The organism is Pseudomonas sp. DSP3-2-3 (assembly GCF_049898225.1).
GTDB lineage: Bacteria > Pseudomonadota > Gammaproteobacteria > Pseudomonadales > Pseudomonadaceae > Aquipseudomonas.
In genome coordinates this window covers 1-57,328 of sequence record NZ_JAFCXH010000027.1, presented here as the reverse complement: position 1 = coordinate 57,328, position 57,328 = coordinate 1, and the positions used below count along the sequence as shown (strand labels likewise).

Sequence of the window (57,328 nt, the reverse complement as noted above, 5' to 3'; positions counted from 1 at the left end):
GCGTGAATTGGGCGACCTCAAGGAAAACGCCGAATACCATGCCGCTCGCGAACAGCAGGGCATGGTCGAGGCGCGTATCCGCGATATCGAAGGCCGCATGCAGAATGCCGTGGTCATTGACGTCACGACCATCGAGCGCACCGGCAAGGTGATTTTCGGCACGACTGTGGAAATCGCCAACGTCGAAACTGACGATCGTGTGACCTATCAGATCGTTGGCGAAGATGAGGCCGATATCAAAAAGGGCAAGATTTCAGTGGGCTCGCCTATTGCTCGTGCCCTGATCGCCAAGGAAGAGGGTGACGTCGTCGCCGTCAAAACGCCTGGCGGCGTTATCGAGTACGAGATTGTTGAAGTCAGGCACATTTGACCTGGGGCGCCCATTCGCAATGGGCGCGATCATCTGGCAGCTCGCCCAGACATTGTGGGTGGGCGGCCTGGTGTTGTTGCACCTGGCTCTATTGACGGTGCTGGACCAGACCGGTCTGGCGCCGTTATTGATTCATGAGTTCGCCAATTTTTCCGGAGCAGTGCTGGTGGGTTTCGCGGCAGTGTGCGCGATGCTTCAGGTGGCGGTTCTGATTAGTGCGGAAGGTGTTTCGAGTGGGTGGCTTGACCTGCGTGGCCAGCTTTTGCTGATCGCGTTGTTGGCCTCAACCAGTTATTTCGGATTGCGTAACTGGCTGCCCGATGCGTTGCATCTGCAGTTGGTGAGTTATCTGGTGTTGGGCTTGTCTGGCTTGCTGCTGGTCTTGCAACCAGTGCCGGGAAGAAGCAGCAGGGCGCGCTAGCGCGGCCCTGGCTTTGTTACATCAAACGGCGCGGTGGACGTTCGACAGCAGCTTGTTTACCTTTGGATTCTTGCGATAAATCAGTGCCATCTTGCCGATGACCTGTACGAGATCCGCTTTACCAGCCTTGCACAGTTCTGCAATGACCTGAAGACGGCTTTCGCGTTCGAGGATGTTGAGTTTGATTTTAATCAGCTCGTGATCGCCCAATGCGCGTTCAAGCTCTGCTAACACACCTTCAGTCAAACCATTGTCGGCCACAGTCAATACCGGTTTCAGATGGTGGCCAATGGATTTGTACTGTTTCTTCTGCTCCTGAGTGAGCGGCATAATCTGACCCCTGCGTCTGATCTTGTAAAAAGCGGCGGCCAGTTTACCCGAGCGAGTCCGGGACCGCCCAGTTAATCACGACTCGTTTATTTTTGAGGTGCCCCGTGGCCCGTTCCAAGACAAGCCATAACTGGCTCAAAGAACACTTCGACGACAAATACGTCAAAATGGCGCAGAAGGACGGCTATCGTTCTCGCGCCAGCTACAAGCTTCTGGAGATCCAGGAAAAGGACAAGATCATCCGGCCTGGGATGACCGTGATCGACCTCGGCGCCGCGCCGGGCGGGTGGTCGCAAGTGACCAGTCGTCTGATTGGCGGTCAAGGTCGCCTGATTGCTTCCGACATTCTGGAGATGGACAGCATCCCCGATGTGACCTTTATTCAGGGCGACTTCACCGAGGACGCCGTGCTCGCCCAGATCCTGGAGGCTGTCGGTAAAACGCAGGTAGACCTTGTGATTTCCGATATGGCCCCCAATATGAGTGGATTGAGTGCTGTCGACATGCCTCGCGCCATGTTCCTTTGCGAGTTGGCACTGGATCTCGCAGGGCGGGTTTTGCGGCCGGGTGGTGATTTTTTGATCAAGGTCTTCCAGGGTGAAGGCTTCGACAAGTACCACAAGGACATCCGCAAGCTGTTCGACAAAGTCCAGATGCGCAAGCCGGAGTCATCTCGTGACCGCTCTCGCGAGCAGTACTTGTTGGGTCGGGGCTTTCGCGGCATTGAAGGCTCGGAAAGCATTGAGCGCAATTGAGACAGGCCGATAGTTTTTTTCAAATGGCCCTGCGGTTGAAGCATAAACGAACATGCTGTAGTCAAAGTTTCACAAAGGGTTACAGACGGCGCCTGCCACATCTGTAGGTTCTGTAGTAAGTTAGGCCGGTGAATATCATGCGAGGCACGCTCCTGCGTGGAGCTTGCTTCAGAGGGTAGCTAATTGAACGATATGGCAAAGAATTTGATCCTGTGGTTGATCATCGCGGCTGTCCTTGTGACGGTGATGAACAACTTCTCCAGCCCGAACGAGCCGCAGACCCTCAACTATTCCGAGTTCATCCAGCAGGTCAAGGATGGCAAGGTTGAGAAGGTTGCCGTTGATGGTTACGTCATCACAGGCAAGCGCAGCGACGGCGACACCTTCAAGACCATTCGTCCGGCCATTCAGGACAACGGTCTGATCGGTGATCTGGTCGATAACAACGTGGTTATCGAAGGCAAGCAGCCTGAGCAGCAGAGCATCTGGACTCAGCTCCTGGTTGCCAGCTTCCCGATCCTCGTGATCATCGCCGTGTTCATGTTCTTCATGCGCCAGATGCAAGGTGGTGCGGGAGGCAAGGGCGGGCCGATGAGTTTCGGCAAGAGCAAGGCGCGTCTGTTGTCTGAAGATCAGGTCAAGACGACGCTGGCTGATGTCGCAGGTTGCGACGAAGCCAAGGAAGAAGTCGGCGAACTGGTCGAGTTCCTCCGTGATCCGGGCAAATTCCAGCGTCTTGGCGGCCGCATTCCACGCGGCGTGCTGATGGTGGGCCCACCAGGTACCGGTAAAACCCTGCTTGCCAAGGCGATTGCCGGCGAAGCGAAAGTGCCGTTCTTTACTATTTCCGGTTCTGACTTTGTCGAGATGTTCGTGGGTGTTGGTGCAAGCCGCGTCCGCGACATGTTTGAACAGGCCAAGAAGCACGCGCCTTGCATCATCTTCATCGACGAAATCGATGCCGTGGGTCGCCATCGTGGCGCTGGCATGGGTGGCGGTCACGACGAGCGCGAACAGACTCTCAACCAGTTGCTGGTAGAGATGGACGGCTTTGAAATGAACGATGGCATCATCGTCATTGCTGCTACCAACCGTCCTGACGTACTCGATCCAGCCTTGCTGCGTCCGGGTCGCTTCGACCGTCAGGTCGTGGTCGGTCTGCCGGATATCCGTGGTCGCGAACAGATTCTTAAGGTCCACATGCGCAAAGTGCCGATGGGCGAAGACGTTAACCCGGGCGTAATCGCTCGTGGTACGCCTGGCTTCTCCGGTGCCGACCTTGCCAACCTGGTCAACGAGGCTTCGTTGTTCGCTGCCCGTACCGGTAAACGCATCGTTGAAATGAAAGAGTTCGAGCTGGCCAAGGACAAGATCATGATGGGCGCCGAGCGCAAATCCATGGTCATGTCCGAGAAAGAGAAGCAGAACACCGCTTATCACGAAGCCGGTCACGCTATTGTTGGTCGAGTGGTGCCTGAGCACGATCCGGTCTACAAAGTTTCGATCATTCCTCGTGGTCGCGCTCTGGGTGTAACCATGTTCCTCCCCGAGGAAGATCGTTACAGCCTGTCCAAGCGCGCCTTGATCAGCCAGATCTGTTCGCTGTATGGCGGTCGTATCGCTGAAGAGATGACGCTGGGTTTTGACGGTGTGACCACCGGTGCGTCCAACGACATCATGCGTGCCAGCCAGATTGCCCGGAACATGGTGACCAAATGGGGTCTGTCGGAAAAACTCGGTCCGCTGCTGTATGGCGAAGACGAGAACGAAGGCTATCTGGGTCGCGGTGGTGGTGGTCCAAGCAGCGGTTTGTCGGCTGAAACGGCTCGTTTGATCGACTCCGAAGTGCGTAGCATCATCGACCAGTGCTATGGCACGGCCAAACAGATCCTTACGGATAATCGCGACAAGCTGGATGCGATGGCTGATGCGCTGATGAAGTACGAAACGATTGATGCCGAGCAAATCGACGACATCATGGCTGGCCGCGCTCCACGCGAGCCGCGCGATTGGGAAGGTGGTGGTTCGGGTACTCCAGGTACGCCAATCACGCCTCCGGACCCACGTCCAGAGACTCCGATCGGCGGTCCAGCAGCTGAACACTAAGGTCTGACATGACTTCTGTGCTGTACCCGACCCGGTTGCCTTGTGGCAACCGGGTTCTTGATTTAGCCCATACGCACGTGATGGGAATCCTGAACGCTACTCCGGATTCGTTTTCGGACGGCGGTCGCTACAACCGTCTGGACGCTGCATTGCGCCATGCCGAGGCGATGGTTTCTGCAGGCGCGACGCTTATCGATGTCGGTGGCGAGTCCACGCGGCCCGGCGCACGCTCCGTATCTCCCCTTGAAGAGCTTGAGCGGGTCGCTCCGGTCGTCGAGGCTTTGCATCGCGAGCTGGATGTCATTATTTCCGTAGACACGTCCACGCCTGCGGTAATCCGCGAGACGGCGCGTCTCGGTGCCGGACTTATCAATGATGTGCGTTCGTTGCGTCGCGAGGGAGCACTTGATGCTGCCGCTGCGACCGGCCTTCCGGTATGCCTGATGCATATGCGCGGTGAGCCTGGCGACATGCAAGACAATCCGCACTATGAAGATCTGCTGGGTGAAGTCAGCGCGTTCTTGCTGGAGCGTATGGCGCAGTGCGCTTCCGTAGGCATACCCAACGAGCGCATCATTCTTGATCCGGGCTTCGGCTTCGCGAAAAGCCTCGACCACAACCTGAGTCTGTTTAAACACATGCAAGAGCTGCATGCGTTGGGACGTCCGCTGTTGGTTGGTGTCTCACGCAAGAGCATGATAGGCGGTGCGTTGGCTCGGCCTGTGGGCGAACGTCTTTTCGGAGGCCTGGCGCTGGCAGCGCTGGCTATGACCAAGGGCGCAAGAATTTTACGTGTGCATGATGTCGCCGAGACGGTTGATGTGGTGCGCATGATCGCCGCTGTAGAAGCGGCCGAATAAGAATGATGGAGCAGCGATGACTACCAAGAAATACTTTGGAACAGACGGCATTCGTGGCCGCGTAGGGCAGTTTCCAATTACTCCGGATTTTATGCTGCGACTGGGTTGGGCTGCGGGTATGGCGTTTCGCCGCCTTGGCGCCTGTCGAATCCTGGTTGGTAAAGACACAAGAATTTCCGGCTACATGTTTGAGTCGGCTCTGGAAGCAGGTCTTTCGGCTGCGGGCGCAGACGTCATGCTGCTCGGGCCAATGCCTACGCCAGCGATCGCCTATCTGACGCGCACCTTTCACGCCGAAGCGGGTATCGTGATCAGCGCCTCGCACAATCCGCATTACGACAACGGCATCAAGTTCTTCTCCGGGCAAGGCACCAAGCTGCCTGACGAGATCGAGATGATGATCGAAGAATTGCTGGATACGCCCATGACCGTTGTCGAGTCGGAAAAGCTCGGCAAGGTGTCGCGTATCAATGATGCTGCGGGTCGCTACATTGAATTTTGCAAAAGCAGCGTACCTTCGAGTACAGATTTTGCCGGGCTCAAGCTGGTCATCGATTGTGCCCACGGCGCGACCTACAAGGTTGCGCCCAACGTGTTTCGCGAGCTGGGCGCTCAGGTAACCGTTCTGTCGGCACAGCCTGATGGACTGAATATCAACAAGGATTGCGGTTCTACCCATATGGGCGCGCTTCAGGCTGCGGTCCTCGCTGAGCATGCTGACCTGGGCATCGGTTTTGACGGCGACGGCGACCGTGTCCTGATGGTCGATCACACGGGTGCCATCGTCGATGGTGATGATCTGCTGTTCATCATTGCCCGTGATCTTCACGAGCGCGGTCGCCTTCAGGGCGGCGTGGTCGGCACCCTGATGAGTAATCTGGGGCTTGAGTTGGCCCTGGGCGAGCTGAACATTCCGTTCGTGCGGGCGAACGTTGGCGATCGTTATGTGATTGCTGAGCTGCAAGAGCGTAACTGGCAAGTGGGTGGTGAAAACTCCGGCCATATCGTCTGCTTCCAGCACACGACTACCGGCGATGCGATTATCGCTGCTTTGCAAGTGCTTCTGGCGCTGCGTCGCAGCAACCAGAGTCTGGCAGAGGCTCGTCAGGCATTGCGCAAATGCCCGCAAGTGCTGGTCAACGTTCGCTTTGCAGGCGGCGTGGATCCGGTCGAGCATCCGGCGGTCAAGCAGGCTTGCCAGCGCGTAACTGACGCAATGGCTGGTCGCGGTCGCGTGCTGCTGCGCAAGTCTGGCACTGAGCCACTGGTTCGCGTGATGGTGGAAGGTGAGGATGAAGCTCAGGTTCGTGCCTATGCCGACGAGCTTGCAAAGCTGGTTGCAGAAGTTTGCGCCTGATTTCGGCTTGCCAGTGTTGAAACTGTTGGGTAACATCTGCGCCCACTTTGACCGACGAGGTACAGCATGCGTCGCCCTATGGTAGCTGGTAACTGGAAGATGCACGGTACCCGCGCCAGCGTCGCTGAGCTGATCGAGGGCCTTGCTGCACAGGCTCTCCCTGGCGGTGTTGATGTCGCGGTATTTCCGTCGAGTCTGCACATCAATCTGGTGATTGATGGTTTGCAAGGCAAGTCGATTCCTGTTGGTGCGCAAAACTGCGCCCATGAAGCAGGGCAGGGTGCGTTGACCGGTGAAGTATCGCCGAGTCAGCTGGCTGATGCAGGTTGCAGTCTGGTCCTTGTAGGGCATTCGGAGCGTCGCCAGATTATGGGCGAAAGCAATGAGGTTCTGATTCGCAAGTTCGCTGCGGCTCAGGCAAGTGGCCTTACGCCCGTGCTGTGTATTGGCGAAACCCGCGAAGAGCGCGAAGCTGGCGAAACGCTTGCCGTTGTCGGGCAGCAACTCGGCAGTATCATCGAAGCGCTGGGTATTGAAGCTCTGGTCAATGCGGTAATTGCTTACGAGCCGGTCTGGGCCATTGGCACCGGGCTGACTGCTTCGCCTCAACAGGCGCAGGATGTGCACGCCGCTATTCGTGCGCAACTGGCGAAAGAGAATGCTGAGGTCGCACAAGGCGTGCGACTTCTTTATGGCGGCAGCGTGAAGGCGGCCAATGCGGTCGAACTGTTCAGCATGCCGGATATCGATGGGGGGCTCATTGGTGGAGCGTCCCTGAATGCAGATGAGTTCGGTGCGATCTGTCGCGCCGCGGGAAACTGAAAAAATGCTGGAAACAGTCGTAGTCGTTTTTCATCTGTTGGGCGCTCTGGGCGTTGTCGCCCTGGTATTGCTGCAGCAGGGTAAAGGTGCGGACGCAGGCGCGTCATTCGGAGCAGGTGCATCAAATACTGTATTCGGAAGCCAAGGTTCCTCTACCTTTCTTAGTAAGTTTACTGCTATACTCGCCGCAGCTTTTTTCATAACCAGCTTGGGGTTAGGTTACTTTGCTAAAGAGAAAGCTCAACAGCTGACTCAAGTAGGTTTGCCAGATCCAGCGGTAATGGAAGTGAAGCAAAAACCGGCAGCAGATGATGTTCCGGTTCTCGAAGGGCAAAAGCCAGCAGTTGTTCCGGCTGACATACCTCAAGCCCCAGAGAAGAAGTAAGGTTTCAACAGGCAGTGATTTTTGAGGCTGTCAAAGATGTATTGCCGAGGTGGTGGAATTGGTAGACACGCAACCTTGAGGTGGTTGTGCCCAATGGGTGTAGGGGTTCGAGTCCCCTTCTCGGTACCAATTATCAGGGCAGCCCGCATTAGCGGGCTTTCTTGTAGGTGGATGTTCGATTGACCCTGTAAGGGATCAGCCGTATACTTCCGCCCCAGCTTTGTCGCGGGGTGGAGCAGTCTGGTAGCTCGTCGGGCTCATAACCCGAAGGTCGTTGGTTCAAATCCAGCCCCCGCAACCAGTTTTAGCGGAGCCCCTTTTTAGGGGCTTTTTGTTAGCTGGACAGTTTATGACGCCGCTTTCGACGGCGTTTTCATGGATGGGCTTTTCGCCCATTTTTTTATTTTTAAAGCATGCACGAGGGGGTTCAGGTGTCGAGCAAGCTAGAACAGTTGCAGGCCTTGTTGGTCCCGGTGGTCGAGGCTCTTGGCTATCAATGCTGGGGAATAGAATACGTCTCCCAGGGCCGACATTCACTGCTGCGCATTTATATTGATAAAGAAGACGGTGTGCTGGTGGAAGACTGCGCAATAGTCAGTCGCCAACTCAGCGGTGTTCTGGATGTCGAAGATCCGATCAGTGCTGAATACACGCTTGAGGTGTCTTCTCCTGGCATGGATCGCCCGCTGTTCACGCTTGAACAGTTTGCTTTGCACGCCGGACAACAAGTGAAGATAAAGCTGCGTTCACCCTTCGATGGTCGACGCAACTTTCAGGGCCTTCTCCGCGGGGTGGAGGAACAGGATGTCGTGGTGCATGTAGAAGACCATGAGTATCTGTTGCCGATCGATCTGATCGACAAGGCCAACATTATTCCCACGTTTGACTGAGACGTGCCAGATACTGCGGATCCCGCGGATCCAATGGCTTGCGAAAGGCGAGGCGTACGATGAGCAAAGAAGTACTGCTGGTTGTTGAGTCGGTGTCCAATGAAAAGGGCGTTCCGGCAGGAGTGATTTTCGAAGCACTGGAGCTGGCTCTTGCCACTGCTACCAAGAAGCGCTTTGAAGATGAAGTTGAACTGCGTGTAGAGATCAATCGTCAGACGGGTGGCTACGAGACTTTTCGTCGCTGGACAGTGGTCGAAGACGAAGATCTTGACGACCCGGCATACGAATTGGCTGTCGACCAGGCGCAAGCCAAAAAGCCTGGTGCCGTCGCGGGCGATCTGATTGAAGAGAAGATCGATTCCATCGAATTCGGTCGCATCGCAGCTCAGACCGCGAAGCAAGTCATTGTGCAGAAGGTCCGTGAGGCTGAGCGTGCTCAGGTCGTCGACGCTTATCGTGAGCGTTTGGGCGAAATCATTTCCGGTACTGTTAAAAAAGTGACGCGTGACAATGTCATCGTTGATCTTGGCAACAATGCTGAAGCCTTGCTGGCACGTGAAGACATCATTTCGCGGGAGACTTTCCGCGTAGGTGTTCGCGTTCGGGCATTGCTCAAAGAAATACGCACTGAAAACCGTGGCCCTCAGCTGATCCTGTCGCGTACTGCGCCAGAGATGCTGATCGAGCTTTTCCGGATTGAAGTTCCGGAAATCGCCGAAGGTCTCATCGAGGTGATGGCTGCCTCTCGTGACCCGGGTTCGCGTGCAAAAATCGCTGTTCGCTCCAAGGACAAACGAATCGATCCGCAAGGCGCCTGCATCGGCATGCGTGGTTCGCGCGTTCAGGCTGTTTCTGGCGAATTGGGCGGCGAGCGAGTGGATATTGTCCTTTGGGACGATAACCCGGCGCAGTTCGTCATCAACGCGATGTCCCCGGCTGAAGTCGCGGCAATCATCGTTGATGAAGATGCCCATGCAATGGACATCGCCGTTGGCGCGGACAACCTGGCGCAGGCCATTGGTCGCGGTGGTCAAAACGTTCGTCTGGCAAGTCAGTTGACTGGCTGGACCCTGAACGTGATGACCGAATCGGACATCCAGGCTAAGCAGCAAGCAGAGACCGGCGACATTCTGCGCAACTTCATCGAAGAGCTGGAAGTCGACGAAGATCTCGCGCAGGTACTGGTTGATGAAGGCTTCACCAGCCTGGAAGAGATTGCCTATGTACCGGTGGAGGAGATGCTCAACATCGACGGCTTTGACGAAGATACCGTCAACGAGCTTCGCGCTCGGGCCAAGGATCGTTTGTTGACCAAAGCCATCGCTACTGAGGAAAAGCTGGCAGACGCCCATCCGGCCGAAGACCTGCTCTCGCTTGAGGGTATGGACAAGGATTTGGCGATGGAACTGGCGGTGCGCGGCGTTGTTACCCGCGAAGACCTGGCCGAGCAGTCTATTGACGACCTGCTCGACATCGACGGCATTGACGATATTCGTGCCGGCAAGTTGATCATGGCCGCCCGAGCCCATTGGTTCGAGTAAGTAGGCGCGGCCTGAGGAGAGAAGTGCATGACGCAAGTCACGGTGAAAGAACTGGCCAAAGTGGTCGACACACCGGTAGAGCGCCTGTTACAGCAGATGCGTGAGGCAGGTCTGCCGCACACCGCCGCCGAGCAAGTTGTGACCGATAACGAGAAGCAAGCCCTGTTGACGCATTTGAAAAGCGGTCACAAGGCTAAAGTGGAAGAGCCGCGCAAGATCACTTTGCAGCGCAAAACCACGAGCACCCTGCGCGTTGCTGGCAGCAAGAGCATCAGCGTTGAGGTTCGCAAGAAGAAAGTATTCGTTCAGCGCAGCCCGGAAGAAATCGAAGCCGAGCGCAAACGCGAAATGGACGAACGCCGCGCAGTAGAAAATGCTGCTCGTCAAAAAGCTGAAGAAGAATCCAGGCGCCGCGTCGAAGAAGACGCACGCAACCAGCCTGCCGGGGCTGCTACAGCCAACGATGCTGTTGCAGCGCCGACGGCTCCAGCTCCGGTTGCCGAGCCTGCGCCACAAGCGCCGGTTGTTTCTGCCGCGCCTGCTCCGGCACCTGCTGCCGATGCGCGCAAGCGTGACGAACAGCGTCGTCCGGACAAACCACGCAGCGACGACAGAAATGCTCGTGGCGGCGACGGCGATCGCAAGAACGCTCCGCATCGCGCCTCTGTTAAAGAGAAAGCGCCAACGCCACGTGTTGCGCCACGTACTACCGACGAAGAAAGCGACAGCTTCCGTCGCGGTGGTCGCGGCAAGGCCAAGCTGAAAAAACGCAACGCCCACGGTTTCCAGAGCCCAACCGGCCCTGTCGTGCGTGAAGTGAAGATCGGCGAGACCATCACTGTTGGCGATCTCGCCCAGCAGATGTCGGTCAAGGCTGCTGAAATCATCAAGTTCATGTTCAAGCTGGGCACTCCAGCCACCATCAACCAGGTACTGGATCAGGAAACTGCCCAACTGGTTGCTGAAGAACTGGGCCACAAAGTGACCCTGGTCAGCGACAACGCCCTGGAAGATTCCCTGGCCGAGTCCCTGAAGTTCGAAGGCGAGTCGTTCTCCCGTGCGCCGGTTGTGACCGTAATGGGCCACGTCGACCATGGTAAGACTTCCCTGCTCGACTATATCCGTCGTGCCAAGGTAGCTGCAGGCGAAGCCGGCGGCATCACCCAGCACATTGGTGCCTACCACGTTGAAACCGAACGCGGCATGGTCACCTTCCTCGACACCCCGGGTCACGCTGCGTTTACCGCAATGCGTGCTCGTGGTGCCAAGGCAACGGATATCGTGATCCTGGTCGTTGCAGCGGACGACGGCGTGATGCCGCAGACCATTGAAGCTGTTCAGCATGCCAAGGCAGCTGGCGTTCCACTGGTTGTTGCAGTGAACAAGATTGACAAGCCGGGCGCTGATCTCGATCGCATCCGTAGCGAGTTGTCGGTTCACGGCGTTACTTCTGAAGAGTGGGGCGGTGATACGCCGTTCGTTTCGGTTTCCGCGAAAGTGGGTACTGGTGTAGACGACCTGCTGGAAGCTGTTCTGCTGCAAGCTGAAGTCCTGGAACTCAAGGCAACGCCTTCGGCTCCTGGCCGTGGTGTTGTAGTCGAGTCCCGTCTGGACAAGGGCCGTGGTCCTGTTGCGACTGTTCTGGTTCAGGACGGTACGTTGCGTCAGGGCGACATGGTTCTGGTTGGTTCGAACTTCGGTCGTATCCGTGCGATGCTCGACGAGAACGGCAAGTCAATCAAGGAAGCAGGTCCATCGATTCCGGTCGAAATCCTGGGTCTTGATGGCACGCCGGACGCTGGCGACGAGATGAGCGTAATGACTGACGAGAAGAAAGCGCGAGAAGTCGCGATGTTCCGTCAGGGCAAGTTCCGCGAAGTCAAACTGGCCCGTGCTCACGCCGGCAAGCTTGAAAATATCTTCGAGAACATGGGTCAGGAAGAGAAGAAGACGCTTAACATCGTCCTCAAATCCGATGTCCGTGGCTCGCTGGAAGCATTGCAGGGCGCCTTGGGCGGCCTGGGTAACGATGAAGTGCAAGTGCGCGTAGTCGGTGGCGGTGTCGGTGGTATCACCGAGAGCGACGCCAACCTGGCACTGGCCTCCAACGCTGTTCTGTTCGGCTTCAACGTGCGTGCCGATGCTGGTGCGCGCAAGATCGTCGAGCAGGAAGGTCTGGATATGCGTTACTACAACGTGATCTACGACATCATCGAAGACGTCAAGAAAGCCCTCACCGGTATGCTTGGCAGCGACGTTCGGGAAAATATCCTGGGTATCGCCGAAGTGCGTGACGTGTTCCGTTCTCCGAAATTCGGCGCAATCGCCGGTTGTATGGTTCTTGAAGGTGTTGTTCACCGTAACCGTCCAATCCGTGTTCTGCGTGAAGACATCGTTATCTTTGAAGGCGAGCTGGAATCCCTGCGCCGCTTCAAAGACGACGCTGCCGAAGTTCGTGCCGGCATGGAATGCGGTATTGGCGTCAAGAGCTACAACGACGTCAAGGTCGGTGACAAGATCGAAGTCTTCGAGAAGGTCCAAGTGGCTCGCAGCCTCTAAGTCGCGAGCTATCGGAGCCATGACAGGTCGCCGCATGCAAATGCCCCGCGTCCTGTCATGGGCTCTAAACGCAACGCCCGGTCCGACATCCGTCAGGCCGGGCGTTTGCCGCTTTCAGACCGCAAGGGTTTAGTCCCCGGTCAGTATCAGGTAGCAAAACATGGCAAAAGAATATAGCCGTACCCAACGCATTGGCGATCAGATGCAGCGCGAGCTGGCCCAGCTGATCCGCCGCGAAGTCAAAGACCCGCGCGTAGGTCTGGTCACCATTACTGCTGTTGATGTCAGCCGTGATGTGGGTCACGCGAAGATTTTCATGACCGTGATGGGTCAGGACAGTGCTGAAGAAATTGCCCAGACCATCAAGGTGCTCAATTCCGCCGCAGGTTTCCTGCGCATGCAATTGGCCCGCGAAATGAAGCTGCGCAGCGTTCCTCAGTTGCACTTCCACTACGACGAAAGCGTCGTGCGTGGCGCGCACCTCTCGGCGTTGATCGAGCGCGCAGTGGCTGAAGACGGTCAGCATCCGGAAAGCGCGGCGCAGAACGCGAAGCCAGAAAGCACCGAGGAATAAAGAGTGGCTCAGGTCAAGCGTATACGCCGGAACGTCAGCGGGATCATCCTGCTCGACAAACCACTGGGCTTCACTTCCAACGCGGCCTTGCAGAAAGTGCGCTGGTTGCTCAATGCCGAAAAGGCCGGGCACACCGGCAGTCTCGATCCCTTGGCCACGGGTGTACTGCCTTTGTGCTTTGGCGAGGCTACCAAGTTCTCGCAATACCTGCTCGATTCGGACAAGTCCTACGAGACGGTGATGCAACTGGGCAAGACAACGACGACGGCTGACGCCGAAGGCGAAGTTTTGCAGACGCGTCCGGTGACCGTTGGTCGTGCAGATATCGAAGCCGTTTTACCTGCTTTTCGTGGGCAAATCAGTCAGATACCGCCGATGTACTCAGCGCTCAAGCGTGATGGCCAGCCCCTTTACAAACTGGCCCGGGCGGGGGAAGTAGTGGAGCGCGAGGCGCGTTCTGTTACTATTGCGCGCCTGGAATTGCTGGAAAGCGAAGGCGAGACTGCACGCTTGTCGGTGGACTGCACCAAGGGCACCTATATCCGCACACTGGTTGAAGATATTGGTGAAAAACTCGGGTGTGGCGCCTACGTCGCGCAGCTGCGTCGTACACAAGCCGGACCTTTCAGCCTGGCCCAGACGGTCACCCTGGAAGAGTTGGAGCAAGTGCACGCCGACGGCGGCAATGAAGCGGTTGATCGCTTCCTGATGCCATCGGACAGCGGTCTGCAACACTGGCCGCTGCTGCAATTCTCGGAGCACAGTTCGTTTTACTGGTTGCATGGTCAACCAGTAAGAGCACCGGACGCGCCGCAGTTCGGCATGGTTCGGGTACAAGATCACGAAGGTCGCTTCATCGGCATCGGTGAAGTGAGCGAAGACGGGCGGATCGCGCCACGTCGATTGATTCGGTCAGAATGACCGAACCCGGTGAAGCGGGGTTTCCTGCTTCAACGGTATGAGGATGGCTGTTAACAGGCATGGTCAGTCCTCACTTTTTAATACGAGAGTTTGCTCTCGGCCTGTTGAAACCGCATCTCTGGTACGGTTTCCTGATAAAAGGATTGCCCACATGGCACTCAGCGTTGAAGAAAAAGCTCAGATCGTAACCGACTACCAGCAAGCTGTTGGTGATACTGGTTCGCCAGAAGTGCAAGTTGCACTGCTGACCGCCAACATCAACAAACTGCAAGGCCACTTCAAGGCCAACGGTAAGGACCACCACTCGCGTCGTGGTCTGATCCGTATGGTAAACCAGCGTCGCAAGCTGCTGGATTACCTGAAAGGTAAGGACGTTAGCCGTTACAGCGCCCTGATCGGTCGTCTGGGTCTGCGTCGCTAATAACGACTCGGATAGAGGTTGGTTGTCTGTCGTGGGCTCGCCGGTTGTTTCGGTGAGTCGGGCAGGCTCCCAGCCTCTAGTTGCATCTGGACTGTCGTGGGGCCGATTCCCCGCACTGCCCAAGAATTCGCAAGAAACCAGTTCCCCAAGAGCCACAGATAAGGTAGGAAACCGTGAACCCGGTAATCAAGACATTTCAATTCGGTCAATCGACCGTAACCCTCGAGACAGGCCGTATCGCCCGTCAAGCTTCCGGCGCAGTATTGGTCACCGTTGACGACGACGTCAGCGTATTAGTGACTGTGGTCGGCGCCAAGACAGCTGACCCAAGCAAAGGCTTCTTCCCACTTTCCGTGCACTATCAGGAAAAAACCTACGCTGCCGGCAAGATTCCTGGTGGTTTCTTCAAGCGTGAAGGCCGTCCTTCCGAGAAAGAAACCCTCACTTCGCGTTTGATCGACCGTCCGATCCGCCCGTTGTTTCCAGAAGGCTTCATGAACGAAGTGCAGGTTGTCTGCACCGTTCTGTCCACCAGCAAAAAGACTGATCCAGACGTCGCTGCCATGATCGGCACCTCGGCGGCACTGGCTATTTCCGGTATCCCGTTCGACGGCCCTATCGGCGCGGCGCGCGTTGCTTTTCACGAAAGCACCGGCTACCTGCTGAACCCGACTTACGAGCAACTCAAGGCTTCGAGCCTGGACATGGTCGTTGCCGGTACTTCCGAAGCCGTGCTGATGGTTGAGTCCGAAGCCAAAGAGCTGACCGAAGACCAGATGCTGGGCGCCGTACTGTTTGCTCACGACGAGTTCCAGGTCGTGATCAACGCTGTCAAAGAGCTCGCCGCTGAAGCCGCCAAGCCAACGTGGGACTGGCAGCCGAAGCCTGAAGCCACCGCTCTGCTGGGCGCTATCCGTAGCGAGTTCGGCGAAGCGATTTCCCAGGCTTACACCATCACCATCAAGCACGAGCGTTATGCCCGTCTGGGTGAGCTGAAAGACCAGATCGTTGCCAAACTGTCCGGTGAAGAAGGCCAGCCGACTTCCAGCGAAGTCAAAGCTGCCTTCGGCGAAATCGAATACCGCACCGTGCGCGAGAACATCGTTAACGGTAAGCCACGTATCGACGGTCGCGACACGCGCACTGTACGTCCGCTGAACATCGAAGTCGGCGTTCTGCCAAAGACCCACGGTTCGGCCTTGTTCACCCGTGGCGAAACCCAGGCGCTGGTTGTTGCAACACTGGGTACTGCCCGTGATGCACAACTGCTCGACACCCTGGAAGGCGAGAAAAAAGACCCGTTCATGCTGCACTACAACTTCCCTCCGTTCTCGGTAGGTGAGTGTGGTCGCATGGGCGGCGCTGGTCGTCGTGAAATCGGTCACGGCCGTCTGGCTCGTCGTTCGGTTCAAGCGATGCTGCCTGCCGCTGACGTGTTCCCGTACACCATCCGTGTTGTATCGGAAATCACCGAGTCCAACGGTTCCAGCTCCATGGCTTCGGTCTGCGGTGCTTCCCTGGCACTGATGGACGCTGGTGTGCCGATGAAGGCGCCGGTTGCCGGTATCGCCATGGGTCTGGTTAAAGAAGGCGAGAAGTTCGCCATCCTGACCGACATCCTCGGTGACGAAGATCACCTGGGCGACATGGACTTCAAGGTAGCCGGTACCGCCAAAGGTGTTACCGCGCTGCAGATGGACATCAAGATCAAAGGCATCACCGAAGAAATCATGGAAATCGCTCTGGGCCAAGCCCTGGAAGCGCGCCTGAATATCCTCGGCCAGATGAACCAGATCATTGGTCAGTCGCGTACCGAGCTGTCGGAAAATGCTCCGACCATGATCGCGATGAAAATCGACACCGACAAAATCCGTGACGTTATCGGTAAAGGCGGCGCGACCATCCGTGCGATCTGTGAAGAGACCAAGGCTTCGATCGACATCGAAGACGACGGCTCGATCAAGATCTTTGGCGAAACCAAGGAAGCCGCTGAGGCAGCACGTCAGCGCGTTCTGGGTATCACCGCAGAAGCGGAAATCGGCAAGATCTACGTCGGCAAGGTTGAGCGCATCGTCGATTTCGGCGCATTCGTCAACATCCTGCCTGGCAAAGACGGCCTGGTGCACATCTCCATGCTGAGCGACGCTCGCGTAGAGAAAGTGACCGACGTGTTGCAGGAAGGTCAGGAAGTCGAAGTGTTGGTACTGGACGTGGACAACCGCGGCCGTATCAAGCTGTCGATCAAAGACGTTGCAGCAGCAAAAGTATCGGGCGTCTAATCTGCGGATTAGCTGAACGATGAGAAAAGGACCCTTCGGGGTCCTTTTTTTATGAGCGCAATTAAAGACTTAGATGATTCGTGTCGGCGAACGTCGGAAACATGCAACTTGCACGTGCCCAGAATGACGAACGGGCAATCTGCACGATTCGACGAAATCATGAATTTTATAACTGACTGATTTATATAGGTTTTATTGTTGATTGAGGGTTGGCACAGCGATTGCGATATATACCGTAACCCTGCTGCCACTTGCTGGCGCAGATTTAGAGAAAAACAGGAGTTACTCGTATGAAGAAGTTTGCTATCGCTGCTGCTACCGCCACTGCCCTGACTCTGACCATGGCAAACGCTGCTTTCGCACAGACCTCGACTCAAGCTCCGATGGTCCTGGCAGCCAACACCACGACTCAAGAAGTCAAAGAAGACACTTCTGATACCTGGATCACCACCAAAGTCAAAGCAGACCTGCTGACTGAAAAAGGCATCCCGGGTTCGGACATCAAGGTTGAAACCAACAAAGGCGTGGTTTCCCTGTCCTCCATGGTTAAAGTGACCGAAGCCCAGAAAGCTACCGCTGTCGCGATCACCAAGAAAATCAAAGGCGTCAAAGACGTCTCCGCTGCCGGCCTGAAAGCTGAGTAAGTGGAAGAATATGCGCTGAACATTTATACAAGCAGCCTTCGCCCGCAAGGGCGAATGACTGACTGATTGAAGGTTCATGCGAAGACCACAAGGATGTGGTCATTAAAGGCCCCGGCGTTTACGTCGGGGCTTTTTCTATTGTGGGCGGCGAAAGCTTGTGGGAGCAAGCTTGCTTGCGAAGGCGGTGTGATAGCCGAAAAGGGTGGTGCAGTTATTATTCGCGAGTAAGCTCGCTCCCACCAAATCGCTTTTCACCGCTGCCGCTGACTCTCAATTCGCACCAGCCGGCCACCTTCAAAGCGCAAATACTGATACATGCCGTTGTCGGGGCCGTAGATCCATTCTTCGACCCGCACCTCTTCAGATTTGCGGTACGTGCTGTTGAAGGTTTCCTTGCTGCCGATGACATCCTGGCTCACCGGTATTCCGCACTTCTGCTGGACGTCGAATGCCCGGTCGCCGACGCTGATCAGCTGGCTACCGCAACGCAGCGTCGAAGCCTGCGCAGCACAGGTCAGCGACAGCAGGCCCGCGCTGAGTAACAGGCGTACTGTGAAAGAAGTCTTCAAGAGTTACTCACTATCCAGATGCAGTGGGCTGATTACGGTGCCATTCTTCTGCGCTTCGCCCAAGGAAGCATCGACGAAATACACGCGCTCGTCCGCCAGCTTGCCTTTGTCGACCAGATAATCCTTGATGCTGCTCGCCCTCTCCTGGCCCAGTTCGCGCAGCAGGGTTTCACTGCCGCTCCAGAACTTGAGAATCTCGTCGCGCATGACCTTGGAGCGCTCTTCCTTACCCAGGTCTACCCACTGCGCCAATGGCTGTTTCTTCAGGCGCGCGCGGTAGATGCCCTCAAGCATCGGCGCTTTTTCACTGTCCGGTACTTCGACCAGCGATGCCTGAGCGGGAACTTTATCGCCCCGGCGCTGGAGGATCTTGTAATAGGTGTATTGATATTCGCGTTCCAGTCGCGCCTGGGCAATCAACGGACCGTCGGCGGTTGCCGCAGCGGTGCCTTCGATCTCAAGGCGCAAGGCCGGACGCTCCTTGAGTGCGGCTGAGAGCTTGTCCAGGGCCTTTTGCGCATCGCCGCTCAACTCACTGCCGCCCGGCGCGAACGACACGCTGCCGAGGTCCTCGGCGCCTCCGCCGCTGACCAGCCCGCCAATGAACTTGAACGGCGCGGTTGCGGCGCGCACCACCAGATTGCGCAAGGTCTGCCAGACAATTGGCATGACGCTGAATTGCGGGTTGTTCAAGTCACCGGAAACCGGCAGCTCGATGGATATCTTGCCGTCGGTATCCTTGAGCAGCGCGATCGCCAGACGAATCGGCAAATCCATCGCGTCCGGGCTGTCGACCTTTTCCCCCAGCTGCAATTGCTCGACCACCACCTTGTTCTCCGCCTGCAGCTGGCCTTTGGTGATTTTGTAATGCAGGTCAAGATTGAGTCGACCCTTGCGAATGCGATAGCCGGCAAATTTCCCGGAGTAGGGCGTAAGTGTGGTCAGTTCCACGCGCTTGAAACTTGTCGCGATATCCAGCGCAGCCATTGGGTCGAAAGGATTGAGGCTGCCCTTGATCGTCACCGGCGCGTAGCGATCCACTTTGCCGTTGATGTTGACCGTGGCCGGTTTCGATTGGCGATTGTCCAGCGTGCCGATCTGGCCATTGAGTTGCTGGATGGCGGTGGCGAAGTTGGGGGTCAGGCTGAAGTCGGCAAAGTTGGCCGAGCCGTCATTGATGTTGACTTCGCCGACACGAATGCCCAGTGGTTTTTCTTTGCTCGCGCTCGCGCTGGTCTTGGCTGTCGGGGTTTTATCGGCCGGTTGCGGGATCAGCAAATCATCGACGTTGGTGGTCCGGTCATCGTTGATCATGAACCGCGCATAGGGTTGCGCCAGGTTCACTTTGGCAATGTTGAGGCTGTCGCCGTGTTCATAATTCAGTCCTTCAAGCGTCAGCTGTTGCCACTTGAGGAAGTCCCGCTGTTTCAGCGTATCGAGCGTATGCAGCTGATCTACCTGAGCCTTGCCATTAATGCTGAACGCCAGCGGCTCGGTGTTTTTCAGGTTGACCGCCAGATCGCTGCCGAGCATGCCGCTGCGCAATTCAAGGCGGATGAACGGGCTGATGTAAGCCTGGGCGACGCGCAGGTCGATGTCCTTGGTGGTCACTTGCAGCCTGGCGCTGACCGGATTCAGGTTCACGTCGCCGGCGGCAGTGAGATTGCCTTGTTTGCCAATGCCGGTGTCCAGCTTGAGGGTGAAAGGCGATTTATTCAGGCTGTCGAAGTTCTGCACGTCCAGATTCAGCGGGCCGACATCAATTGCCACGGGCTCTTTGGGTACGCGGTCGGCGAGGTGGATTTGATAATCGCGCAGCTGCACGTCCTTGAGCAGCACCTGCCAGGGTTTGGACGCCGTTGCCGGTTTGGCAGCGGCTTGCGCTTGCGCGTCGCTTGCCGCGCCCGATTGCGGAGCCTTTTCGTCCACGGCCGGGGCCTTGGCGGCTGGCGGGGCGGTTTTGCCCGGCTGGCTGGCGAAGAGCTTTTGCCAATCCAGTTGCCCGTCGGCTTCGCGCGCGGCCCAGGTTTCGAGTTTGTTGCTGCGGATCCTGCCGACGCTGACCAATTGTCTGGCCAGATCCACCGATGTCTCGCTGACATCCAGACGCTGCAGGCGCACCAGCGGGCGGCCGTCAGGCGTATTGATCGCAAAAGGCGCGACGCTCAGGGCCAGGTTCGTCAGCTTGAGTTCGGTGTCCTTCGACAGGTTCAAGGTGTAGGCGGTACTGAAATTCAGCACGCCATCCTGCAACGCCAGCGGCAAGGCGTCGCGCACATAAGGCCACCAGACTTTCATCTTGCCGTCGGTGATTTTCAGCGTGCCTTCGGAGGTGATCGGCACCAGGCTGATGCGTCCGACCCAATCGATCTGGCCGCCTTCGGGACCCGCCGCGACCAGCGTCATGTCGGCGTTGTCTTCGGGGAGAGTGCTGAGATTCTTCAGCTCGAAGTTGAGCTTGTCGTAAAGGAATTCGATGGCTTCGCTGGGGCGCAGGTCCTGGAAATGGACAAAACCATCCGCCAGTTTGATTTGGTCAATACGCAGCGGGAACGGCTTGCCGGGCGGCTCGTCTTTCACCGGTTCGCTGGGTGGCAGCTTGAACAGCTGGGCCAGATTCAGCTTGCCCTGCTTGTCGAACAACAGCTCGGTCTTGGGTTTGACCAGCTCCACGGCCTGCAAATGCAGGGCGCGGGTCCAGAGGCTGTCGATCTGCAGGTTGGCATACAGCTTTTCGAAACCGACCTGTTCTTTACCGGGCGCGCCGATATTCAGGCCCCACAGCGTCACTTCCAGGCTGAACGGATTCAGCTCCAGACGGTCGAGCCGCGCCGGCACTGTGGAGTAATTCGCCAGTTGCTGGTTGGCGATGCGCAAAGCAACGCCGGGGAGGATGAGAAAGCCCAGTACGGTATAGAGGCCGAAGACCACCAGTAGGGCGCCAATCGCGCGTTTCAATCCTTTGTACATGTGAGGCGTCGTCTTTCTATATCGGAGGTCCTTTGAGTATGGCACGCCAATCTGGTTCCGAAGGTGACGCCTTTCGTACTTGTAGGAAGTCTCTGAGCGCTGTGTGGCTTAAAGCTGGAGGATCAACGTCTTGAGCGGCGGCTGATTGTCCATGGACGGGAAGTCCTCGGCCGGCGGCATGATCTGCCACTCACGAACCGGGCGCCCGGTCTTGGTGGCACAGCGCAGCACCTGTTCGCGCCAGTCTTCCATACTTACTTTTGCCAGATTGTTGCAGCAGATCAGCACACCATTGTCCGCCGTAGTCAGCAGCGCGGGCTTGAGCAGGCTTTGATAATCGCGCAGCAGATCGACCGTGCCAAAGGCGCTTTTCGCCCAGGCGGGCGGGTCGAGCAACACCAGATCGTACTGGCGCTGATCCAGCTTCACGTAGTCCGGCAGCTTGTGCCCGCGCCGCTGAGCGATAGGCAGCCCGGCCATTTGCCGGATTGCGGGGAAATAATCGGACTGGATGAATTCCATGCTCGGCAACTGCGGGTTGAGCGCGCCATTTTCCCGGCCGACGGCGAGATTGCCCTCGGCAAAATCCAGATTGCAGACTTCCCGTGCGCCGCCCGATGCTGCGCTCAAGCCGACGCCGCAGGTATAGGCGAACAGATTGAGCACGCTTTTGCCTGCGCTGTGCTGCTTGACCCAGCCGCGCGTGTTGCGCAAGTCGAGGAACAACAGCGGATCCTGACCGGCATGACGTCCGCGTACACGGTAATTCAGGCCCCATTCGTGGCCGATCAGATCTTGCAGTGCGGCATCTTCAGCCTGGTAAACGGCGTCGTCGCGGTCGATTCGCGAATTGCCCTGTGACCGGTCGTTGTAGACCAGCAGCGTGTGGAGGTTCAGCCGGGCGTTGACCGTCGCGTGCAGCTCCAGCAGCGCATCACGCTCAAGGCGCGTGTGAAAGCTCTGCACCAGCAATTGCGGGCCGTAACGGTCGATGGTCAGGCCGCTGGCGCCTTCCTGGCTGCCGTGGAACAGCCGATAACAGTCCGTGCCTTGTTGATGCAATCGGGTCAGCAAGGATTGGCGGTTATCGAGGGCGACGCTTAGCGCCTGAATCAAGGAAGACATGCAAAGCGCCTCGGGCTGGAATGGGCGCGGCAGTTTATCAGGTAAGTGATGCGGGGAGAGATCGCTGCCTCGCGTTGCGTCGATGGGATGGATCTGTTGGAGCGAGGCTCGTGTGGGAGCGAGCTTGCTCGCGAAGGCGTGATGTCTGACGCGAGACATTGATGAATGTACCGGCCTCTTCGCAAGCAAGCTTGCTCCCACATTGAATCGTTTCAGTCAGGTGTTTACCGCGCCAACGCCAGCGCAACCCCTTGTCCGCCGCCAATGCACAAGGTCGCCAGACCTTTCCTGGCATCGCGCTTGATCATTTCATGCAGCAGGGTCACCAGCACGCGACAGCCCGATGCGCCGATCGGGTGGCCCAGGGCAATTGCGCCGCCGTTGACATTGACCTTGGCCATGTCCCAGCCCAGTTCCTTGCCGACCGACAACGCTTGCGCCGCGAAGGCTTCGTTGGCTTCGATCAGGTCCAGCTGTTCAATGGACCAACCGGCCTTGTCCAGGCAGCGGCGGGTGGCGCTGACCGGGCCGATGCCCATGATCGCCGGGTCGACGCCCGCGTTGGCATAGGCGGCGATACGTGCCAGCACCGGCAAACCCAGTTGTTCGGCCTTGGCGGCGCTCATCAGGATCACGGCTGCGGCGCCATCGTTGAGCGATGAGGCGTTGCCCGCTGTAACGCTGCCATCTTTTTTAAAGGCGGGCTTGAGCTTGCCCAGCGATTCGGCGGTAGTGCCGGCGCGCGGTTGTTCGTCAGTGGCGAAGGCAATCGGATCGCCTTTGCGCTGAGGAATCAGGATCGGCGTGATTTCCTCGACGAAGCGCCCGCCTTCGATGGCGGCTACGGCTTTCTGCTGGGATTGCGCAGCGAAAGCATCCTGCGCTTCGCGGCTGATTTCGTACTTGTTGGCCAGGTTCTCGGCAGTGATGCCCATGTGGTAATCGTTGAATGCATCCCACAAGCCATCGCTGATCATGGTGTCCACCAGCGTGCTGTGGCCCATGCGCAATCCGGTGCGTGCGCCCGGCATGACGTAGTTGGACAGGCTCATGTTCTCCTGACCGCCCGCGATAATCACCTCGGCGTCGCCGCAACGAATCGCCTGGGTCGCCAGATGCAGGGCCTTGAGGCCCGAGCCGCAGACTTTATTGAGGGTCATGGCCGGTACCGCAAACGGCAGCCCTGCCTTGATCGCCGACTGCCGCGCGGGGTTTTGTCCGGCGCCAGCGGTGAGAACCTGGCCCATGATCACTTCATCGACTTGCGCGCCATCAAGGCCGGTCTGCGCCAACAACTGGCGAATGACGGCCGCGCCCAGATCGACAGCGGAAACATTTGCCAGAGAACCCTGGAAACTTCCGACAGCGGTACGAGTGGCGGCAACGATAACGACGTCTTGCATGGCGCGGATCCTCACTTTTGTTAGGGTTTTACGTCGGGAATGATGCGGCGGTCCCGAGTCGTTGTGATGAAGAGGTCCATGTTGTCACACAAATGGCGGGCGCTTCCAACCGAGAACCGACCAGTATCCGTTTTCGTTTGCCGTTTCGCTTACTGGCCCATGCGTCGCCGGGCGCGATGAATCGAGCCGTTGCGCACCGCCCAGCGCAACACCGGAGCGCTGCGTTTGACGGCAGCGCGGATCATCTTGCGCTGCAAGGGGGACTGATGCAGATCGAGCATCGCGCTGGCCCAGTCAGGCAGCAATTCAATGCCTGCCTGCATCATCAACGAGCCCATGGGTTTGGCCATCGCGCTCGGTGCGGGCGCCGCCAGCAGCAGACGCAAGACTTCCCGGCTGCGCTCGTCGCACATCAATTGCGGACGGATGCCTGCAAGATAGTCGGCGATTTCCTGCGACGAACGCGGCACATTCCGCGCACCAAGCCGTTCGGCGATCAGTGCCGTTTCGTTGTAGTACCGGTCCTGATCCGCGAGGGAAAGCTCCGGATTCAGATAGCGCAAATGCGCGGCGAGAAAATTGCTGACCTCGGCGACATGCACCCAGGTCAGCAAATCGGGGTCGCTGGCGGCATAAGGTCGGCCATCGGGCGCGGAACCGGTCACCTGCAGATGAATCGTGCGCACCTTGTCGATCAGCCAGTTGGCGTCCTGAGTGGAGCCAAAGGTGGTGCCGGAGATGAATTGCCCGGTGCGCCGCAAGCGGCCGAGCATGTCCTGGCGAAAGTTGGAGTGATCCCAGACACCGGCCAGGGCGAGCGGATGCAGCGCCTGCAACATCAGGGCGCTGATGCCGCCGATCAACATGCTGGGAAAGTCACCGTGGACTTGCCAGCAGATGGCCTCTGGCCCGAACAAACCGGGATCGCCCTTGGGGTTTTCCAGATCCAGTTGGCCGAGTGACAGCCCGGTGAGGCTCATGACTTGGGTTTCAATACGACTTCGGATGAATTCCATGGGCTCTCATGAACAAAACATAACCACTTGAATTGACGCGTAATCCCGTAGGAGCGGCTTCAGCCGCGAGGTTGCTCTCCCGGCTGAAGCCGCTCCTACTGAACCTATGCGAGGACCATGCCCTGCTCCGCTCAACGATTCAAGCGTTTGTCGATCAGCCCTTCTACCACGCTCGGGTCGGCGAGGGTGGAGGTGTCGCCCAAAGTGTCCAGTTCATTGCAGGCAATCTTGCGCAGAATGCGCCTCATGATTTTTCCCGAGCGTGTCTTGGGCAGGGCGGGCGCCCATTGGATCAGCTCGGGTTTGGCAAAACTGCCGATTTCCGAACTGACGTGAGCGAGCAGTTCTTTGCGCAACTCCTCGCTGGGTTCGACACCATTCATTGGCGTGACAAAGGCGTAGATGCCCATGCCTTTGACGTCGTGTGGATAACCGACGACGGCGGCCTCGGCAATACTGTCGTGCAGTACCAGCGCACTTTCGATTTCGGCGGTTCCGATCCGATGGCCTGAAACGTTGATGACGTCATCCACGCGCCCGGTGATCCAGTAATCGCCGTCTTCGTCGCGCCGCGCGCCGTCCCCAGTGAAGTAATAACCGGGATATGGCTTGAAATAGGTATCGATCATGCGCTGCTTGTCGCCATACACGCTGCGAATCTGCCCCGGCCAACTGGCCTTGATCGCCAACAGGCCGCTGGCCGCGCCGTGGATTTCCTGACCCTTGTCGTCGAGCAACACCGGTTGCACGCCGAACATCGGCTGCGTGGCGCAGCCTGGTTTGATCCGGCTGGTGCTGATCAGCGGGGTGAGCAGAATGCCGCCGGTCTCGGTCTGCCACCAGGTATCGACAATCGGGCAGCGCTCTTTGCCTACGTGATGGAAATACCATTCCCACGCTTCCGGGTTGATTGGCTCACCGACGCTGCCGAGCAAACGCAGGCTTTCCCGGGATGTGTCCTGCAAGGGGGCGAGCCCTTCGCGCATCAAGGCGCGCAGCGCAGTGGGCGCTGTATAGAAAATATTCACCTGATGCTTGTCGATCACTTGCCAGAAGCGCGAGCTGTCCGGGTAACTGGGCACGCCTTCGAATATCAAGGTCGTCGCGCCGTTCGCCAGCGGGCCATAGACGATGTAACTGTGGCCGGTCACCCAGCCGACATCCGCCGTACACCAGAAGACTTCGCCGTCGCGGTAATCGAAGACGTATTTATGGGTCATCGCCACCTGTAGCAAATAGCCGCCGGTGGTGTGCAGGACGCCTTTGGGTTTGCCGGTGCTGCCAGAGGTGTAGAGGATGAACAGCGGATCTTCGGCGTCCATCGGTTCTGGCGGGCAGTCATCGCTCATGCTGCGCACGGCTTCGTGATACCAGATATCCCGGTCCGGCACCCAATCCACATCGCCTTCAGTGCGTTGCACCACCAGCACCGTGCTGACGTTCGGGCAACTTTGCAGTGCCTTGTCGACATTCTGTTTGAGCGCCACATATTTGCCGCCGCGCACGCCTTCGTCAGCGGTAATCACCATGCGGCAGTCGGCATCGAGAATCCGGTCACGCAGGGCATCCGGCGAAAAACCACCGAAAACCACCGAATGCACCGCACCGATTCGCGTGCAGGCAAGCATGGCGTAGGCCGCTTCGGGGATCATCGGCATGTAGATGCACACCCGATCACCTTTTTTTACGCTACGACTTTTCAGCACGTTGGCCAGGCGGGCGACGTTGTGATGAAGTTTTTTGTAGGTTATTTCAGCGGATTCAGAAGGATTGTCGCCTTCCCAGATAATGGCTATCTGCTCGCCGCGCTGCTGGAGATGCCGATCGATGCAGTTGTAGCTGACATTGAGTTTTCCTCCGGCGAACCACTGGGCTTCGCCGGTCGTCAGATCGGCATGCTGGACGTCAGTCCACGGTGCAGACCAATCGAGAAATAGTCTGGCTTGTTCGGCCCAGAACAGGTCGGGTTGTTCTACCGATTCGCGGTACATGCGCTGATAATCGGCGGCGCTCAGCTGCGCGGCCTGGCGCACGGCATCGGCCTTGGGATATCTGCTGATATCGAACATGACGGTTCCTTATTCTTGTGGAGGTCACCACGCAGTGTAGTGCGTCGGGGTTGGGTGGGTTCAATCTACGCCCAGAAACGCAAAAACCCGCCGTCTCTGGCGAGAGCGGCGGGTTTGGGTGTTGCGTTGAGCGCAGGATCAGCCGCGGTGACGACCACGGAAATAATTGATCAGGCCCTGGGTCGACGCGTCGTCAGCCGGCTCGTCGGTGCCGCCGGTCAGGCGCTGGTAAACCGCCTTGCCCATTTCCTTGCCCAGCTCCACGCCCCACTGATCGAAGGCGTTGGTGCCCCAGATTACGCTTTGCACGAAGACCTTGTGTTCGTACATCGCCACCAGTGCGCCGAGGCGACGGGGGCTGATGCGTTCGAGCACCAGGGTGTTGCTCGGACGGTTGCCGGGGATGACCTTGTGCGGCGCAAGCTTCTGCACGTCGCCTTCAGCCATGCCCTTGTCGCGCAGCTCAGCTTCGGCTTCGCTGCGGGTCTTGCCCATCATCAACGCCTGGCTCTGCGACAGGCAGTTGGCGTACAGCCACTGGTGGTGATCGGCAACGGGGTTGAAGCTGACAATCGGTACGATGAAGTCAGCCGGAATCATCTGCGTGCCTTGGTGCAACAACTGGTGATAGGCATGCTGACCGTTGGCGCCAACGCCGCCCCAGATGACCGGGCCGGTGTCGGTGGAAACCGGCGTGCCGTCCTGGCGCACGCTCTTGCCGTTGGATTCCATATCCAGCTGCTGCAAGTGCTTGGTGATGTTACGCAGGTAGTGATCGTAAGGCAGGATCGCGTGGCTTTGCGCGCCCCAGAAGTTGCCGTACCAGACGCCCAGCAACGCCAGCAGCACCGGCATGTTCTGTTCGAACGACGAGGTCAGGAAGTGTTGGTCCATCGAATACGCGCCGGACAACAGTTCCTTGAAGTTGGACATGCCGATGGCCAGCGCGATGGGCAGGCCGATAGCCGACCACAGCGAATAACGACCGCCGACCCAGTCCCACATCGGGAAGATGTTCTCTTCACGGATACCGAATGCCACGGCCGCGGCATTGTTGCTCGATACAGCGATGAAGTGACGATACAGCTCGGCCTCGGAACCGCCTTGCGCCAGATACCAGGCACGGGCAGCCGTAGCGTTCTTGAGGGTTTCCAGCGTGGTGAAGGTCTTCGACGAAACGATGAACAGCGTTGTTTCAGCACGCAGTTTCAAGGTCAGTTCGTGGAACTCACTGCCGTCGATGTTCGCCAGGTAATGACAGCGAACGCCTTTCTGCGCGTAGGACAACAATGCTTCGGACACCAGTTCCGGACCGAGGAACGAACCACCGATGCCAATGTTCACCACGTCGGTGATTGGCTTCTCGGTATAGCCGCGCCACAGACCGTCGTGAATGCGGCCGACCAGATCAGTCATCTGGTTGAGCACTTTGTGGACTTCGGGCATCACGTTGACGCCGTTGACCTGCAACTTGTCGCCCACCGGACGGCGCAGCGCGGTATGCAGCGCCGGGCGGCCTTCGGAGGCGTTGACCAGCTCGCCATCGTATTGCGCCTTGATGGCTTCCTTGAGGCCAACTTCATTGGCCAGGCTTACCAGCAAGTCGCGGGTTTCACTGGTGATCAGGTTTTTCGAGTAATCGAGAAACAAACCACAACTGCTCAAGGTGAATTCGCTGAAACGCTGCGGGTTTTCGTTGAACGCTTCGCGCATGCTGAAATCCTGCATGGCTTCGCGGTGTTGATTGAGTGCCTGCCAAGCGGGCAGGCTGGTCACATCGGAAGGGGTGCGGTAGTACGCCATCGCTGCGGGTTTCCTTGTACTTGGAACTGGCTTTGGACCTTAAAAGCGAGCGGGATCAGACAGGTTTTACGGCCTTGGAGACTAATACCTGTGCGCCTGTTTGTCTGCGCTTCGCTTTACCTGGGCTCGGTACTTTTTCACACAACATCGTCCGGGCATTAAACATGTTCGGGGCTGGTTCGTCAGGCCACCTGTACCGGTATGGCATTGCTGGTGTGGCTAAGTTCATTACCGGGAGCCATGTACAGCATTCGCGGCTTGAAATGCTCAAGCTCGGCCTCGGTGTACTGAGCATAGGCGCAGATGATCACACGATCACCGACTTTCGCTTTATGAGCGGCGGCGCCGTTGACGGAAATCATCCGCGAGCCTGCTTCGCCTCGAATGGCATAGGTCGTAAAACGCTCGCCGTTGTCCAGGTTATAGATCTGGATTTGTTCGTACTCGCGAATCCCGGACAGGTCCAGCCATTCGCCATCGATCGCACATGAGCCTTCATAGTCGAGCACTGCGTGAGTGACTTCGGCACGGTGCAGCTTGGCTTTCAGCATGATGCTTTGCATGGTTATGCAGCTTCCCGGTTCAGGTGCAGGTTATCGATCAGGCGCGTCTTGCCCAGGTAAACCGCCGCCAGAATGACCAGGTCACTGTGCTCGGCAGTCGCCGGACGCAGGCTGGTGGCTTCGCGAACTTCCAGATAGTCGATACGCAAACCCGCTGCTTCGAGCTGGCGCTTGCCAGTGTTGAGCAGCGTACTGAAGTCCTGCTCGCCGTTGCTGATCGCGTCGCCAATCTGGCAGATCACCCGGTACAGCTCGGGCGCAATAGCGCGCTGTTCTTCGCTGAGATAGCCGTTGCGCGAGGACAGCGCCAGACCGTCCGCCGCCCGAACCGTGGGCTCGCCGATGATCTGGATCGGCATGTTCAGGTCGCGGACCAGCGCCCGGATCACTGCCAGTTGCTGGAAATCTTTCTCGCCGAACACGGCCAGATCCGGCTGGACCATGTTGAACAGTTTGCTGACCACCGTGGCGACGCCGTCGAAGTGTCCCGGACGGCTGGCGCCGCACAAACCTTCGGACAGACTCGGTACGCTGACGATGGTCTGGTCGGCCATGCCGTGGGGATACATCTCTTCAACCGTTGGCGTGAACAGCAGATGGCAGCCGGCCTGGAGCAGTTTCTCCTGATCCGCTGCCAAAGTGCGCGGGTAAGTGGCCAGGTCTTCGTTGGGGCCGAACTGCAACGGGTTGACGAAAATGGTGGCGACCACGAAGTCCGCGCGTTGCGCAGCCTTGGTAATCAGCGCCGCATGGCCGCTGTGCAGATTGCCCATGGTGGGCGCCAGGCCGATTCGCTTGCCTTCACTGCGCGCACGTGCGACAGCCGCGCGTAATTCGCGCACGGTTTTTACGGTGATCATGCTGAAAATCCGTGTTCAGTTGCCGGGAAGCTGACGTCTTTGACTGCCGCAACGTAGGCCTGCAATGCCGATTGAATGTCGGGCTGACCGATCATGAAATTCTTCACGAACTTGGGTACACGACCGGTTATGGCCAGTCCCAGCATGTCGTGCAGGACCAGCACCTGACCGTCAGTGGCGCTGCCCGCGCCGATGCCGATGACCGGAATCTTCACCGCATGGCTGATTTCCTCGGCCAGCTCGGAAGGCACGCATTCCAGCAGCAGCATCGCCGCGCCAGCCTGCTCAAGCGTAATGGCATCGGCCCGCATTTGCCGCGCCTGGGTTTCCGCCCGGCCTTGCACCTTGTAACCGCCCAGCACATTCACCGCTTGCGGCGTGAGGCCCATGTGGGCGCAAACCGGAACGCCACGGTCGGACAGCAGCCGAATCGACTCCGCCAGCCAGGCCGCGCCTTCGATCTTGAGCATGTGCGCACCGGCCTGCATCAGCGCTGCGCTGTTGGCGAAGGTTTGATCGAGGGTTGCGTAGGACATGAACGGCAGGTCAGCCATGATCAGCGCGCCCTGATTGCCGCGTTTGACGCAGGCCACGTGATAGGCCATCTCGGCGGTGGTAACCGGCAACGTGCTGTCATGACCTTGCAGGACCATGCCCAGCGAATCGCCGACCAGCAGCACTTCTACGCCGGCCTGGCTTGCAGCATGGGCAAAGGTCGCGTCGTAGCAGGTCAGCATGGTGATTTTCTCACCCTTTTGTTTCAGGCCCAGCAACGACGTAACAGTGATATCTGGCATGGAAAAGTCCTCGATCAGGCGCTGTGAACACTACGGCGAGCAACGCGTGAGTTTCATCCTGGAAAAGCAGGTACACCGTCGTTTTTGCGGTGTTTACCGAGTCCTGCTTGCGCCCATGGGCCAGCGAACAGGCTGGCGGGGACGCCTATCTTCGTGAGGAGGGGACGTGAAGTCAATTGCCCGTGTTACCGCATGCCACCCGGTTACAGCGGACCTGTTACCGGGTCAGGTGCGGGCGGGCAGGCGCTCAAGTCCTTCGAAGGGACAATCGGCGAGCATTTGCCTCAGGGAGCGGCCGTCCGGCAGCTGCAAATCAGGGGCAAGCTCGGCCAGCGGGTAGAGCACGAAGGCCCTGGCGTGCATGTGATAGTGCGGCACTTTGAGGCGCGCTTCGTCGATGAGGCGCTCACCGAACAAGAGAATGTCGAGGTCCAGCGTGCGCGGTCCCCAGCGCTCATGACGTTCGCGGCCCTGGTCGAGTTCGATGGCTTGCAGCCGGTCGAGCAGTTCCAGCGGTGTCAGTCCGGTATCCAGCGCGGCAACCGCATTGGTGAAGCGCGGCTGGCCAGCAAGCAGGGAATCGCTGATGTACAAGGCTGAAACGCCGATCCACTGGCTGTGCGGCAACTGCGTCAATGCTTTGATTGCGCTGCGCAATTGCTCGGCGGGATCGGCCAGGTTGCTGCCCATGCCTATATAGACGCGTTCCATGTCAGCAACCCTGGATCATTCGCCGGAAGCATTCGGCGCGTCGCCAGCGGCGCGTTTGCGCTTGGCACCACTGGTGCGCCGACGTTTGCGCGGCGGCGCGCCGGTGGCGTCAGGCTTGCCGCTCAAGTCGCGAATCATCTCGCGGCGTTCGCTGTCGTTGCACTCCTGATACTCGGTCCACCATTCGCCCAGGCCATCCGTCTCTTCGCCGGCGCTTTCGCGCAGCAGCAGGAAGTCGTAACCGGCGCGGAACCGTGGATTGTCGAGCAGCATGTCGGCACGCTTGCCGGAGCGACGCGGCAGACGTTCCTGCATGTCCCAGATCTCACGGATCGGCATGGTGAAGCGCTTCGGAATAGCGATGCGCTGGCACTGCTCGATGATCAACTCTTGCGCCGCTTCGTTCATGGCCGGAATTGGCGGCATGCCGCGTTCCTGCAGGCGCAGCACCTTGGCGGGCAAGGCTGGCCAGAGCAGGGCAGCAAACAGGAACGCCGGGGTGACCGGCTTGTTCTGTTTGATGCGCAGGTCGGTATTGGCCAGGGCTTCGCTGATCAGCGTGTGGGTGTAGGTCGGATTGTATTCCAGGGCCCTGGAGCTGGCCGGGAACAGCGGCTCGAACAGTTCCAGATCGACCAGCATTTCGAAGGTCGATGCGGCGTAACCGGACATGAACAGCTTGAGCACTTCTTCGAACAGACGCGCCGAGGGGATATCGCGCAGCATCGGCGCCAACGGCCGGATCGGCGTGGCACTGTGTTTTTCAATGCCGAAATCCAGCTTGGCGGCGAAACGCACGGCACGCAGCATGCGCACCGGGTCTTCTTTATAGCGCTGCTGCGGATCGCCGATCAGGCGGATCAGGCGGTTGCGGATGTCGTGGACGCCGTTGGCGTAATCGAGCACGCGCTCGGAAACCGGATCGTAATACAGGGCATTGATCGTGAAGTCGCGACGCTGGGCGTCCTCTTCAAGCGTGCCGTAAACGTTGTCGCGCAGAATCCGGCCGCTCTCGTTACGCGAAGACTGGTTGCTGTCTTCATCCTCATCATCCACCGGATGATTGGCGCGGAAGGTAGCGACTTCGATGATTTCGCGGCCGAAGTGAATATGAACCAGCTTGAAGCGCCGGCCGATGATTCGGGCATTGCGAAATTCAGCGCGAACCTGTTCCGGCGTGGCGCTGGTGGCGACGTCGAAATCCTTGGGTTCGATATGCAGCATCAGGTCCCGCACGCAGCCACCGACCAGATAAGCCTGGTAGCCAGCGTTTTGCAGGCGCTCGACAATACTGACCGCGTAGCGGCTGAACTGGCTGCGTTGCAGCGAGTGTTGGCTGCTGTTGAGCACTTCAGGTGTGCTGCGGATGTGTTGCTGCGGTTTACGCAGTGGGGAACGGAGAGACTGGAACAGCTTCTTCAGCATGGGATGCACTGTTTGAAGGAATATTCGGCCAAAAACGAAGAATGACCGCATGATGGGCGGGGATTCTAGCATTTAGTCGGGGGATGGTGTAGGAAGCTGCGCGACAGGCTTACAAGAAGGGGGTGAACGGTTTTGTTACGCAAGCTACTGGGGGAGCCGAAGCTCCCCCAAAGTGTGTGCTCTTATTTTTATTGTCTGTTCGGGCTTTTTGTTTTTGTTAAGTGCCCATTCACGAGACTTTTGGTCTGTGAACCCTCCCAATCGGGAGTCAAGAGCAAACGGATTGCTTTGGTCGCTGCGTTGCAATGATCATTCGATCCAACCAGTTCAGGCGCTACCTTGGGGTAGTTTTTGTTGTTCTCAGCCTGATCGTGGGGCAAGCCCCAAATACAACTCCTCTCCAAAAGAATCAGTTAGCTGCGCCTCCGCCGTGTTGTTCTTGTTATGCGTGAGTCGATTCGTATTGTTTTTATTGTGGGTTTTGCTACTGCGAGTTTTTGTTGTTCTTGTACTGGTAGATATTGCAGAACCTGTGCCAACTTTTAGAAACCCTTTAAAAACGGGCTTTCTGGCGCTGGGGTGGCTTTCTAATGGCATAAAAAAGCCGGGACTTCGTTACCGTAAGACCCGGCTTTTGTTACGTTGGGATTGCTGAGGTAACACCTTAAACCCAAGGCGCGCACGCTCGGGCTAGAGCCTTGCGCGGCCTTGCTGTATCAGGTTTCGCTGGCCACACCTTTGCGACGCGGAATGCCCAGGCGCTGACGACGCTCCCACAGACACTTGCGGCTGACGCCCAGCTTGCGTGCCAGCTCGGTTTCAGTCATGTGATCCTGATGTTCCAGGACGAAATGCTGGAAGTAATCCTCAAGGGACAAATCTTCGGTCGGCTCGTGGCTGGTGGAGCTGGAAGCATTGTGCTGAGCGGGCAGGCCGATGAAATCCTGGTCGTCCAGGTCGCTCAATTCGATGTCGATGCCCAGCAACTCGGCGGAAATTTCCGGGCTTTCGCACAGGATGACCGCGCGTTCTACCGCGTTTTCCAGCTCGCGCACGTTGCCTGGCCACGTGTAGTGACGAATTGCTTGTTCGGCGTCCGGCGCAAATTTCAGGTCGGTGCGACCGACCTTGGCGCTTTGTCTGGCAAGAAAGGAGCGGGCAATGTCGATGACATCGGCGCCACGTTCACGCAGGGCCGGCAGTTTCAGTGCGATCACGTGCAGGCGGTAATAAAGGTCTTCGCGGAACTGGCCGACCTTGGCCAGGCTTTTCAGGTCGCGGTGCGTCGCAGCGATCAGGCGCACATCGACTTTTTGCGACTGGACCGAACCAACCCGGCGAATTTCGCCTTCCTGAAGCACGCGCAGCAATCGCGCCTGGGCTTCGAGGGGCAGCTCGCCAATTTCATCGAGGAACAAGGTGCCGCCGTCGGCAGCTTCGACCAGACCGGCACGACCTGCGCTGGCCCCGGTAAAGGCGCCTTTTTCGTGGCCGAACAGTTCGGACTCGATCAAGGTTTCCGGAATCGCTGCGCAGTTCACCGAGATCATTGGCGCCTTGGCGCGGCGGGAAAGATTATGCAGCGCACGCGCCACCAATTCTTTACCGGTGCCCGATTCACCCTGGATCAACACATTGGAATCGGTCGGCGCGACCTTGCGAATCTTGCTGTAAAGATCCTGCATCGGCGCGCAAGAACCGATGATGCCGATTTCGCCATTGCTGTTGTCGACTACGCCTTTTTCCAGACCGTTGGCCTTGGCCATGCTGCGATCGGCCTGGATGCTTTGCACGGTCTGGCGGTCGCGCAGAATCCGCGCCACGGCCTGGAGCATTTCATCGTGGTCGAACGGTTTGGCGATGTAATCGACGGCGCCCATTTTCATGGAGTCCACGGCCGAGCGCAGGCTGGCGTAGCTGGTCATGATCAGCACGGGCTTGCCTTCACCCAGCTTGATCAGCTCGGTGCCGGGCGCGCCGGGTAAACGCAAATCACTGACGATCAGATCAAACGACGGGATGCTGAATCGTTCCTGGGCTTCCTGCACCGAACCCGCTTCGCTGACCTGGTACTGGTTACGTTCCAGCAGGCGACGCAGGGCCGAGCGGATGATGGTTTCGTCTTCGACGATCAGAATATGCGGCATTGATTCGGTTCTCTCGACGGTCTCAGTTCACAGCGGACGTCGCTTCGACATGTCGCGGCAATGTCACCCGAATACGGGTACCGCGCTGGTGCTCGGGGTCGGCCGGGCTGTCGATGGTGATCTGTCCATAATGCTCTTCAACGATGGAATAGACCAGTGCGAGGCCCAGTCCGGTACCTTCACCTGGATCCTTGGTGGTGAAGAAGGGTTCGAACAATCGATCCATGATTGCTTTCGGAATGCCACTGCCTTCGTCTTCCACAATCAGGTCGACAGTGTGTTCGGAAACTTCGCTCCTGACCCGCACCGCACTGCCCGCAGGCGAGGCGTCGCGGGCATTGGAGAGCAGATTGATGAGCACCTGGGCCAACCGTTGCGGGTCGCCATCGACCCAGTGGTCGGGGTCGCACAGGTTATAGAAATGCACTTCGAAGTTGCGTCGGTTCAGTGCAAGCAGACCGATGGCATCCTGCGCCACCTCTGCCAGACACACCGCTTCGTCGGTATGTTGATGGCCGCCGGCGTGGGCGAAGCTCATCAGCGACTGGACGATGCGTGAAACGCGCTTGGTCTGTTCCAGAATCTGGCTGCTGATTTCGGTCAGTTCGCCATCGTCCTCGCGCTCTTCGCGCAGGTTCTGCGCCAGACAAGCGATGCCGGTGATCGGGTTGCCAATCTCGTGCGCGACGCCAGCGGCCAGACGACCGATGCTGGCCAGACGCTCGGAGTGGACCAGTTTGTCTTCGAGCATCTGCGTGTCGGTCAAATCCTCGACCAGCAATACCAGGCCACTGTTGCCTGGGGCCAGGGGTTCGTCGATAGCGGCTTTGTGCAGATTGAGCCAGCGGGTCTGGCCATCGAGTGCCAGACGCTGCTTGTGCAAGTGTTCGTCGGGGATATTGATGAACCCCAACAGCAACTCTTTCCAGGGTTCAGTGATGGTCTCAAGCCGCGAGCCGACCACGCGCTGGGCGCCGATGCCAGTCAGTTCTTCCATGGCCTTGTTCCACATCAGGATCTCTTGATCCTTGGCCAGCGAGCACACGCCCATGGGCAGCTCTTGCAACGTCTGCCGGTGATAGCGGCGCAGGGCGTCGAGTTCCGCAGCCAGCCCGGTCAGGCGCGAGTGGTAGTCCTCAAGGCGGCTTTCAATAAAGTGGATATCTTCGGTGACGTAGTTTTCGCCACCGGATTTGTACGGCAGGAAGGTCTCGACCATGTCCTGAGCCACGCTGGGGCCCATCAAGCCCGACAGGTTGGCTTCGATGCGGTCGCGCAAACGCCGCAACGCGTAGGGACGACGCTCGTCAAACGGCAAGTAAAGATCGCGCAGCGCCTGCTCGACTTCTTTTTGCGCGGCCTTGGCCCCCAGCGGCTTGGCCAGTTGCGTGGCGAATTCCTGCGGCGAGGCGGCGTGCAGTTCGCGCCGTTGCGGGCGGCGCACGTTGTCCACTGCGCAGGCTTCGGCGGCGCTGGCTTCTTCCGGGCTGGGATTGCTGAACAGGGAAATCAGGGTGAATAACAATACATTGGCGGCCAGCGAGGCGATTGCCGCCATGTGCCAGCTGGTATCGTCCAGGACATAGATCATGTTCAGCAGCGGGATATAAAAACCCTGGAAGTCGCCGATCAACGGCAACAGCATGCTGACCATCCACACCGTGATGCCGGCCAGCAAACCGGCGATAAAGCCGCGACGATTGGCTGCCGGCCAATACAGGACCGAAAGCACTCCCGGCAGGAATTGCAGGGTTGCCACGAACGCGACGATGCCCAGATTGGCCAGATCCTGTTGCGCGCCGAGCAATAGATAGAAGCCGTAGCCGGCCATGATGATCGCGACGATCAGGCCGCGCCGGGTCCACTTCAGCCAACGGTAGATATTGCCTTCGGCGGGCGGCTGATAAAGCGGCAGCACCAGATGGTTCAAGGCCATGCCCGACAGCGCCAGGGTGGTGACGATGATCAGTCCGCTGGCCGCTGACAGTCCGCCTACATAAGCGAGTAGGGCCAGCGCCTTGCTGTTGACCGCAATGCCGATGCCCAGCGTGAAGTATTCCGGGCTGGTGGTGGCGCCGAGCTTGAGACCGGCCCAGAGAATCAACGGCACCGCCAGGCTCATCAGCAGCAGGAACAGCGGCAGGCCCCAACTGGCGCTGACCAGCGAGCGCGGGCTGAGATTTTCGGTAAACGTCATGTGGTACATGTGCGGCATGACGATGGCCGAGGCGAAGAACACCAACAGCAAGGTGCGCCATGGTCCTTCCTGCAGCGGCGTATGCAGCGCGGCGAGCGCGCTCTGGTTCTGCAACAGCCATTGCTCAAGCGCTTGCGGGCCATCAAACACGCCATACAACGCGTACAGGCCGATGCCGCCAATGGCGATGAGCTTGATGACTGACTCAAAGGCAATCGCGAACACCAGACCTTCGTGTTTCTCCCGGGTGGCGATGTGGCGCGAGCCGAAGAAAATCGTGAACAGGGTAATCAGCGCGCAAAAGGCCAGGGCGACGCGATTCTGCACCGGCTCGCGGGTAAGGATGCCAATGGAATCGGCCACCGCCTGGATCTGCAGCGCCAGCAGTGGCAGTACGCCGATCAGCATGAAAATCGTGGTCAGCGCGCCCGCCCAGGTGCTGCGGAAGCGGAACGCAAACAGATCGGCCAGCGATGAAAGCTGATAGGTGCGGGTGATTTTCAGGATCGGATACAGCAATACCGGCGCCAGCAGGAACGCTCCGGAAACCCCGAGATAACTGGAAAGAAATCCGTAGCCGTACTGATAGGCCAGGCCGACCGTTCCGTAGAACGCCCAGGCACTGGCGTATACGCCCAGCGACAAGGTGTAGGTCAGCGGGTGGCGGATGATCCAGCGGGGAATGACGCCGCGCTCGCTGATCCATGCCACGCCGAACAGCACTAATAAATAGGCGGCGCTGACCAGAATCATCTGGGTCAGGCTAAAGCTCATCGGCATCTCGTTGGCTCTGGAGAATGAAGGTGACCACGATCAGGATCAGCCACAGCAGATACGGGCGATACCAGGCGCCGGTCGCATCTATCCACCAATCCATGATGGCCGGAGAGAACAGATAAATGCCTACCACCAGCAACAGGACCAATCGGTAAATATACATTTGGCCTCCTTCGCGATTCGTTCGCACTGCTGGGGATGAGGAGCGGCATGGTAACGGATGGCGCGCAACCTGCAAGAGGCGTTTCATCACCCGTCTATACAAGTTGAATGCGACCGCTCTAGCTCAGTCTATCCGGGCTTCTTCAAGGTTGCGAACCTGGGGGATCAACGCAACGTTCCAGTGCCCGATTGCCCACTTGAGAACCTCTTGCGGCGTGCCGTAGCCCAGCTGCGTATCGACCGGCTGTCCCAGTGCGCGCAACGCCCGCAACAATAAAGGCGTCGCTTGGTCCGTCGCCAATGGTGGCGAGCGATAGGACTTGCCCAGTTTGTTGCCGTCTGGCTGCGTGATCAGCGGCACATGCAGGTAGCGAGGAGTCGGAACACCCAGCAACTCCTGAAGGTATAGCTGGCGTGGGGTGGAATCCAGCAAGTCGGCGCCGCGCACCACGTGCGTGATGCCTTGCCATGCGTCGTCTATGACCACGGCGAGTTGGTAGGCGAACAAACCGTCGCGACGCTTGATCACGAAATCCCCGACTTCGCGGCCCAGGTGCTGATGAAAATTGCCCTGAACCCGATCCTCGAATTGATACTGCAGTTCCGGCACGCGAATCCGGATGGCGGCATTTTCCCAGTCGTGACCGGCGTCCCGGCAAATACCCGGATAGACCCCGGCGAACGGCTCCAGCTGTTTGCGCGAGCAGGTACAGGCATACGCCAGCCCTTGGCTGAGCCAGCGATTGACGATCTGCGCGTAGGCGTCATGGCGCTGGCTTTGACTGACCAGCCCGCCATCCCATTCAAAACCGTAGCGTTCGAGGGTATCGAGAATCGCCGCTTGCGCGCCCGGGACTTCCCTCGGCGGGTCGAGATCTTCCATGCGCATCAGCCACAGCCCACCGACCGAGCGGGCGTCGAGGTACGAGGCCAGCGCTGCGACCAGCGAGCCGAAGTGCAGATAACCGCTGGGCGTCGGCGCAAAGCGCCCGATATAGGAGGGGGATTTCATGGGCGGGATATTACTGGAGATTGGGGCGGGCTTCGATATTTGGCTTGTTGGAGCGAGGTTTGCCCGCGATCCAATCGCCTCGGTCTTTCAGACAATTCGCGTAATCGTTCTTCGCGGGCAAGCCTCGCTCCAACAATTATCTACTCCAGAAACAACCAAGGACGCCGAAGCGTCCTTGGTTCAAGGGTGCGGGTCGCTTACTTGCCGACCTGCTTTTCCTTGATTTCCGCCAGCGTTTTGCAGTCGATGCAAAGGTCAGCGGTTGGGCGGGCTTCGAGGCGACGGATGCCGATCTCTACGCCGCACGATTCACACCAGCCATATTCTTCGTCTTCGATCAGTTGCAGCGTCTTGTCGATCTTCTTGATCAACTTGCGCTCGCGATCACGGGCGCGCAATTCCAGGCTGAATTCTTCTTCCTGGCTGGCGCGATCCGCCGGATCTGGAAAGTTGGCAGCTTCATCTTTCATGTGATGCATGGTCCGATCGACCTCTTGCATCAACTGCAACTTCCAACTGCCAAGAATCTTGGTGAAGTGAGCGCGCATCTTTTCGCTCATGTACTCCTCGCCCTTACTGATTTCGTAGGGTTTGAAGTCACCAGCTATCTGGTTGTTCTGCTGCTTTTCTTGGGTGGGCATGAATGGACCGCCTCTCACTCTTTAATCCATTGCGCAGGATTTAGACATCGCCGACACCTGCCGGCCCTGCGGCTGCAAGCGGGCGAACTTACCAGATCAAATCGGAGCGCGCTACTCCCGGTTGTCGAGCACGAGCGCACGAGAGCACAGTTGATCATAGCTCCGGCCACGGCATGGGGTGAGAAAAAACCTTGGCAGACTTGATTCCCGCAGTCCGTGTTACATCCATTTGGATATTTATCCCTCCAATCATTGGTCGAACGGGTAAAGTCCGGCGCTGCGCCGTCCTCGCCTTTTTAAATCACAGGCATTCGTGAGGTTGGGTAGAATCGTTCGCGCAAGGTATCCAGTCTGTTTATCCAGCTCTAAGTTTTTTCATTAAGGAAGGCCAATGGCTCAGCCCTACAGTGCGCGCAGTCGCGCCATCGAACCCTTTCATGTCATGGCGTTGCTGGCGCGGGCCAATGAACTGCAGGCGGCGGGGCGCGATGTCATCCACCTGGAAATCGGTGAGCCGGACTTCACCACCGCAGCACCGATCATTGCTGCCGGGCAGGCCGCGCTGGCTGCCGGCAAAACCCGTTATACCGCCGCGCGTGGCCTGCCGGAGTTGCGCGAAGCCATTGCCGGATTCTATGCCCGGCGTTATGGCGTGAGCATCGACCCCGACCGAATTCTGGTGACGCCCGGCGGGTCCGGTGCGTTGCTGCTCGCCAGCAGCTTGTTGGTCGATCCCGGCAAGCATTGGTTGCTGGCCGATCCTGGTTATCCGTGTAATCGCCATTTTCTGCGACTGGTCGAAGGCGCGGCGCAACTGGTGCCAGTCGGTCCCGACGTGCGTTATCAACTGACGCCCGGTCTGGTGGCTAAACATTGGGATCAAGACAGCGTGGGCGCATTGGTTGCTTCACCCGCCAATCCTACCGGCACGCTGCTGCATCGCGACGAACTGGCGGCATTGTCGGCAGCGCTCAAGGCGCGAAACGGTCATCTGGTGGTGGACGAGATTTACCACGGCCTGACTTACGGCACGGACGCGGCCAGCGTGCTGGAGGTCGACGACGAGGCGTTCGTCCTTAATAGTTTTTCGAAATATTTCGGCATGACTGGCTGGCGTCTTGGCTGGCTGGTCGCACCGTCCGATGCGGTCGCGGATCTGGAGAAACTCGCGCAGAACCTCTACATCAGCGCGCCGAGCATGGCGCAATACGCCGCGCTGGCCTGTTTCGAGCCGCAAACCCTGGAAATTCTTGAACAGCGCCGCGCCGAGTTCGGCCTGCGCCGGGACTTCCTGCTGCCAGCCCTGCGTGAACTGGGCTTCAAGATCCAGGTAGAACCAGAGGGCGCGTTTTACCTTTACGCCGATATCAGCGCGTTCGGCGGCGATGCGTTTGCGTTTTGCCGACACTTTCTGGAAACCGAGTACGTGGCGATCACCCCGGGGCTGGACTTCGGCCGCTTTCAGGCGGGTCACCACGTGCGCTTTGCCTACACCCAGAGCCTGCCGCGTCTGCAACAAGCCGTTGAGCGAATCGCTCGCGGGTTGCGGAGCTGGCAAGGCTGATGCGCTTTTCTCCTGAGCTTGAACAAGGTCTGCTGGTGGTGCGTTACAAGCGTTTCCTGGCCGATATCGAAACCGCCAGCGGTGAGCTGCTGACCATTCATTGCCCCAACACCGGCTCGATGTTCAATTGCATGATGCCGGGCGGACGGGTCTGGTTCAGTCGTTCCAGCGACCCTAAACGCAAGTTGCCCGGCACTTGGGAAATCAGCGAAACCCCGCAAGGGCGGCTGGCCTGCATCAATACCGGGCGCGCCAATCATCTGGTGGAAGAAGCCTTGCGCGCTGGCGTCATCAGCGAGCTCAACGGGTTTATCGGCCTCAAGCGTGAAGTGGCGTACGGGCAGGAAAAGAGCCGGGTGGATTTTCGTCTGGATTACCCCGGTGGTCCGGCGTTTGTCGAGGTCAAGAGCGTGACATTGGGCTTTGACGGCTCGCCGGTCGCGGCATTTCCCGATGCGGTCACTCTGCGCGGTGCCCGGCACTTGCGGGAGTTGGCGAGCCTGGCGCGCGACGGTGTGCGAGCGGTGTTGCTGTATTGCGTCAACCTGACCGGTGTCGAAGCAGTAAGGCCCGCCGCAGAGATCGACCCCGGTTATGCAGCCGCGTTGCGCGAGGCGATGGCAGCGGGGGTCGAAGTGCTGGCCTATGGCATCCAGCTGACATCCGAGGAGATATTCATCGACCGGCCCTTGCAGCTTCGCTGGGAACTCGAACCCGTTCAGGCATTGTCGCTGGAGGTGATCCAGATCCCGTCGTGATCCTCATGACAGGCGATGGCTGACAGCGACTGCCCTTCGCAAGGTCCGGCTACGCATTCGCCGCTTTCGATCAGGAACAGCGCGCCGTGAGTCGCACACTGAATCAGGCTGGCGCTGGGATCCAGAAACTGGTTTGCATGCCATTCAAGTGCGACGCCGCGATGCGGACAGCGGTTCTGGTAGACGTATATCTGTCCGTCGCGACGTATCACTACCAGATTACGGCCATCAAGTTCCAGGCCACGGCTTTGGCCTTCCGGTATATCGCTACCGGCGCAGAGCAATTTCAGAGGGTTCTCCTTGGTGAGCGGCGGAATAATCTTTACCGTTTATGTCTGGGTGGAGTGTGGCAGTTCTCGTGGCGTTGCGGCCATGATCTTCATCGATTGAGAGGTTGTAAGGATGCGCTGTCTGCTTGCAATACTGGCATTGCTGCTGCTGAGTGCTTGCCAAGGGCCACCTTCGTTGCCGAATATACCCCTTTCGCAGAGCCCGCTTGGGCGTGAGGATTTGGATTCAGGCATGATTCATGACATCAAGAGCGGGCAAGAGCTGACGCCGCAGCAGCTTGCCGAACGGCTCGCCCTGGCACCACGTGTCCTGGTTGGGGAGCTGCATGACAATCCCGATCACCACGCATTACAGCTTTGGCTTTTACAGGTCCTGGCCGATCGTCGCCAGCAGGGCAGCCTGCTGCTGGAAATGATCAATCCCGATCAGCAGGCATCGGTCGATTCAGTTCGCGCCGACATCGCCCAGGGCGAATTTCCGCCTGACCTTTCCGCCGCATTAAAGTGGCAGAAAGGCTGGGACTGGGCGCTGTATGGGCCCATCGTCAGGTACGCATTGGCGCAGCCCTATCCGCTACTTTCCGCCAATCTGGACAGCGCTGAAGTCATGTCGATTTACCAGCAGGCGCCGACAGTGGAAGGCCCGTTGTCGGCTTCCCCTGGTGTGCGGGAAAAGTTGCTGGAACAGGTCCGAGCGTCCCATTGCGGTCTGTTGCCCGAAGAGCAGTTACCCGCGATGGTCGCCATTCAGCAGATGCGTGACCGGCGGATGGCCGAGCGACTTATGGCTGCGCCCGCTCCGGCGCTGTTGTTTGCCGGGAGCTGGCACGTGCGCAAAGACGTCGGCGTGCCACTGCATATGGCGGACATCGGCGCGCAAGAGCCGCCAGTCGTGCTGATCCTGAGTCAGATCGGCACTGACGTGGATCCCGCCAGTGCGGATTACGTCTGGTCTACCGCAGCCACTCCGGCCCAGGATTACTGCGCCGGAATGCGCAAGCCCGGGTCAGGAAACTGAGTGGCGCAGACGAGGATTCCTCTTCGGAAGTTTCTGTTTTTTGCGTAGTCCCGTTCCTTGAAGGTCTGCCGCCCGGTTTGCGAGGTCGAGGCTCATATATTGTCTTGCTCCTGAACTTGCAAAAGGATCGAGGCGAGACATGAGCACAGATATAAAAGCTGACGATGAGCAGTTGGCACGGCGGGCAATAGGCCTGCTTGATCTAATGGCGCTCAATGCAGACGATACCGACCAGCGCATTATCGGCATGTGCCAGCGAGCACTGACCCCATTGGGGCCCGTCGCCAGCGTTTGCGTCTATCCCAAGTTTGTCCTGCTGGCCCGCACAGCGCTTGATCGGCTGCGCACGCCGGACATCCGCGTGGTGGCTGCGGTCAATTTCCCGTATGGCGCCGCGAATATCGAGTCTGCCGCGTCCGAAACCCGGGCGGCGGTAATGGCCGGGGCGGATGAAGTCGATGTGGTGTATCCGTTTCGCACGCTGCTCTCTGGCGATCAACAGATTGGAATGGACCTGGTGGCCGCATGTCGGGATGCCTGTGGCCCGCGCACGCGATTGACGGTGACGCTGGAAACCGGTGATTTGCGTGATCCGCAGACAATTCTGGATGCCAGCCGGGGTGCGATTCTGTCGGGTGCTGATTTCATCAAGACCAGTACGGGCAAGGTGGTCGTCAGCGCTACACCCCAGGCCGCCCGAATCATGCTGGAAAGCATTGCTGAAGTGGGAGGGCAGGTCGGTATCAAGTTTGCGGGCGGCATCCGTACGTTTCAGGACGCCAAGAAGTATCTGGACATGACTCAGGCGCGCTTCGGTCCTCACTGGCTCACCGCCGAGCGAGTACGTATCGGCGCGTCCAGTTTGCTGGACGATCTGCTCGTCCAGCTGGGCGTTCTCGCGCCAGGCCCGCACGGCAACTGCTATTGATAGCGACTTTTTCGCAGGCAAAAAAAGACCCGGCAAAGAGCCGGGTCAAAAACCGTGATTAGCCTGATGAGGAGATAATCTGAAACACCGAACCAAGGTCTTTCAGGTATCGGCCAGTCTCGCGACCAGTTGTGATAATCATAGCGATTCTCATTTGCATGTCAACGGTTTATTTTTTCATTCCTCGCAAGGGCTTTCAAAGCTTCGTCTGCCGTGACGTGCCGTTTAATTGGTGATTCAGATCGGCTTTACGATCAATCGGCAGATCAATCCAGTGAATATCCATGAGTGCTGCCTCGATTGCGTACAACAACACTTTGGTTGCCCGGAAACCGCGCTTGCGTACAGCCTGATACGCCCCGACAGACCCCATTCGCCGTAAATCCGATGGGCTGTGGATACCGACAGCGTGCAACCATTGAGATGAAGTTTTACCGAGGTTTTTGAGGTGTTGCAGTTCATCGTTCATCATGCCTCCATGCGATGCTGAGCTCCGACGTTAAATAAACGCAGGCGAACCACAATCATTGTAGTCCGCGACCTGCAGGCGTGAAGGACAGGGCGGCTTGCATTGCAATAAGCAGGAAGGTGACGGGTAGCAGAACGTGCGTGTAGCCAGGCATGCCGACATGCGTTGCGCATGTCGGCAGTTCGAACAGAGCTAGTTCAACCGAGCTACCTCGCCGTGCGATAGCGCATGCGAGTGCCGAAGTTGACTGACATCAGAATCTCGTCTGCCGATAGCTCGGCGGGAAAGAATGCACCTGAGATTTGCGCGTGGGCGATGCTGGCGCCTTCCATGGGCGTATTGCGCAAATCAAGTCCGCGCAAATCAGCCGAACGGAAATACGCATCGGTAAAGTCGATGCGCTCGGTATCCAGTGCGCGCAGGTCAAGGCCGCGAAAATCACCCCCAGCCAGATCCACGGTGCCGGACCTGGGTTTTTGCAGGTTGAACCCGGCCACATCGTCCTTGCGCAAAAGCGCGTACAGGAAGGAATCCAGAATTTTCGGCTGAGTCATAGCGCCTCTCGTGTTTCCGTTACGTTGGAATTGTGGCGCCAGTATATCGCCACTATTTTCGAGCCGTGAAGCGCTAAATGCCAAACGGCGCGAACATGTTTCAGAGGCCCGGAAGACGTTGACGAATGTTCTCGATCAGGCCATCCAGATCCGAACTTTGATTGGTTTGCACATGCTTGCTGTGCAGCACTTCCTCGGCGCTCAACGGCTCGCGACTGGCCTGTTGGGCCTCGATCACTTCCAGCGTTGCGTCGGACGGATCGACATTTGCCGCTTGACGCTGAGCCAGCCAGCCAGCAATCACCGCTTGCGGGGCTTCGCAATCGAGAATCAAGAACGGAACGCCCGTGGCTTCGGCCACTTTGGCGGCGGCTGCGCGCTGGTCCTGCTTGAGATAAGTCGCGTCGACCACCACCGGGAAGCCCGCGCGCAAAATCACGCCAGCCAACTCATGCAGGCTTTTATAGGTGGCGATGCTCGCGTCAGCGCCGTAAAGCTCGGCGTCTTTGGCGGCGAACAGGCGTTTGCGCTCGACATCGGAACGCAGGCGGATCGCACCCAGGGATTCCACCAAACGCATGGCCACATGACTTTTGCCCACAGCCGACACGCCATGAGTGATCGCCAGGAAGCGCGAAGGAATCGCACTGTAGCTCTCGGCCAGATTGGCATAGTTGCGGTACTGGCGAAGGGTGGCTCCGCGCTGTACCGGATCGGCGTCGGCAGGCAGGCTGAACAGTGCAACCTTGGCGCGAACCAGTGCACGGTAGGCTTTGTAGAAATTCAGCAGTTCCAGGCCTTGATAGTCACCGGTCAGCTCCAGGTATTGGCTGATGAGGCGGCGCGACAGGGATTTCAGGCCGCGGTCTTCCAGGTCCATGGCCAGAAAGCCGATGTCGGCGTAGACATCGGTCATGCGGAACGGCTCGTTGAACTCGATGCAGTCGAAGATCACGACCTTGTTGTCGATCAGCGTGATGTTGCCCAGGTGGATATCACCGTGGCATTCGCGAATAAAGCCTTCGGTCTTGCGCTGCCCCAGCAACGTTTTGAGGCGATTGAAGCTCGATTCTGCCCAGGCTTGTAGGGCATCGAGTTGCAGCAGGTCGGCCTTTTCGCTGATTAGCGGGCGAATCTGCTCAAAGTTTTGCAGGACCGGTGCCATGACGCTGTCAGGCGAACCCAGTTCGTTGTCGGCCGGGACCACCGGAGCGCTGATATGAAACTGAGCGATCTGCCGGGCCATTTCGTCGATATGTACAGTGGTCAGCTCGCCGTTGGCTTGCAAGGTGCTGAGCAGACCGCCTTGCGGGAACTGGCGCATCTTCAGCGCGTATTCGATGACTTCGCCTTCGCCGCCCAGTTGCGGAGCGTCGGCCGTGCCGGTGATCGGCAGGACTTCCAGGTACAGATCTTCGGTCAGGCGCTGGTTCAGACGCAGCTCTTCATTGCAGAAGTGCTGACGAGCCGCCAGGGTCGTGAAATCAAGAAAGCCGAAGTTCACCGGTTTCTTGAATTTATAGACGTAGGGACCGGTCAGCAGGACCCACGAAATGTGCGTTTCGATGAGTTGGAAGCCCTCGACCGGATGCGGAAAAAGGGCGGGGTTTTGCAGGGCTGCAATGAGTGACTGGCTCACGGACGATCCTTCAGAAGTGATAATTCGGTAAATGGCTCAAGGCGGCCATTATGGCCGCTTGGCGCAAGCCTGCAAACCGCCGTCAAGGCCGCCTTTCGAACGCTTGCAAAGTGCGTATAATCCGCCGCCATGACTCGTACTCGCTCTTCCCGCACCCCAAAAAAACCCGCCCCCAGCCGCCTGCGCACCTGGTTAGGCTGGGCTTTGAAGCTCAGCCTCGTCGGTCTCGTCGTGCTGGCCGGCTTTGCCATCTATCTCGACGCCATCGTCCAGGAGAAGTTTTCCGGCAAGCGCTGGACCATTCCGGCCAAGGTCTACGCCCGGCCGCTGGAGTTGTTCGTCGGGCAAAAGCTCACCAAGGACGACTTCCTCATAGAGCTTGATGCGCTGGGCTATCGTCGCGAAAGCGTGGCCAACGGCCCCGGCGCGGCAGCGGTGAACGGCAATACGGTTGACCTCAATACCCGCGGCTTCCAGTTTTACGAAGGTGCCGACCCGGCGCAGCAGGTTCGCGTGCGCTTCTCGGGTGACTATGTTGCCGACCTGAGTTCCGGCAATGGCGCGAAGCTCGCGGTGGCCCGCCTTGAGCCGCTGATGATCGGCGGCCTGTATCCGAAGAACCTTGAAGACCGGATCCTGATCAAGCTGGATCAGGCACCGCCGTATCTGCTCGATACACTGGTGACCGTCGAAGACCGTGACTTCTATCACCACTTCGGCGTCTCGCCCAAGTCCATCGCCCGCGCGTTCTGGGTCAACGCCTCCGCCGGGCAGATGCGCCAGGGTGGCAGTACGCTGACGCAGCAGTTGGTCAAAAACTTCTACCTGACCAGTGAGCGCAGCATCACGCGCAAACTGACTGAAGCGATGATGGCGGTCTTGCTGGAGATCCATTACAGCAAGCAGGAAATCCTCGAGGCGTACCTCAACGAGGTGTTCGTCGGTCAGGATGGCCAGCGCGCCGTGCATGGTTTTGGTCTGGCCAGCCAGTATTTCTTCAGCCAGCCGCTGTCCGAACTCAAGTTGCATCAGGTGGCGCTGCTGGTTGGTCTGGTCAAAGGCCCGTCCTATTACAATCCGCGACGCAATCCGGAGCGGGCGCTTGAACGGCGCAATCTGGTCCTGGATTTGCTTGAACAGCAGGGCGTGGCAACCGCCGAAGTGGTCGCCGCCGCGAAGAAAATGCCCTTGGGGGTTACCCGAACCGGCAGCCTGGCTGACAGCTCGTTCCCGGTTTTCCTGGATCTGGTCAAACGCCAGTTGCGCGAAGACTATCGCGACGAAGACTTGACCGAAGAAGGTCTGCGGATCTTCACCAGCTTCGATCCGATCCTGCAAATGAAGTCCGAAGCGGCCATGACCGAGACGTTCAAGAAGCTGAGCGGACGCAAGGGTGTGGACGAGATGGAAGCGGCGATGGTCGTGACCAATCCGGAAACCGGCGAAGTCCAGGCCTTGATCGGCAGCCGCCAGCCGGGCTATGCCGGGTTCAATCGGGCCATCGATGCCGTGCGGCAGATCGGATCATTGGTCAAGCCGGTCATTTACCTGACGGCGCTTGAGCAGCCGAGCAAATACACCTTGACCAGTTGGGTGGCCGACGAGCCGTTCCAGGTCAAGGGCGCGGACGGCCAGATCTGGAAGCCGCAGAATTACGATCACAAGGCCCACGGCAATATCTTTCTGTACCAAGGGCTCGCGCATTCCTACAACCTGTCCAGCGCCAAGATCGGCCTGGAACTGGGCGTACCAAATGTCTTCAAGACCCTTGGCAAGCTGGGTGTGCAGGCTGACTGGCCCACCTATCCTTCGATGTTGCTGGGTGCTGGTTCGTTGAGTCCGATGCAGGTCGCGACGATGTACCAGACCATCGCCAATGGTGGTTTCAATACGCCCATGCGCTCGATTCGCAGCGTGCTGACTGCTGAAGGCGAGCCGCTCAAGCGCTACCCGTTCCAGATTCAGCAGCGCTTTGATCCGGGCTCCATCTATCTGCTGCAGAACGCCATGCAGCGCGTGATGCGCGAGGGTACGGGCAAGTCCGTTTATAACGTATTGCCAAGCTCGCTGAACCTGGCGGGCAAGTCCGGTACGACCAACGATTCACGCGACAGTTGGTTCGCGGGTTTCAGCCAGGATTTGCTGGCGGTGGTCTGGATGGGGCGCGATGACAACGGCAAGACGCCTTTCACCGGTGCGACCGGGCCGTTGCAGGTCTGGACCAGTTTCATGCGCAAGGCCGATCCGTTACCACTGGACATGCCGTTGCCGGATAACGTGATTCAGGCGTGGGTCAATGCTGCGACCGGACAGGGCACCGATGCAAGCTGCCCGAATGCCGTCCAGATGCCGTATATTCGCGGCAGCGAACCCGCACCCGGCCCGGCCTGTGGCGGGAATACGGCCCCCGCCGATTCAGTGATGGATTGGGTCAAGGGTTGGTTGAACTAAGCAAAGAGGACGTCAAGTGAACAAGTGGTTGATACCAGCGTTAACAGCCCTGGCTTTGCTCAATGGTTGTGCCAGTGTGGAGCGTGGTTCGATTCCGGTAGTCGATTCCAGCTCGAAAGTTTCCAACGGCGAACGCGTTGCTGCGTCACGTAACGGTGCTTACCGGCCAAATGCGGGGCAAGCTCCGGCACAGGCCCAGGCCGTTCCGCAGGATTCCGGTGTGGTCGTCATGATCCCCGGGGGCGGGACTGGCAGTGGCTCTGGTGGCACTTTTGCCGCGCCTGCCGAGCAGGCACCGTTCAGCACCAGCGCGCCGATCGATACCTCCGCCAATCAGGCGCCGATCAATACCGCGCCGATCAGCAACACCCCATACAGCGCGCCTGCTGCGTCGGCGCCAAGCGGTATTCCTTCGTCCGGCGGCGGCCTGTCGGCGGATGAACAGCTGGACGGCCCGGTGCTGGCGTTGCTGACTACCGCGCAGCAACAGCAGAACGGCGGCGACCTCAATGGTGCATCGTCGAGCCTGGAGCGCGCGCAACGTGTCGCGCCTCGTGAACCGCAAGTCATCTATCGTCTGGCGCAAGTGCGCCTGGCTCAGGGCGATGCGGCCCAGGCCGAACAGCTTGCGCAGCGTGGCCTGACCTACGCCAATGGTCGTCCGAGCCTGCAAGCCAGTCTCTGGGACATCATTGCCCAGGCCCGTGAAAAACAGGGTGATGCGGCCGGTGCTGCTCAGGCCCGCCAGAAAGCCAAGGTCGGCGCATGATGGACAAACGCTTTCCTGAGGTAGCGGAACATTTGCTGCTGATCGAGCGTGAACTGAGGGTGCTGGGCTGGTGGAGCGATTCGCCACCCAGTGAGCAGGCGCTGTCCAGTGTCGAGCCGTTTAGTGTCGACACCCTGGAATTCGAGCAGTGGTTGCAGTGGATTTTCCTGCCGCGCATGAAGATCATTCTTGAGCAGAACCTGCCACTGCCCAATGCGTCCGGGATTCTCGAAATGGCCGAGATGGCCTACGCCTCTCGCGCCCAGGAAACCCGTTATCTGCAACAGCTTCTGGCTCATTTTGATCGATTGATCACCGAGTTCACGTAAGCGCCAAGCTGTGCCTGGTCAAAAAGTGCTCAGCCGCAAAAGTCCTCGATGGCCTTTTGCGTTTCGCTGATGCGATCCTGGCGCTCATCTTCCGACAGACGCTTGGTCTCACCCTCGACCTGCTCACGCACGCGAGGGTTGTTCTGCAGTTGCGCGAGGTTGGTGCGTAGCTTCGTGCAGTTTTCCTTGCGCTGGGCCTCTTCGGTCGCAATCTGTTTCTTGACCTGCTTGTCGATGGCCCGCTGTTGCGCTGGTCCGTCAACATCGACCGGTGCCGTCGCCGGGGCCGATGCCGGTGGTGGTTGTGCGGTATGGATTTCCTGTGCCGCCTGTCCCGCCGGAGGTTGGGCATCGAAGTGAGTGACGCCTTGGGCATCGACCCATTTGAAGATCTGCGCGGCGTGGCTGGTATTGCCGAATGCCAGTGCGAGGAGGGCGGAGAAAATCACGCGACGCATGCTGCTTCCTTGAAGGGTTGTTCACTGCGCAACCTACCATAAGCACCCTTGCGCGGTCCCATTTGGTGGTTTTTCATGCGGTTAGTGCGAAGAAACCTTACGGATTACTTGACTTGAGAGGGTCGAATCACAACAATCCAAAGTTCGCTGTGGAGGGACTGCCAGAAGCAGGCCATCTCGGTAGATCATGAGGCGCACACCCGCGCCGACCTGTTACACCCGCAACGCGTTACCTCGCGCTGGGTGGGAAAGCCCCGCAACACTCTGGGGTCATCCCAATACTTGCTCAGTCAGTGCTGACGTAGTCGGCGACCACCGTCGCTCATGCTCTGCTTGGCAGTAAAACCTATTAAGACCCGTCCTCGTTTGTGGGCGGTATTCTGGCGTTTTAGAGGTGAACAACGTGGAGCTTTTATCCGGCGGCGAAATGATCGTCCGCTTTTTGCGTGACGAAGGCGTTAAGCATATCTACGGGTACCCTGGCGGCGCCCTCCTGCATGTCTACGATGCCCTGTTCAAAGAACCTGCCGTGAGCCATATCCTTGTTCGTCACGAACAAGCGGCCACGCACATGGCTGACGGCTACGCGCGCGCTACCGGCAAGGCTGGCGTCGTGCTGGTTACCTCGGGTCCTGGCGCAACCAACGCAATCACCGGTATCGCGACGGCCTACATGGACTCGATCCCGATGGTGATTCTGTCTGGTCAGGTCGCCAGTACGCTGGTGGGCACCGATGCGTTCCAGGAAACCGACATGATCGGTATCTCCCGTCCGATCGTGAAACACAGCTTCATGATCAAGCACGCCTCGGAAATCCCGGAAGTCCTGAAGAAGGCTTTCTACCTGGCGCAATCCGGTCGTCCAGGTCCGGTTGTGGTCGATATCCCGAAAGATATGACCAACCCGGCGGAAAAATTCGAATACGTGTTCCCCAAGAAAGCCAAGCTGCGCTCCTACAGCCCGGCGGTTCGTGGCCATTCCGGCCAGATCCGCAAAGCCGTGGAAATGCTGCTTGCGGCCAAGCGTCCGATCATCTATGCCGGTGGCGGTGTGATTCTGGGTAATGGCTCCGAGCCACTTACCGAGCTGGCGCAGGCGCTGAATGCTCCGGTGACCAATACCTTGATGGGCCTGGGCGGCTATCCGGGCATGGATCGCCAGTTCCTCGGCATGCTCGGGATGCACGGCAGCTACACCGCCAACCTGGCGATGCACCATGCTGACGTGATCCTGGCAGTGGGCGCGCGTTTCGACGATCGCGTAATCAATGGCGCGTCGAAGTTCTGCCCGAACGCCAAGATCATCCACATCGACATCGACCCTGCATCGATCTCCAAAACCATCAAGGCTGACGTGCCTATTGTCGGTCCGGTTGAGAGCGTGTTGACCGAAATGGTTGCCACCTTGAAGGATATCGGCGAGACCCCGGACAAGACTCTGGTCGCCAATTGGTGGAAGCAGATCGAAGAATGGCGCGGCGATCGCGACATGTTCCCGTACAACCCGGGCGACGGCAGCGTCATCAAGCCGCAGAAAGTCATCGAGACGCTGTGCGAAGTCACCAAGGGCGATGCTTACATCACGTCCGACGTGGGCCAGCATCAGATGTTCGCTGCGCAGTATTACCGCTTCAACAAGCCTAATCGCTGGATCAACTCCGGCGGCCTGGGCACCATGGGCTTTGGTTTTCCTGCAGCCATGGGCGTCAAGTTGAGCTTCCCGGATGCGGACGTTGCCTGCGTGACGGGTGAAGGCAGTATCCAGATGAACATCCAGGAGCTGTCGACCTGCCTGCAGTACGACCTGCCGGTGAAAATCATCCTGCTCAACAACGGCGTACTCGGCATGGTTCGCCAGTGGCAGGACATGAGCTACAGCGGTCGTCACTCGCACTCTTACATGGAGTCGCTGCCTGACTTCGTGAAGCTGGTCGAGGCCTATGGCCACGTCGGCATGCGCATCACCGACCTCAAAGACTTGAAGCCGATGATGGAAGAAGCCTTTGCCATGAAGGATCGATTGGTGTTCATCGATATCAAGGTCGATGTCACCGAGCACGTCTACCCGATGCAGATCAAAGACGGCTCCATGCGCGATATGTGGCTGAGCAAGACGGAGCGGACTTAATCATGCGGCACATCATTTCCCTTTTGCTGGAAAACGAACCGGGTGCTTTGTCTCGCGTCGTGGGCCTGTTTTCACAGCGTAACTACAACATCGAAAGCCTGACCGTGGCTCCAACCGAAGACCCGACACTGTCGCGCCTGACGTTGACCACCGTGGGCCAGGATGAGGTGATCGAGCAGATCACCAAAAACCTCAACAAGCTGGTCGAAGTGGTCAAGCTGGTGGATCTGTCGGAAAGCGCCCACATCGAGCGCGAACTGATGCTGATCAAGGTCAAGGCCACCGGTGCCCAGCGCGCCGAGATCAAACGCACCACGGATATCTTTCGTGGGCAAATCGTTGACGTTTCAGCCAGTGTCTATACCGTGCAACTGACCGGTACAAGCGACAAGCTGGACAGCTTCATTCAGGCCATCGGCACTGCCGCGATCCTGGAAACAGTACGTAGCGGCGTTACGGGCATTGCCCGCGGCGACAAAGTGCTGAGCATCTAACTCAATTAAGCAAATGGCCTGAACGGCCGGGATAACAAGGGAAATTTCATGAAAGTTTATTACGACAAAGACTGCGACCTTTCGATCATCCAGGGCAAAAAAGTTGCCATCATCGGTTACGGTTCCCAAGGCCACGCCCAGGCGTGCAACCTGAAAGACTCCGGCGTTGATGTCACTGTTGGTCTGCGCAAAGGTTCGCCTACCGTCGCCAAGGCTGAAGCTCACGGCTTGAAAGTGACTGACGTTGCTTCCGCTGTGGCTGCTGCCGATCTGGTCATGATCCTGACTCCAGACGAATTCCAGTCCGCGCTGTACAAAAACGAAGTCGAGCCGAACCTGAAGCAGGGCGCAACACTGGCCTTCTCCCACGGTTTCGCGATTCACTACAACCAGGTCGTGCCGCGTGCTGACCTGGACGTGATCATGATCGCCCCTAAAGCGCCTGGCCACACCGTGCGTACCGAGTTCGTCAAAGGCGGCGGTATTCCTGACCTGATCGCGATCTACCAGGATGCTTCGGGCAACGCCAAAAACGTTGCGCTGTCCTACGCTTCGGGCGTTGGTGGCGGTCGTACCGGCATCATCGAAACCACCTTCAAGGACGAAACCGAAACCGACCTGTTCGGCGAGCAAGCCGTTCTGTGTGGCGGTACCGTTGAGTTGGTCAAGGCAGGCTTCGAGACTCTGGTTGAAGCTGGCTACGCTCCAGAAATGGCGTACTTCGAATGCCTGCACGAATTGAAGCTGATCGTTGACCTCATGTACGAAGGCGGTATCGCCAACATGAACTACTCGATCTCCAACAATGCCGAATACGGCGAATACGTGACCGGTCCTGAAGTCATCAACGCTGAATCCCGTCAAGCCATGCGCAACGCTCTCAAGCGCATTCAGGATGGTGAGTACGCGAAGATGTTCATCACCGAAGGCGCTACTGGCTACCCTTCGATGACTGCCAAGCGTCGTAACAACGCTGCGCACGGCATCGAAATCATCGGCGAACAACTGCGCTCGATGATGCCTTGGATCGCAGCCAACAAGATCGTCGACAAAGACAAGAACTAAGTCTTTCGACTTCGTTCAGCAGTACGGAAACGCGGCCAATTGGCCGCGTTTTTTCGTATGGGCCTGACGCTTCTGGTATAAAGCTGCATCGTTTGCCGACGAACCCTCGTCGCAGACATCTGTCGAAACTTTCCACACCGTTGCAAGGTAAAGTCCATGAGCGAACGTCCTGAAGAGCCAAGCAAGGCCTCTGACGCCGAAAGCCTGCTACCGATCGATGAGCATATTGAAGAAGGGCATGACGCTGAAGGGCGCAAAGTCCGGCATCGCGGTATCTATCTGCTGCCAAACCTGTTTACTACGGCGAATCTGTTTGCCGGCTTCTATTCCATCATCAGTTCGATGAGCGCCCAGAGCGCCTTGAGTGCCGGGGATGCCGCCGGGGCGAGCAAGTATTTTGCCTTTGCTGCAATCGCCATTTTCGTCGCCATGGTTCTGGATGGCCTGGATGGTCGAGTGGCGCGCATGACCAACACTCAGAGCGCCTTCGGTGCCGAATACGATTCCTTGTCCGACATGGTTGCCTTCGGCGTAGCGCCGGCGTTGCTGGCATTTGGCTGGGCGCTGGGCGATATGGGCAAAGTGGGGTGGATGGTTGCCTTCATTTACGTCGCAGGCGCGGCGCTGCGTCTGGCGCGCTTTAACACTCAGGTGGGCAAAGCCGACAAACGTTATTTCATCGGTTTGGCGAGTCCTGCGGCGGCGGGCGTGGTTGCCGGCACCGTATGGGCGTTCAGCGACTATGGCATCCAGGGCTCGAAGCTGTCGTTCCTGGTGGCATTGTTGGTAGCTGCTGCCGGGATGCTGATGGTCAGCAACATCAAGTACAACAGCTTCAAGGAACTTGACCTCAAGGGACGCGTTCCCTTCGTTGCGATTCTTGCGGTCGTTTTGGTGTTTGCTGTCGTCTTCAGCGACCCTCCGCGCATCTTGCTGCTAATTTTCCTCGCTTATGCAGCATCCGGACCTGTGCAATATTTGTTACGACTGCGTCGGCACAGATCCGTCGAGTGATTTGATTTTCCCCCATACTTCACAGTCTGTTGGTGCATAAGTTCCCCATAGACTGTGGAGTCATCATGCTTATAAAGCTTCCCCCGTCGTCCGACTGCAAAGAGTCGGACGTCACTCCCGAATCTCTCTATTTCTCCCGTCGTGCGCTGTTGGGCAGCTCGATTGCAGGCCTGGCCATCGGTGCCGTGCCGCGCTGGGCCAGTGCTGCTGATCCTTCCCGCTATGCCGATGTCGAACCGGGCAAGGCGCCGTCGTGGTTTGCGGAAAAACTTCCGTCGACGAAATGGCAAGCGGTCAACGTCAAGGATGAAACGATCACGCCTTTCAAGGACGCGACCCACTACAACAACTTCTATGAATTTGGCACCGACAAAGGTGATCCGGCGCAAAACGCCGGTTCACTGAAGACCGAGCCGTGGAGCGTGGTCATCGACGGTGAAGTCGCCAAGCCGGGTCGCTACGCGCTCGAAGACTTCATGAAGCCGTATCAGTTGGAAGAACGCATCTACCGGCTGCGTTGCGTCGAGGCCTGGTCAATGGTCATCCCCTGGATAGGTTTTCCTATTTCGGCATTGCTCAAGCAGGTCGAGCCGACAGCCAACGCAAAGTACATCCGCTTCGAGACATTGCAGGATCCGAAAACCATGCCGGGTCAGCGCTCTGGTTTTGCCTTGATCGATTGGCCTTATGTAGAGGGCTTGCGGCTGGACGAGGCAATGAATCCGTTGGCCATTCTTGCGGTAGGCATGTACGGGCGCGAATTGCCTAATCAGAACGGCGCGCCGCTGCGCTTGGTGGTGCCGTGGAAGTATGGCTTCAAGAGTGTGAAGTCCATCGTGCGTATCAGCCTTGTCAGTGAGCAGCCAAAGACCACTTGGCAGAGTATTGCTGCGAGTGAGTACGGCTTCTATGCCAACGTGAACCCGACCGTCGATCATCCGCGCTGGACGCAGGCGCATGAACGCCGGCTGCCGAGCGGGCTGTTCAGTCCTAATATCAGGCAGACAGAAATGTTCAACGGTTACGGGGAGGAGGTTGCCTCCTTATATGCAGGCCTCGATTTACGGAAAAATTACTGATGCGTTACCCGTTCTGGCGCATTGGCGTCTTTTTGGCTGCTTGCGTTGCACCGATCCTTTGGCTCTATCAGGCATGGATTTTCGCTTTGGGGCCTGATCCCGGAAAGGTCCTGGTGGACCGCCTGGGATTGGGCACCTTGATCCTGCTGTTGGTCACCCTGGCAATGACGCCGTTGCAGCGCATGACTGGTTGGCCGGGCTGGATTTCTGTTCGTCGGCAATTGGGGCTTTGGTGCTTTGCCTATGTCGTCATGCATATGAGTGCGTATGCCGTATTCATCCTTGGCCTGGACTGGGCGCAACTGGGTACGGAGTTGGTCAAGCGGCCCTACATTATTGTCGGGAGCCTGGCGTTCCTGTGTTTGCTGGCATTGACGGTGACTTCCAATCGCTACAGTCAGCGGCGGTTGGGGGCACGATGGAAGAAGCTTCATCGGCTTATATACGTCATTTTAGGGCTGGGGCTGTTGCATATGCTTTGGATTGTCAGGGCGGATCTCAAGGAGTGGGCGCTTTACGCTGTCATTGGCGTTGTCCTTCTTCTTATGCGAGTCCCAATGATTGCTCGGCGAATCCAGCGTGTTAGAACGAAAAAGAATGCTGTTGTAACAAAAGCCTGAATTAACGGTTGACGGCCTCTCTAATCTGTCTATAATTCGCACCTCTTCCGGAGCAGATGAAACGGAAAACTCCTTGGTAATCAAGTAGTTAGCCGGGTTTATTGGCGAGGAAGAGGTTTCGATGAGTTGATCGGAAGCGGTGAAAAAAGGTGGTTGACAGCAGGTTGTAACGCTGTAGAATTCGCCTCCCGCTCACGAGCAACGTGAAGTTGATCGAAG

The 57,328-nt window shown here is 58.2% G+C and carries 52 protein-coding genes and 2 tRNA genes (1 of these 54 cut by a window edge); 31 read left to right on the top strand and 23 right to left on the bottom strand.

The genetic code is table 11. From position 1 onward, the window contains the following. Positions 1–370, top strand: the 3' portion of a protein-coding gene (greA, locus tag ACP7E4_RS24505) for a transcription elongation factor GreA (RefSeq protein WP_020293188.1). The gene continues 107 nt to the left of window position 1, outside the view; 370 of the gene's 477 nt are visible here — the last part of the coding sequence; the start codon falls outside the window, past its left edge; the stop codon is at positions 368–370. 28 nt (positions 371–398) lie between these two features. After that, positions 399–791: an MFS transporter gene (locus ACP7E4_RS24500; protein WP_426118074.1), complete on the top strand. Its 393-nt coding sequence runs from the start codon at positions 399–401 to the stop codon at positions 789–791. A 21-nt stretch (positions 792–812) separates the two neighbouring features. Here ACP7E4_RS24500 and ACP7E4_RS24495 read toward each other — a convergent pair whose 3' ends face one another. Next, complete coding sequence (locus ACP7E4_RS24495) at positions 813–1,121, bottom strand: YhbY family RNA-binding protein (protein WP_426118049.1); 309 nt, start codon at positions 1,119–1,121, stop codon at positions 813–815. 104 nt (positions 1,122–1,225) lie between these two features. Between ACP7E4_RS24495 and rlmE the strand changes: the two genes are divergently transcribed. The 16 genes from rlmE to ACP7E4_RS24415 all read left to right on the top strand — a co-directional run bounded on the left by rlmE (position 1,226) and on the right by ACP7E4_RS24415 (position 17,235). Beyond that, positions 1,226–1,876 (top strand): 23S rRNA (uridine(2552)-2'-O)-methyltransferase RlmE, encoded by a 651-nt coding sequence (rlmE, locus tag ACP7E4_RS24490; protein ID WP_020293191.1) that lies wholly within the window; start codon positions 1,226–1,228, stop codon positions 1,874–1,876. A 192-nt stretch (positions 1,877–2,068) separates the two neighbouring features. Beyond that, on the top strand, positions 2,069–3,982 hold the full coding sequence (ftsH, locus tag ACP7E4_RS24485; RefSeq protein ID WP_426118048.1) for an ATP-dependent zinc metalloprotease FtsH: 1,914 nt from the start codon (positions 2,069–2,071) through the stop codon (positions 3,980–3,982). Positions 3,983–3,990: 8 nt separating this feature from the next. Beyond that, positions 3,991–4,842 (top strand): dihydropteroate synthase, encoded by an 852-nt coding sequence (gene folP / locus ACP7E4_RS24480; protein ID WP_426118047.1) that lies wholly within the window; start codon positions 3,991–3,993, stop codon positions 4,840–4,842. A 16-nt stretch (positions 4,843–4,858) separates the two neighbouring features. Then, complete coding sequence (gene glmM / locus ACP7E4_RS24475) at positions 4,859–6,199, top strand: phosphoglucosamine mutase (RefSeq protein ID WP_426118046.1); 1,341 nt, start codon at positions 4,859–4,861, stop codon at positions 6,197–6,199. Positions 6,200–6,265: 66 nt separating this feature from the next. Beyond that, positions 6,266–7,021 carry a triose-phosphate isomerase gene (gene tpiA / locus ACP7E4_RS24470; protein WP_426118045.1) on the top strand — a complete coding sequence of 252 codons (756 nt, stop codon included), beginning with the start codon at positions 6,266–6,268 and terminating at the stop codon, positions 7,019–7,021. A 4-nt stretch (positions 7,022–7,025) separates the two neighbouring features. Further along, entirely contained in the window at positions 7,026–7,406 is a 381-nt protein-coding gene (gene secG, locus ACP7E4_RS24465) for a preprotein translocase subunit SecG (protein ID WP_065836085.1), read from the top strand. A gap of 43 nt (positions 7,407–7,449) precedes the next feature. Beyond that, positions 7,450–7,535 (top strand) — tRNA-Leu (locus ACP7E4_RS24460). A gap of 95 nt (positions 7,536–7,630) precedes the next feature. After that, a tRNA-Met gene (locus tag ACP7E4_RS24455) sits at positions 7,631–7,707 on the top strand. A gap of 130 nt (positions 7,708–7,837) precedes the next feature. Then, positions 7,838–8,296: a ribosome maturation factor RimP gene (gene rimP / locus ACP7E4_RS24450; protein ID WP_426118044.1), complete on the top strand. Its 459-nt coding sequence runs from the start codon at positions 7,838–7,840 to the stop codon at positions 8,294–8,296. 59 nt (positions 8,297–8,355) lie between these two features. Next, positions 8,356–9,837 (top strand): transcription termination factor NusA, encoded by a 1,482-nt coding sequence (nusA, locus tag ACP7E4_RS24445; RefSeq protein ID WP_020293198.1) that lies wholly within the window; start codon positions 8,356–8,358, stop codon positions 9,835–9,837. Between the two features lie 27 nt (positions 9,838–9,864). Then, positions 9,865–12,396, top strand: a complete 2,532-nt coding sequence (gene infB / locus ACP7E4_RS24440; protein ID WP_426118043.1) for a translation initiation factor IF-2 — start codon at positions 9,865–9,867, stop codon at positions 12,394–12,396. Positions 12,397–12,556: 160 nt separating this feature from the next. Beyond that, positions 12,557–12,970 carry a 30S ribosome-binding factor RbfA gene (gene rbfA, locus ACP7E4_RS24435; RefSeq protein ID WP_426118042.1) on the top strand — a complete coding sequence of 138 codons (414 nt, stop codon included), beginning with the start codon at positions 12,557–12,559 and terminating at the stop codon, positions 12,968–12,970. 3 nt (positions 12,971–12,973) lie between these two features. Further along, positions 12,974–13,891, top strand: coding sequence for a tRNA pseudouridine(55) synthase TruB (gene truB / locus ACP7E4_RS24430; RefSeq protein WP_426118041.1), 918 nt, complete (start codon positions 12,974–12,976; stop codon positions 13,889–13,891). Between the two features lie 151 nt (positions 13,892–14,042). Beyond that, positions 14,043–14,312: a 30S ribosomal protein S15 gene (gene rpsO / locus ACP7E4_RS24425; protein ID WP_002555121.1), complete on the top strand. Its 270-nt coding sequence runs from the start codon at positions 14,043–14,045 to the stop codon at positions 14,310–14,312. Positions 14,313–14,485: 173 nt separating this feature from the next. Further along, entirely contained in the window at positions 14,486–16,591 is a 2,106-nt protein-coding gene (pnp, locus tag ACP7E4_RS24420; protein WP_426118040.1) for a polyribonucleotide nucleotidyltransferase, read from the top strand. A 290-nt stretch (positions 16,592–16,881) separates the two neighbouring features. Further along, entirely contained in the window at positions 16,882–17,235 is a 354-nt protein-coding gene (locus tag ACP7E4_RS24415; protein ID WP_426118039.1) for a BON domain-containing protein, read from the top strand. Between the two features lie 251 nt (positions 17,236–17,486). Here ACP7E4_RS24415 and ACP7E4_RS24410 read toward each other — a convergent pair whose 3' ends face one another. From ACP7E4_RS24410 to dksA, 17 genes are all read right to left on the bottom strand, one after another. Then, complete coding sequence (locus ACP7E4_RS24410; protein WP_426118073.1) at positions 17,487–17,780, bottom strand: DUF2845 domain-containing protein; 294 nt, start codon at positions 17,778–17,780, stop codon at positions 17,487–17,489. A 27-nt stretch (positions 17,781–17,807) separates the two neighbouring features. Then, positions 17,808–20,774: a DUF748 domain-containing protein gene (locus ACP7E4_RS24405; protein ID WP_426118038.1), complete on the bottom strand. Its 2,967-nt coding sequence runs from the start codon at positions 20,772–20,774 to the stop codon at positions 17,808–17,810. Positions 20,775–20,882: 108 nt separating this feature from the next. Further along, positions 20,883–21,899, bottom strand: a complete 1,017-nt coding sequence (locus tag ACP7E4_RS24400; protein WP_426118037.1) for a class I SAM-dependent rRNA methyltransferase — start codon at positions 21,897–21,899, stop codon at positions 20,883–20,885. Between the two features lie 224 nt (positions 21,900–22,123). Further along, entirely contained in the window at positions 22,124–23,302 is a 1,179-nt protein-coding gene (locus tag ACP7E4_RS24395) for an acetyl-CoA C-acetyltransferase (RefSeq protein WP_426118036.1), read from the bottom strand. 149 nt (positions 23,303–23,451) lie between these two features. Further along, positions 23,452–24,318, bottom strand: a complete 867-nt coding sequence (locus ACP7E4_RS24390; protein ID WP_426118034.1) for an oxygenase MpaB family protein — start codon at positions 24,316–24,318, stop codon at positions 23,452–23,454. 131 nt (positions 24,319–24,449) lie between these two features. Beyond that, positions 24,450–26,387 carry an acetate--CoA ligase gene (acs, locus tag ACP7E4_RS24385; protein WP_426118033.1) on the bottom strand — a complete coding sequence of 646 codons (1,938 nt, stop codon included), beginning with the start codon at positions 26,385–26,387 and terminating at the stop codon, positions 24,450–24,452. A 138-nt stretch (positions 26,388–26,525) separates the two neighbouring features. Continuing rightward, positions 26,526–28,190, bottom strand: a complete 1,665-nt coding sequence (gene pgi, locus ACP7E4_RS24380; RefSeq protein ID WP_426118032.1) for a glucose-6-phosphate isomerase — start codon at positions 28,188–28,190, stop codon at positions 26,526–26,528. Positions 28,191–28,372: 182 nt separating this feature from the next. Next, the gene (gene panD, locus ACP7E4_RS24375; protein ID WP_426118031.1) at positions 28,373–28,753 is read right to left on the bottom strand and encodes an aspartate 1-decarboxylase; all 381 of its coding nucleotides are present in this window, start codon (positions 28,751–28,753) and stop codon (positions 28,373–28,375) included. A gap of 2 nt (positions 28,754–28,755) precedes the next feature. After that, a complete protein-coding gene (gene panC, locus ACP7E4_RS24370; protein WP_426118030.1) occupies positions 28,756–29,613 on the bottom strand; it encodes a pantoate--beta-alanine ligase in 858 nt (285 codons plus the stop codon). Then, positions 29,610–30,410 carry a 3-methyl-2-oxobutanoate hydroxymethyltransferase gene (gene panB, locus ACP7E4_RS24365; protein WP_426118029.1) on the bottom strand — a complete coding sequence of 267 codons (801 nt, stop codon included), beginning with the start codon at positions 30,408–30,410 and terminating at the stop codon, positions 29,610–29,612. Before panB ends, panC begins: the two co-directional genes overlap by 4 nt. A 225-nt stretch (positions 30,411–30,635) precedes the next feature. After that, positions 30,636–31,121: a 2-amino-4-hydroxy-6-hydroxymethyldihydropteridine diphosphokinase gene (gene folK / locus ACP7E4_RS24360; protein ID WP_426118028.1), complete on the bottom strand. Its 486-nt coding sequence runs from the start codon at positions 31,119–31,121 to the stop codon at positions 30,636–30,638. Positions 31,122–31,136: 15 nt separating this feature from the next. Then, the gene (locus ACP7E4_RS24355) at positions 31,137–32,546 is read right to left on the bottom strand and encodes a polynucleotide adenylyltransferase PcnB (RefSeq protein WP_426118027.1); all 1,410 of its coding nucleotides are present in this window, start codon (positions 32,544–32,546) and stop codon (positions 31,137–31,139) included. 716 nt (positions 32,547–33,262) lie between these two features. Next, complete coding sequence (locus ACP7E4_RS24350) at positions 33,263–34,693, bottom strand: sigma-54-dependent transcriptional regulator (protein WP_426118026.1); 1,431 nt, start codon at positions 34,691–34,693, stop codon at positions 33,263–33,265. Positions 34,694–34,715: 22 nt separating this feature from the next. Then, positions 34,716–37,670 (bottom strand): sensor histidine kinase, encoded by a 2,955-nt coding sequence (locus ACP7E4_RS24345; RefSeq protein ID WP_426118025.1) that lies wholly within the window; start codon positions 37,668–37,670, stop codon positions 34,716–34,718. After that, entirely contained in the window at positions 37,654–37,830 is a 177-nt protein-coding gene (locus ACP7E4_RS24340; RefSeq protein ID WP_004879930.1) for a hypothetical protein, read from the bottom strand. Before ACP7E4_RS24340 ends, ACP7E4_RS24345 begins: the two co-directional genes overlap by 17 nt. A gap of 123 nt (positions 37,831–37,953) precedes the next feature. Then, a complete protein-coding gene (gluQRS, locus tag ACP7E4_RS24335; protein WP_426118024.1) occupies positions 37,954–38,841 on the bottom strand; it encodes a tRNA glutamyl-Q(34) synthetase GluQRS in 888 nt (295 codons plus the stop codon). Positions 38,842–39,038: 197 nt separating this feature from the next. Further along, positions 39,039–39,482 (bottom strand): RNA polymerase-binding protein DksA, encoded by a 444-nt coding sequence (dksA, locus tag ACP7E4_RS24330; RefSeq protein WP_331151023.1) that lies wholly within the window; start codon positions 39,480–39,482, stop codon positions 39,039–39,041. Between the two features lie 391 nt (positions 39,483–39,873). On the opposite strand from dksA, the gene ACP7E4_RS24325 reads away from it, so the two are divergent. After that, positions 39,874–41,046, top strand: coding sequence for a pyridoxal phosphate-dependent aminotransferase (locus ACP7E4_RS24325; protein ID WP_426118023.1), 1,173 nt, complete (start codon positions 39,874–39,876; stop codon positions 41,044–41,046). Next, positions 41,046–41,804 carry a DNA/RNA nuclease SfsA gene (sfsA, locus tag ACP7E4_RS24320; RefSeq protein ID WP_426118022.1) on the top strand — a complete coding sequence of 253 codons (759 nt, stop codon included), beginning with the start codon at positions 41,046–41,048 and terminating at the stop codon, positions 41,802–41,804. The genes ACP7E4_RS24325 and sfsA overlap by 1 nt, the downstream gene beginning before the upstream one ends. On the opposite strand, the gene ACP7E4_RS24315 is transcribed toward sfsA, so the two are convergent. After that, on the bottom strand, positions 41,765–42,094 hold the full coding sequence (locus tag ACP7E4_RS24315; protein ID WP_426118072.1) for a Rieske (2Fe-2S) protein: 330 nt from the start codon (positions 42,092–42,094) through the stop codon (positions 41,765–41,767). The genes sfsA and ACP7E4_RS24315 overlap by 40 nt on opposite strands. A gap of 112 nt (positions 42,095–42,206) precedes the next feature. Here ACP7E4_RS24315 and ACP7E4_RS24310 point away from each other — a divergent pair, with 112 nt between their 5' ends. Continuing rightward, entirely contained in the window at positions 42,207–43,112 is a 906-nt protein-coding gene (locus ACP7E4_RS24310) for a ChaN family lipoprotein (protein WP_426118021.1), read from the top strand. A gap of 139 nt (positions 43,113–43,251) precedes the next feature. Then, positions 43,252–44,040 carry a deoxyribose-phosphate aldolase gene (gene deoC, locus ACP7E4_RS24305; RefSeq protein WP_426118020.1) on the top strand — a complete coding sequence of 263 codons (789 nt, stop codon included), beginning with the start codon at positions 43,252–43,254 and terminating at the stop codon, positions 44,038–44,040. 196 nt (positions 44,041–44,236) lie between these two features. Here the strand turns inward: deoC and ACP7E4_RS24300 are convergent, their stop codons facing one another. The 3 genes from ACP7E4_RS24300 to ACP7E4_RS24290 form a co-directional block, all read right to left on the bottom strand. Next, on the bottom strand, positions 44,237–44,509 hold the full coding sequence (locus ACP7E4_RS24300) for a TfoX/Sxy family protein (RefSeq protein WP_020293226.1): 273 nt from the start codon (positions 44,507–44,509) through the stop codon (positions 44,237–44,239). A 206-nt stretch (positions 44,510–44,715) separates the two neighbouring features. Then, on the bottom strand, positions 44,716–45,063 hold the full coding sequence (locus ACP7E4_RS24295; RefSeq protein WP_020293227.1) for a pentapeptide repeat-containing protein: 348 nt from the start codon (positions 45,061–45,063) through the stop codon (positions 44,716–44,718). Between the two features lie 100 nt (positions 45,064–45,163). Beyond that, positions 45,164–46,702, bottom strand: a complete 1,539-nt coding sequence (locus ACP7E4_RS24290; RefSeq protein WP_426118019.1) for a bifunctional aminoglycoside phosphotransferase/ATP-binding protein — start codon at positions 46,700–46,702, stop codon at positions 45,164–45,166. 129 nt (positions 46,703–46,831) lie between these two features. Here ACP7E4_RS24290 and mrcB point away from each other — a divergent pair, with 129 nt between their 5' ends. Genes mrcB through ACP7E4_RS24275 form a run of 3 tightly spaced genes read left to right on the top strand, consistent with a single transcriptional unit; the run spans position 46,832 to position 50,251 of the window. Next, positions 46,832–49,153 (top strand): penicillin-binding protein 1B, encoded by a 2,322-nt coding sequence (mrcB, locus tag ACP7E4_RS24285; protein ID WP_331151031.1) that lies wholly within the window; start codon positions 46,832–46,834, stop codon positions 49,151–49,153. Positions 49,154–49,169: 16 nt separating this feature from the next. After that, positions 49,170–49,922 carry a tetratricopeptide repeat protein gene (locus ACP7E4_RS24280; protein ID WP_426118018.1) on the top strand — a complete coding sequence of 251 codons (753 nt, stop codon included), beginning with the start codon at positions 49,170–49,172 and terminating at the stop codon, positions 49,920–49,922. Beyond that, the gene (locus tag ACP7E4_RS24275) at positions 49,922–50,251 is read left to right on the top strand and encodes a YqcC family protein (RefSeq protein ID WP_426118071.1); all 330 of its coding nucleotides are present in this window, start codon (positions 49,922–49,924) and stop codon (positions 50,249–50,251) included. Before ACP7E4_RS24280 ends, ACP7E4_RS24275 begins: the two co-directional genes overlap by 1 nt. 29 nt (positions 50,252–50,280) lie before the next feature. Here the strand turns inward: ACP7E4_RS24275 and ACP7E4_RS24270 are convergent, their stop codons facing one another. After that, on the bottom strand, positions 50,281–50,709 hold the full coding sequence (locus tag ACP7E4_RS24270; protein ID WP_426118017.1) for a DUF4124 domain-containing protein: 429 nt from the start codon (positions 50,707–50,709) through the stop codon (positions 50,281–50,283). Positions 50,710–51,112: 403 nt separating this feature from the next. Between ACP7E4_RS24270 and ACP7E4_RS24265 the strand changes: the two genes are divergently transcribed. From ACP7E4_RS24265 to msrQ, 6 genes are all read left to right on the top strand, one after another. Further along, positions 51,113–52,837 (top strand): acetolactate synthase 3 large subunit, encoded by a 1,725-nt coding sequence (locus ACP7E4_RS24265; protein ID WP_426118016.1) that lies wholly within the window; start codon positions 51,113–51,115, stop codon positions 52,835–52,837. A 2-nt stretch (positions 52,838–52,839) separates the two neighbouring features. Further along, positions 52,840–53,331, top strand: a complete 492-nt coding sequence (gene ilvN / locus ACP7E4_RS24260) for an acetolactate synthase small subunit (RefSeq protein WP_020293234.1) — start codon at positions 52,840–52,842, stop codon at positions 53,329–53,331. 48 nt (positions 53,332–53,379) lie between these two features. Beyond that, positions 53,380–54,396 carry a ketol-acid reductoisomerase gene (gene ilvC, locus ACP7E4_RS24255; RefSeq protein WP_331149392.1) on the top strand — a complete coding sequence of 339 codons (1,017 nt, stop codon included), beginning with the start codon at positions 53,380–53,382 and terminating at the stop codon, positions 54,394–54,396. Positions 54,397–54,552: 156 nt separating this feature from the next. Next, entirely contained in the window at positions 54,553–55,410 is an 858-nt protein-coding gene (gene pssA, locus ACP7E4_RS24250; protein WP_426118015.1) for a CDP-diacylglycerol--serine O-phosphatidyltransferase, read from the top strand. A 65-nt stretch (positions 55,411–55,475) separates the two neighbouring features. Next, a complete protein-coding gene (msrP, locus tag ACP7E4_RS24245; protein ID WP_426118013.1) occupies positions 55,476–56,489 on the top strand; it encodes a protein-methionine-sulfoxide reductase catalytic subunit MsrP in 1,014 nt (337 codons plus the stop codon). After that, on the top strand, positions 56,489–57,109 hold the full coding sequence (gene msrQ, locus ACP7E4_RS24240) for a protein-methionine-sulfoxide reductase heme-binding subunit MsrQ (RefSeq protein WP_426118012.1): 621 nt from the start codon (positions 56,489–56,491) through the stop codon (positions 57,107–57,109). Before msrP ends, msrQ begins: the two co-directional genes overlap by 1 nt. Positions 57,110–57,328 lie beyond the last annotated feature (219 nt).

Excerpts from the sequence above, each read along its gene's own strand:
- ACP7E4_RS24495 (WP_426118049.1), bottom strand. The coding sequence starts at position 1,121 with ATGCCGCTCACTCAGGAGCAGAAGAAACAGTACAAATCCATTGGCCAC.
- ftsH (WP_426118048.1), top strand. The coding sequence starts at position 2,069 with ATGGCAAAGAATTTGATCCTGTGGTTGATCATCGCGGCTGTCCTTGTG.
- folP (WP_426118047.1), top strand. The coding sequence starts at position 3,991 with ATGACTTCTGTGCTGTACCCGACCCGGTTGCCTTGTGGCAACCGGGTT.
- glmM (WP_426118046.1), top strand. The coding sequence starts at position 4,859 with ATGACTACCAAGAAATACTTTGGAACAGACGGCATTCGTGGCCGCGTA.
- tpiA (WP_426118045.1), top strand. The coding sequence starts at position 6,266 with ATGCGTCGCCCTATGGTAGCTGGTAACTGGAAGATGCACGGTACCCGC.
- secG (WP_065836085.1), top strand. The coding sequence starts at position 7,026 with ATGCTGGAAACAGTCGTAGTCGTTTTTCATCTGTTGGGCGCTCTGGGC.
- nusA (WP_020293198.1), top strand. The coding sequence starts at position 8,356 with ATGAGCAAAGAAGTACTGCTGGTTGTTGAGTCGGTGTCCAATGAAAAG.
- infB (WP_426118043.1), top strand. The coding sequence starts at position 9,865 with ATGACGCAAGTCACGGTGAAAGAACTGGCCAAAGTGGTCGACACACCG.
- rbfA (WP_426118042.1), top strand. The coding sequence starts at position 12,557 with ATGGCAAAAGAATATAGCCGTACCCAACGCATTGGCGATCAGATGCAG.
- rpsO (WP_002555121.1), top strand. The coding sequence starts at position 14,043 with ATGGCACTCAGCGTTGAAGAAAAAGCTCAGATCGTAACCGACTACCAG.
- ACP7E4_RS24415 (WP_426118039.1), top strand. The coding sequence starts at position 16,882 with ATGAAGAAGTTTGCTATCGCTGCTGCTACCGCCACTGCCCTGACTCTG.
- ACP7E4_RS24405 (WP_426118038.1), bottom strand. The coding sequence starts at position 20,774 with ATGTACAAAGGATTGAAACGCGCGATTGGCGCCCTACTGGTGGTCTTC.
- ACP7E4_RS24400 (WP_426118037.1), bottom strand. The coding sequence starts at position 21,899 with ATGTCTTCCTTGATTCAGGCGCTAAGCGTCGCCCTCGATAACCGCCAA.
- ACP7E4_RS24395 (WP_426118036.1), bottom strand. The coding sequence starts at position 23,302 with ATGCAAGACGTCGTTATCGTTGCCGCCACTCGTACCGCTGTCGGAAGT.
- ACP7E4_RS24390 (WP_426118034.1), bottom strand. The coding sequence starts at position 24,318 with ATGGAATTCATCCGAAGTCGTATTGAAACCCAAGTCATGAGCCTCACC.
- acs (WP_426118033.1), bottom strand. The coding sequence starts at position 26,387 with ATGTTCGATATCAGCAGATATCCCAAGGCCGATGCCGTGCGCCAGGCC.
- pgi (WP_426118032.1), bottom strand. The coding sequence starts at position 28,190 with ATGGCGTACTACCGCACCCCTTCCGATGTGACCAGCCTGCCCGCTTGG.
- panD (WP_426118031.1), bottom strand. The coding sequence starts at position 28,753 with ATGCAAAGCATCATGCTGAAAGCCAAGCTGCACCGTGCCGAAGTCACT.
- panC (WP_426118030.1), bottom strand. The coding sequence starts at position 29,613 with ATGATCACCGTAAAAACCGTGCGCGAATTACGCGCGGCTGTCGCACGT.
- panB (WP_426118029.1), bottom strand. The coding sequence starts at position 30,410 with ATGCCAGATATCACTGTTACGTCGTTGCTGGGCCTGAAACAAAAGGGT.
- folK (WP_426118028.1), bottom strand. The coding sequence starts at position 31,121 with ATGGAACGCGTCTATATAGGCATGGGCAGCAACCTGGCCGATCCCGCC.
- ACP7E4_RS24355 (WP_426118027.1), bottom strand. The coding sequence starts at position 32,546 with ATGCTGAAGAAGCTGTTCCAGTCTCTCCGTTCCCCACTGCGTAAACCG.
- ACP7E4_RS24350 (WP_426118026.1), bottom strand. The coding sequence starts at position 34,693 with ATGCCGCATATTCTGATCGTCGAAGACGAAACCATCATCCGCTCGGCC.
- ACP7E4_RS24345 (WP_426118025.1), bottom strand. The coding sequence starts at position 37,670 with ATGCCGATGAGCTTTAGCCTGACCCAGATGATTCTGGTCAGCGCCGCC.
- ACP7E4_RS24340 (WP_004879930.1), bottom strand. The coding sequence starts at position 37,830 with ATGTATATTTACCGATTGGTCCTGTTGCTGGTGGTAGGCATTTATCTG.
- gluQRS (WP_426118024.1), bottom strand. The coding sequence starts at position 38,841 with ATGAAATCCCCCTCCTATATCGGGCGCTTTGCGCCGACGCCCAGCGGT.
- dksA (WP_331151023.1), bottom strand. The coding sequence starts at position 39,482 with ATGCCCACCCAAGAAAAGCAGCAGAACAACCAGATAGCTGGTGACTTC.
- ACP7E4_RS24325 (WP_426118023.1), top strand. The coding sequence starts at position 39,874 with ATGGCTCAGCCCTACAGTGCGCGCAGTCGCGCCATCGAACCCTTTCAT.
- sfsA (WP_426118022.1), top strand. The coding sequence starts at position 41,046 with ATGCGCTTTTCTCCTGAGCTTGAACAAGGTCTGCTGGTGGTGCGTTAC.
- ACP7E4_RS24310 (WP_426118021.1), top strand. The coding sequence starts at position 42,207 with ATGCGCTGTCTGCTTGCAATACTGGCATTGCTGCTGCTGAGTGCTTGC.
- deoC (WP_426118020.1), top strand. The coding sequence starts at position 43,252 with ATGAGCACAGATATAAAAGCTGACGATGAGCAGTTGGCACGGCGGGCA.
- ACP7E4_RS24300 (WP_020293226.1), bottom strand. The coding sequence starts at position 44,509 with ATGAACGATGAACTGCAACACCTCAAAAACCTCGGTAAAACTTCATCT.
- ACP7E4_RS24295 (WP_020293227.1), bottom strand. The coding sequence starts at position 45,063 with ATGACTCAGCCGAAAATTCTGGATTCCTTCCTGTACGCGCTTTTGCGC.
- mrcB (WP_331151031.1), top strand. The coding sequence starts at position 46,832 with ATGACTCGTACTCGCTCTTCCCGCACCCCAAAAAAACCCGCCCCCAGC.
- ACP7E4_RS24275 (WP_426118071.1), top strand. The coding sequence starts at position 49,922 with ATGGACAAACGCTTTCCTGAGGTAGCGGAACATTTGCTGCTGATCGAG.
- ACP7E4_RS24270 (WP_426118017.1), bottom strand. The coding sequence starts at position 50,709 with ATGCGTCGCGTGATTTTCTCCGCCCTCCTCGCACTGGCATTCGGCAAT.
- ilvN (WP_020293234.1), top strand. The coding sequence starts at position 52,840 with ATGCGGCACATCATTTCCCTTTTGCTGGAAAACGAACCGGGTGCTTTG.
- ilvC (WP_331149392.1), top strand. The coding sequence starts at position 53,380 with ATGAAAGTTTATTACGACAAAGACTGCGACCTTTCGATCATCCAGGGC.
- pssA (WP_426118015.1), top strand. The coding sequence starts at position 54,553 with ATGAGCGAACGTCCTGAAGAGCCAAGCAAGGCCTCTGACGCCGAAAGC.
- msrP (WP_426118013.1), top strand. The coding sequence starts at position 55,476 with ATGCTTATAAAGCTTCCCCCGTCGTCCGACTGCAAAGAGTCGGACGTC.
- msrQ (WP_426118012.1), top strand. The coding sequence starts at position 56,489 with ATGCGTTACCCGTTCTGGCGCATTGGCGTCTTTTTGGCTGCTTGCGTT.